General features: G+C 25.8%; 53 protein-coding genes, 1 other RNA gene and 2 riboswitches (2 of these 56 cut by a window edge). Of the genes, 9 read left to right on the top strand and 45 right to left on the bottom strand.

The window, feature by feature from the left end:
• From HF862_RS03430 to HF862_RS03450, 5 genes are all read right to left on the bottom strand, one after another.
• A protein-coding gene (locus HF862_RS03430; protein ID WP_170186532.1) for a 2-hydroxyacid dehydrogenase crosses the window boundary here: on the bottom strand, positions 1–149 show its 5' portion. The gene continues 805 nt to the left of window position 1, outside the view; 149 of the gene's 954 nt are visible here — the first part of the coding sequence; the start codon lies at positions 147–149; the stop codon falls past the left edge of the window.
• A gap of 54 nt (positions 150–203) precedes the next feature.
• Positions 204–749, bottom strand: coding sequence for a ribosome hibernation-promoting factor, HPF/YfiA family (gene hpf, locus HF862_RS03435; RefSeq protein ID WP_170186533.1), 546 nt, complete (start codon positions 747–749; stop codon positions 204–206).
• Between the two features lie 115 nt (positions 750–864).
• Positions 865–1548: an ABC transporter ATP-binding protein gene (locus HF862_RS03440; protein WP_170186534.1), complete on the bottom strand. Its 684-nt coding sequence runs from the start codon at positions 1546–1548 to the stop codon at positions 865–867.
• The gene (locus HF862_RS03445) at positions 1541–2704 is read right to left on the bottom strand and encodes an ABC transporter permease (RefSeq protein ID WP_170186535.1); all 1164 of its coding nucleotides are present in this window, start codon (positions 2702–2704) and stop codon (positions 1541–1543) included. The genes HF862_RS03440 and HF862_RS03445 overlap by 8 nt, the downstream gene beginning before the upstream one ends.
• 18 nt (positions 2705–2722) lie before the next feature.
• Positions 2723–3166, bottom strand: coding sequence for a YkvA family protein (locus HF862_RS03450; RefSeq protein WP_170186536.1), 444 nt, complete (start codon positions 3164–3166; stop codon positions 2723–2725).
• Between the two features lie 205 nt (positions 3167–3371).
• Here HF862_RS03450 and HF862_RS03455 point away from each other — a divergent pair, with 205 nt between their 5' ends.
• Positions 3372–5150, top strand: a complete 1779-nt coding sequence (locus HF862_RS03455; protein WP_170186537.1) for an aminopeptidase P family N-terminal domain-containing protein — start codon at positions 3372–3374, stop codon at positions 5148–5150.
• 123 nt (positions 5151–5273) lie between these two features.
• Complete coding sequence (locus HF862_RS03460; RefSeq protein ID WP_051532599.1) at positions 5274–5624, top strand: ankyrin repeat domain-containing protein; 351 nt, start codon at positions 5274–5276, stop codon at positions 5622–5624.
• A gap of 17 nt (positions 5625–5641) precedes the next feature.
• On the opposite strand, the gene HF862_RS03465 is transcribed toward HF862_RS03460, so the two are convergent.
• On the bottom strand, positions 5642–7090 hold the full coding sequence (locus tag HF862_RS03465) for a putative glycoside hydrolase (RefSeq protein WP_170186538.1): 1449 nt from the start codon (positions 7088–7090) through the stop codon (positions 5642–5644).
• Positions 7091–7207: 117 nt separating this feature from the next.
• Here HF862_RS03465 and HF862_RS03470 point away from each other — a divergent pair, with 117 nt between their 5' ends.
• Positions 7208–8920 (top strand): ABC transporter ATP-binding protein, encoded by a 1713-nt coding sequence (locus HF862_RS03470; RefSeq protein WP_170186539.1) that lies wholly within the window; start codon positions 7208–7210, stop codon positions 8918–8920.
• Positions 8921–9030: 110 nt separating this feature from the next.
• On the opposite strand, the gene HF862_RS03475 is transcribed toward HF862_RS03470, so the two are convergent.
• From HF862_RS03475 to bioB, 5 genes are all read right to left on the bottom strand, one after another.
• Positions 9031–9813: an XdhC family protein gene (locus tag HF862_RS03475; RefSeq protein ID WP_170186540.1), complete on the bottom strand. Its 783-nt coding sequence runs from the start codon at positions 9811–9813 to the stop codon at positions 9031–9033.
• Positions 9814–9828: 15 nt separating this feature from the next.
• The gene (gene yqeB / locus HF862_RS03480; RefSeq protein ID WP_170186541.1) at positions 9829–10635 is read right to left on the bottom strand and encodes a selenium-dependent molybdenum cofactor biosynthesis protein YqeB; all 807 of its coding nucleotides are present in this window, start codon (positions 10633–10635) and stop codon (positions 9829–9831) included.
• 132 nt (positions 10636–10767) lie between these two features.
• Positions 10768–12594: a glutamine--fructose-6-phosphate transaminase (isomerizing) gene (gene glmS, locus HF862_RS03485; RefSeq protein ID WP_170186542.1), complete on the bottom strand. Its 1827-nt coding sequence runs from the start codon at positions 12592–12594 to the stop codon at positions 10768–10770.
• Between the two features lie 621 nt (positions 12595–13215).
• Entirely contained in the window at positions 13216–14310 is a 1095-nt protein-coding gene (locus HF862_RS03490) for an alanine--glyoxylate aminotransferase family protein (RefSeq protein WP_170186543.1), read from the bottom strand.
• A gap of 44 nt (positions 14311–14354) precedes the next feature.
• Entirely contained in the window at positions 14355–15323 is a 969-nt protein-coding gene (gene bioB / locus HF862_RS03495; RefSeq protein WP_170186544.1) for a biotin synthase BioB, read from the bottom strand.
• A gap of 162 nt (positions 15324–15485) precedes the next feature.
• Between bioB and HF862_RS03500 the strand changes: the two genes are divergently transcribed.
• Positions 15486–15869 carry a thioesterase family protein gene (locus HF862_RS03500; RefSeq protein ID WP_170186545.1) on the top strand — a complete coding sequence of 128 codons (384 nt, stop codon included), beginning with the start codon at positions 15486–15488 and terminating at the stop codon, positions 15867–15869.
• Positions 15870–15937: 68 nt separating this feature from the next.
• Here the strand turns inward: HF862_RS03500 and HF862_RS03505 are convergent, their stop codons facing one another.
• The 6 genes from HF862_RS03505 to HF862_RS03530 are packed head-to-tail and all read right to left on the bottom strand — an operon-like array spanning position 15938 to position 22300.
• A complete protein-coding gene (locus HF862_RS03505) occupies positions 15938–16987 on the bottom strand; it encodes a GDP-mannose 4,6-dehydratase (RefSeq protein ID WP_170186546.1) in 1050 nt (349 codons plus the stop codon).
• A gap of 9 nt (positions 16988–16996) precedes the next feature.
• The gene (locus HF862_RS03510) at positions 16997–18220 is read right to left on the bottom strand and encodes a nucleotide sugar dehydrogenase (RefSeq protein WP_170186547.1); all 1224 of its coding nucleotides are present in this window, start codon (positions 18218–18220) and stop codon (positions 16997–16999) included.
• A gap of 22 nt (positions 18221–18242) precedes the next feature.
• Positions 18243–19712 (bottom strand): glycosyltransferase family 39 protein, encoded by a 1470-nt coding sequence (locus tag HF862_RS03515; protein ID WP_170186548.1) that lies wholly within the window; start codon positions 19710–19712, stop codon positions 18243–18245.
• Positions 19697–21313: a glycosyltransferase family 39 protein gene (locus HF862_RS03520; protein WP_240934771.1), complete on the bottom strand. Its 1617-nt coding sequence runs from the start codon at positions 21311–21313 to the stop codon at positions 19697–19699. The genes HF862_RS03515 and HF862_RS03520 overlap by 16 nt, the downstream gene beginning before the upstream one ends.
• A 2-nt stretch (positions 21314–21315) precedes the next feature.
• Positions 21316–21585: a lipid-A-disaccharide synthase N-terminal domain-containing protein gene (locus HF862_RS03525; protein WP_170186549.1), complete on the bottom strand. Its 270-nt coding sequence runs from the start codon at positions 21583–21585 to the stop codon at positions 21316–21318.
• Positions 21578–22300, bottom strand: a complete 723-nt coding sequence (locus tag HF862_RS03530; RefSeq protein WP_170186550.1) for a glycosyltransferase family 2 protein — start codon at positions 22298–22300, stop codon at positions 21578–21580. The genes HF862_RS03525 and HF862_RS03530 overlap by 8 nt, the downstream gene beginning before the upstream one ends.
• Positions 22301–22422: 122 nt before the next feature.
• Here HF862_RS03530 and HF862_RS03535 point away from each other — a divergent pair, with 122 nt between their 5' ends.
• Positions 22423–23097, top strand: a complete 675-nt coding sequence (locus tag HF862_RS03535) for a response regulator transcription factor (protein WP_170186551.1) — start codon at positions 22423–22425, stop codon at positions 23095–23097.
• Between the two features lie 14 nt (positions 23098–23111).
• On the top strand, positions 23112–24473 hold the full coding sequence (locus HF862_RS03540) for a cell wall metabolism sensor histidine kinase WalK (RefSeq protein ID WP_170186552.1): 1362 nt from the start codon (positions 23112–23114) through the stop codon (positions 24471–24473).
• A 93-nt stretch (positions 24474–24566) separates the two neighbouring features.
• Here the strand turns inward: HF862_RS03540 and thiE are convergent, their stop codons facing one another.
• The 8 genes from thiE to HF862_RS03580 all read right to left on the bottom strand — a co-directional run bounded on the left by thiE (position 24567) and on the right by HF862_RS03580 (position 30983).
• Entirely contained in the window at positions 24567–25199 is a 633-nt protein-coding gene (gene thiE / locus HF862_RS03545; RefSeq protein WP_170186553.1) for a thiamine phosphate synthase, read from the bottom strand.
• On the bottom strand, positions 25189–25731 hold the full coding sequence (gene thiF, locus HF862_RS03550; RefSeq protein ID WP_170186554.1) for a sulfur carrier protein ThiS adenylyltransferase ThiF: 543 nt from the start codon (positions 25729–25731) through the stop codon (positions 25189–25191). Before thiF ends, thiE begins: the two co-directional genes overlap by 11 nt.
• Entirely contained in the window at positions 25728–26834 is a 1107-nt protein-coding gene (thiH, locus tag HF862_RS03555; protein ID WP_170186555.1) for a 2-iminoacetate synthase ThiH, read from the bottom strand. The genes thiF and thiH overlap by 4 nt, the downstream gene beginning before the upstream one ends.
• Positions 26834–27610 (bottom strand): thiazole synthase, encoded by a 777-nt coding sequence (locus HF862_RS03560; RefSeq protein ID WP_170186556.1) that lies wholly within the window; start codon positions 27608–27610, stop codon positions 26834–26836. The genes thiH and HF862_RS03560 overlap by 1 nt, the downstream gene beginning before the upstream one ends.
• Positions 27611–27657: 47 nt before the next feature.
• Positions 27658–27870 (bottom strand): sulfur carrier protein ThiS, encoded by a 213-nt coding sequence (gene thiS, locus HF862_RS03565; RefSeq protein WP_170186557.1) that lies wholly within the window; start codon positions 27868–27870, stop codon positions 27658–27660.
• Positions 27871–27988: 118 nt separating this feature from the next.
• Positions 27989–28090, bottom strand: a riboswitch (TPP riboswitch).
• 57 nt (positions 28091–28147) lie between these two features.
• Entirely contained in the window at positions 28148–29473 is a 1326-nt protein-coding gene (locus HF862_RS03570; RefSeq protein WP_170186558.1) for an OmpP1/FadL family transporter, read from the bottom strand.
• Between the two features lie 30 nt (positions 29474–29503).
• On the bottom strand, positions 29504–30082 hold the full coding sequence (locus tag HF862_RS03575) for a TetR/AcrR family transcriptional regulator (RefSeq protein WP_170186559.1): 579 nt from the start codon (positions 30080–30082) through the stop codon (positions 29504–29506).
• 229 nt (positions 30083–30311) lie between these two features.
• Positions 30312–30983, bottom strand: a complete 672-nt coding sequence (locus tag HF862_RS03580) for a YoaK family protein (RefSeq protein WP_170186560.1) — start codon at positions 30981–30983, stop codon at positions 30312–30314.
• A 109-nt stretch (positions 30984–31092) separates the two neighbouring features.
• Positions 31093–31181, top strand: a riboswitch (SAM riboswitch).
• Positions 31182–31292: 111 nt separating this feature from the next.
• On the opposite strand from HF862_RS03580, the gene HF862_RS03585 reads away from it, so the two are divergent.
• A complete protein-coding gene (locus HF862_RS03585) occupies positions 31293–32084 on the top strand; it encodes a MetQ/NlpA family ABC transporter substrate-binding protein (RefSeq protein WP_170186561.1) in 792 nt (263 codons plus the stop codon).
• A gap of 112 nt (positions 32085–32196) precedes the next feature.
• On the opposite strand, the gene HF862_RS03590 is transcribed toward HF862_RS03585, so the two are convergent.
• The 6 genes from HF862_RS03590 to rpmE all read right to left on the bottom strand — a co-directional run bounded on the left by HF862_RS03590 (position 32197) and on the right by rpmE (position 39779).
• On the bottom strand, positions 32197–33834 hold the full coding sequence (locus HF862_RS03590) for an FAD-dependent oxidoreductase (protein WP_170186562.1): 1638 nt from the start codon (positions 33832–33834) through the stop codon (positions 32197–32199).
• Positions 33835–33890: 56 nt separating this feature from the next.
• On the bottom strand, positions 33891–34451 hold the full coding sequence (gene ahpC, locus HF862_RS03595) for an alkyl hydroperoxide reductase subunit C (RefSeq protein ID WP_170186563.1): 561 nt from the start codon (positions 34449–34451) through the stop codon (positions 33891–33893).
• Positions 34452–34734: 283 nt separating this feature from the next.
• A complete protein-coding gene (locus HF862_RS03600) occupies positions 34735–36357 on the bottom strand; it encodes an FAD-dependent oxidoreductase (protein WP_170186564.1) in 1623 nt (540 codons plus the stop codon).
• A gap of 583 nt (positions 36358–36940) precedes the next feature.
• Complete coding sequence (locus tag HF862_RS03605; RefSeq protein ID WP_170186565.1) at positions 36941–38752, bottom strand: oxaloacetate decarboxylase subunit alpha; 1812 nt, start codon at positions 38750–38752, stop codon at positions 36941–36943.
• A gap of 121 nt (positions 38753–38873) precedes the next feature.
• A complete protein-coding gene (gene upp / locus HF862_RS03610) occupies positions 38874–39500 on the bottom strand; it encodes a uracil phosphoribosyltransferase (protein ID WP_170186566.1) in 627 nt (208 codons plus the stop codon).
• A gap of 69 nt (positions 39501–39569) precedes the next feature.
• Positions 39570–39779, bottom strand: coding sequence for a 50S ribosomal protein L31 (gene rpmE, locus HF862_RS03615; protein WP_170186567.1), 210 nt, complete (start codon positions 39777–39779; stop codon positions 39570–39572).
• Positions 39780–39948: 169 nt separating this feature from the next.
• Between rpmE and HF862_RS03620 the strand changes: the two genes are divergently transcribed.
• Both HF862_RS03620 and HF862_RS03625 read left to right on the top strand, forming a co-directional pair.
• The gene (locus tag HF862_RS03620) at positions 39949–40746 is read left to right on the top strand and encodes a ribonuclease H family protein (protein ID WP_170186568.1); all 798 of its coding nucleotides are present in this window, start codon (positions 39949–39951) and stop codon (positions 40744–40746) included.
• 10 nt (positions 40747–40756) lie between these two features.
• A complete protein-coding gene (locus HF862_RS03625; RefSeq protein WP_170186569.1) occupies positions 40757–41419 on the top strand; it encodes a TIGR02206 family membrane protein in 663 nt (220 codons plus the stop codon).
• 54 nt (positions 41420–41473) lie between these two features.
• Here the strand turns inward: HF862_RS03625 and rnpB are convergent.
• From rnpB to HF862_RS03695, 14 genes are all read right to left on the bottom strand, one after another.
• Positions 41474–41805: RNase P RNA component class A (gene rnpB, locus HF862_RS03630), an RNA gene on the bottom strand.
• A 31-nt stretch (positions 41806–41836) separates the two neighbouring features.
• Positions 41837–42271: a hypothetical protein gene (locus HF862_RS03635; protein WP_170186570.1), complete on the bottom strand. Its 435-nt coding sequence runs from the start codon at positions 42269–42271 to the stop codon at positions 41837–41839.
• 10 nt (positions 42272–42281) lie between these two features.
• Complete coding sequence (locus HF862_RS03640; protein ID WP_170186571.1) at positions 42282–43064, bottom strand: Nif3-like dinuclear metal center hexameric protein; 783 nt, start codon at positions 43062–43064, stop codon at positions 42282–42284.
• Positions 43061–43837: a sigma factor gene (locus HF862_RS03645; protein ID WP_170186572.1), complete on the bottom strand. Its 777-nt coding sequence runs from the start codon at positions 43835–43837 to the stop codon at positions 43061–43063. The genes HF862_RS03640 and HF862_RS03645 overlap by 4 nt, the downstream gene beginning before the upstream one ends.
• A gap of 42 nt (positions 43838–43879) precedes the next feature.
• Positions 43880–45145, bottom strand: coding sequence for an RNA polymerase sigma factor RpoD (gene rpoD / locus HF862_RS03650; RefSeq protein WP_170186573.1), 1266 nt, complete (start codon positions 45143–45145; stop codon positions 43880–43882).
• Positions 45146–45160: 15 nt separating this feature from the next.
• Positions 45161–46966, bottom strand: a complete 1806-nt coding sequence (gene dnaG / locus HF862_RS03655; protein ID WP_170186574.1) for a DNA primase — start codon at positions 46964–46966, stop codon at positions 45161–45163.
• A gap of 124 nt (positions 46967–47090) precedes the next feature.
• A complete protein-coding gene (locus tag HF862_RS03660) occupies positions 47091–48794 on the bottom strand; it encodes a peptidylprolyl isomerase (protein ID WP_170186575.1) in 1704 nt (567 codons plus the stop codon).
• Positions 48795–48821: 27 nt separating this feature from the next.
• Complete coding sequence (locus HF862_RS03665; protein WP_170186576.1) at positions 48822–50207, bottom strand: sigma-54 dependent transcriptional regulator; 1386 nt, start codon at positions 50205–50207, stop codon at positions 48822–48824.
• 170 nt (positions 50208–50377) lie between these two features.
• Positions 50378–51397, bottom strand: a complete 1020-nt coding sequence (locus HF862_RS03670) for an RIP metalloprotease (protein ID WP_170186577.1) — start codon at positions 51395–51397, stop codon at positions 50378–50380.
• The gene (locus HF862_RS03675; protein ID WP_170186578.1) at positions 51397–52077 is read right to left on the bottom strand and encodes a thymidylate kinase; all 681 of its coding nucleotides are present in this window, start codon (positions 52075–52077) and stop codon (positions 51397–51399) included. The genes HF862_RS03670 and HF862_RS03675 overlap by 1 nt, the downstream gene beginning before the upstream one ends.
• A gap of 9 nt (positions 52078–52086) precedes the next feature.
• A complete protein-coding gene (gene dxr, locus HF862_RS03680) occupies positions 52087–53244 on the bottom strand; it encodes a 1-deoxy-D-xylulose-5-phosphate reductoisomerase (RefSeq protein WP_170186579.1) in 1158 nt (385 codons plus the stop codon).
• Between the two features lie 16 nt (positions 53245–53260).
• Positions 53261–54058 carry a phosphatidate cytidylyltransferase gene (locus HF862_RS03685; RefSeq protein ID WP_170186580.1) on the bottom strand — a complete coding sequence of 266 codons (798 nt, stop codon included), beginning with the start codon at positions 54056–54058 and terminating at the stop codon, positions 53261–53263.
• Entirely contained in the window at positions 54048–54746 is a 699-nt protein-coding gene (locus HF862_RS03690; protein ID WP_170186581.1) for an isoprenyl transferase, read from the bottom strand. The genes HF862_RS03685 and HF862_RS03690 overlap by 11 nt, the downstream gene beginning before the upstream one ends.
• A 206-nt stretch (positions 54747–54952) precedes the next feature.
• A protein-coding gene (locus tag HF862_RS03695; RefSeq protein ID WP_170186582.1) for an autotransporter outer membrane beta-barrel domain-containing protein crosses the window boundary here: on the bottom strand, positions 54953–57671 show its 3' portion. It continues 1376 nt past the right edge of the window; the window shows 2719 of its 4095 coding nt (coding positions 1377–4095); its start codon lies off the right edge, out of view — the gene reads right to left on this strand; it ends in the stop codon at positions 54953–54955.

The raw sequence follows: 57671 nt of genomic DNA on the forward strand, positions 1-57671 counted from the left end.
GCATCAGAAACTCTTTTTTTCATCTCTTCTATATCTGTTGTTTTAGTATCATAATAAATAAATTCATGTCCCATATTTATTATTTCTTTGCTTAAATTATCTATTACATTTTTTGACACAACTAATGGTTCTATTAATTTTACTTTCATATCTCCTCCCTATTTCATTAAAAAGCAGGTCTTAAAAGACCTGCAAAATATTTTTTATTCATCTGTTGGCTCTACATGAGCATAGTTTCCATCTCTTTTTTTGTAAACAACATTCATTTGTTGAGTTTCCTCATTATTAAAGATGTAAAAATCTTTTCCTAAAGTTTCCATTTGAAGAATTGCTTCATCTAATGTCATAGGTTTTGATTCCATAGAAACTTTTACTATTTGTTTTGTTGCTTCTGTGGAAACTGTATTTGTTGCTAAATCAAATTTAAATACTCTTTGAGAAACAACATCATTATTATCTCTTAATTTTTCTTTATATTTTCTTATTTGTCCTTCTAATATACTTGTTGCTTTATCTATAGCTACATAAAGGTCTCCCTCTGTTGAAACTGCTTTTAATACTGTTCCGTTAATATGAGCTCTCATTTCAGCAGTATGAGAAGGCCCTTTTTTTAATTTTACAGCTGATAATGTAACTACAACTTCACTAATACGGTCGAAAAATTTATCTAATTTCTCTACTCTTTTTACTGCATAATCATTAATAGGGTCTGTAACAACTAAATGTCTTCCGTTTATAGATATTTTCATAAACACCACTCCTTCTAGTACCTCTAGTATAATCTTGATGTACCATTTTTATAACTCTCTCCCTCTTCTAGAGAAGTTATTTATAACCCTTAGACGAATTTTTTGTTTTTTTTGTTTAATTTTCTAAAAATAATTTTCCATTTTTTACAGAATAACTTTTATCTGTTATATTTGCCAATTCTCTAGAGTGAGTTACAACAATTATTGTTTGTTTATTTTCCTTATTTATCTTTTTTAAAAGATTGTGAATTTCATTACTTGTTTCCTCATCTAAATTTCCTGTAGGCTCATCAGCTAAAATTATTTTTGGATTATTTATTAAAGCTCTGGCTATGGCAACTCTTTGTTTTTCTCCACCAGATAATTGATTTGGTTTATGATAATATCTCTCTCCTAAACCAACCTTATTTAAAATGTCTTTTGCCTTTTCCTCTATATTTTTTTTATCATTATAATTTGTAAGTAAAGCTGGTAACATTACATTTTCTAAAGCTGTAAATTCTGGTAAAAGATAGTGAAATTGAAAAACAAAACCAATATCTTTATTTTTTAATATATCTATTTTCTTATGATTTCCCCTATCTATTTTTTCTCCACATATATAAATCTCTCCACTATCTATTGTATCTAAAAGTCCAATAACATTTAATAGAGTAGATTTTCCAGAACCTGATTTTCCTACAATAGATATAAATTCTCCCTCTTCAATAGTTAAATTTAAATCTTTTAATATATGTAAAGTTTCACTAACTCCCTTATATTCTTTATAAATATTTTTCAATTCTAGTATATTACTCATATCTCAATGCCTCCATTGTTTCCATTTTTCCTGCTCTATAAGCTGGAAATATACTTGATAAAAATATTACTATAAAGTTTATAAATACTATTATTAAAATCTCTTTTGCTGATATTTCTATAGGCACTTTGCTTAAATAATAAATACTTGTTATTCCTGCTATTGAATAATTTTTTATATACCATAAAATTCCTAAAGAAAGCATTACTCCTATAAAAATTCCTATAACTCCTAAAAGCATTCCCTCTATTAAAAATATTTTCATTATATTTTTTTTAGTAAATCCCATAGCTCTCATTATTCCAATATCTTTTATCTTTTCTCTAACCAACATATTCATTATAACCCAAACAACAAATCCAGCTATAACAACTATTAAAGAAAATACAATTATCATTACAGTTTTTTCTAAAGCCAAAGCAGATAATAAATTTTTATTTTGAGAACCCCAAGTTCTATTAAATACTCCAAATTTTTCAAACAACTCATTAGAAATTTTTTCAGCTTCATAAGGATTATAAAGAGTTATTTCTAAATTTGTAATTCTATCCTCCATATACATCATATATTGAGCTGTTTCTAAAGGAATAATTACCATATTTATATCATATTCATAATAACCACTTTCAAAAACTCCAGCTATTTCAAAAGGTAACTCTTGATTTTCTGCTGATACCACAGTGATTTTATTCCCTATTTTTGCTCCAAGTTGTTTGTATAATTCATTTCCTATGTAAATCCCATTTTTCTTTTGAGGATTTATCTTTCCAGCAACTATTTTTTTATCTAACTCAATAGCTTCTTGAGCTTTTTTTATATCAAACCCCTCTATTTTTACCCCAGAAATATAATCTCCATAAACTCCTTTATATTTAATAAGTCCTTGAGTAGAAATTTTAGGTAAAACTCCCTTTACTTCTGGAATTTTTCTTATTTCTTTTTCTAATTTTTCATATTCTATTTTATTATTTACATCATATACACTAACATGACTACTTAATGATAAAATACTATCAATCATATTTTTATCAAGTCCATTAGAAATACCAATAGAGACAATTAATACAGTAATTCCTATCATTATCCCTATAATACCTATGATACTTTGTTTCTTTTTTTCTAGTATGTGTTTTTTAGCTATAAAGAACTCAAACATCTATTCTCCTTTAAAAATTTATATATATTTTTCTAAATCTTCATCTAACTCAGGAAACCAATCTTGTAATTTTAATTTTGCTTTTCCTTTTACATCTTCATCAATATAATCACTTAATTTTTTAATAACTATTGTTAGAGCTGCAATATCATCAATAAATCCAACTCCTAAAAGTAAATCTGGAACTAAATCTATTGGAGCAATTAAATAACCTAAAGCTCCAACTATCAAGGCTTTTTCTTGAATAGAAATATCATCTCTTTGTAAAATATAATATAGAATAAGAGCATAATAAATTCCCTTAACTCCTATTTTAGTTGCAAATTTTTTAATTTTATCCCAAAAATTATCCTCTTCAAAAAACTTTCTATATTCATCTGTATTAAAATTTTCTTCTGTTAATTTATCTTCTTCAAATTTCCCCTCTAATATTTCATATTCTTTTTCTTTATTTATTTCCATAACTTTCCTCCCTTTTTTATTTTATTATACAAATTTTTTTTAATTTTTAAAAGGTATAATTTTTGTATATTTTTTATGATATAATATTAAAAAAAATTAGGAGGATAGGAGTATTATATTTATAAATTGCTAATAATAAATAAAATTTTATAATTAAAAAATATTTCTATTTTAGCAAAGAAAATATAATGCTTTTAAAAAAATTATGGATAATTTAACTAATAAAAAGATTAATAAAATAAGAAATTTAATGAAAAAAAATCAAATAAACTTTTTTATTTTACCACTTTCAGATTACCACAACAGTGAATATCCTTGTGGTTATTTTAAAGCTTTAAGATTTGTATCAGGTTTTACTGGTTCTAATGGAACTCTTTTAATCTCTGAAACTGAGTCTTTCCTTTGGACTGATGGAAGATATTTTAGTCAGTGTGAAAAAGAATTAAAAGATAGTGAAATAAAATTAATGAAGATGGCTGTTACAGGTTATCCATCTCTTTTAGAATTTATTGAAAAAAATATTTCAAAAAATCAAATTTTAGGTTTTGATGGTAGATTATTTTCATATGATACTTACTATAAAATATTTCAAATTTCTAAAAAAAATAATTTTGAAATAAAAAATAATATAGATTTTATTGATGAAATATGGAAAGATAGACCAGTTCTACCAAAAGAAAAAGCCTATATTTTAGATGAAACTTATACAGGATTGTCTTTTAATAAAAAATTAGAATTAATAAGAGACAATATGAAAAAAAATAATTGTACTACTTACATTTTATCTTCATTAGAAGATATAGCTTGGTTATTCAATTTAAGAGGAAATGATATTCAATATAATCCTTTTATTTTATCTTATTCTGTAATAACTTTAGATAAAGTTTTATTATTTGTAGATATTTCAAAAATTGATAAAAATGTAGAAAATTACTTAAATAAAAACTCTATAGAAATATTTGATTATTTTGAAATATATAATTATATAAAAAATATTTCTGTTAATGAAACTATTTTAATAGATTATCAAAATACAAATAGTTTTATTATTGAGAGTATAAATAAAGATATAAAAGTTATAAATAAAGAAAATCCTACAATACTACTAAAAGCAATAAAAAATGAAACTGAAATAAATAATACAATAAAAGCTCATATAAAAGATGGTATTGCTTTAACTAAATTTATGTATTGGTTAAAAAATATAAAAGATAAAAAAATTTCAGAGCTTGATATAGTAGAAAAGATAGAAGAATTTAGAAAAAAAGATAGTAGTTATCTTGGAAATAATTTTAGTACCATAGCTGCTTTTGGTAAAAATTCTCCTATGATGCACTACCTACCTACTGAAAATTCTTATTCAAATATAGAAAAAGGAAATTTTTTACTTGTGGATACAGGAGGACATTATTTATTTGGAAGTAGTGATACAACTAGAACTTTTGCAATAGGTGAAGTTACTCAAGAAATGAAAAAACACTATACCTATGTTTTAAAAAGTTTAATCTCTCTTTCTAAAGCAAAATTTCCTGAAGGGACTCTTTGTGGAAATTTAGATACTATTGCTAGAAATGTAATTTGGAATTTAACTCTTGATTATAGATGTGCTACAGGTCATGGAGTTGGATATGTAGGTAGTGTACATGAAGGACCAAATATTTTAAGAGGAACTAGCCAAGTACCTATGAAAAAATCTATGATAACAACTGTTGAACCAGGAATATATTTAGAAAATCTATATGGAATTCGTCTTGAAAATGAAATTTTAACAAGAGAATTTTGTAAAAATGAGTATGGAACTTTTTTAAATTTTGAAACTATAACTTTTGTTCCTTTTGATTTTGATGCTGTAGATTTAGAATATTTATCTAAAGATGAAATAGAATGGTTAAATAATTTTAATAATCGTGTTTTCAACACATTAAGACCTTTTTTAGAAGAAAAAGAAGTTTTTTGGTTAGAAAATTTTACTAAAAAATTTTAATTTTTTATAATAAAACACTTGAAATTTAAAAAAAATATAGTATAATATGTACTGAATGTTATTTTTTTAAAATCAAAATAAAAAGGAGAAAAAATTTAAAACAAAATGGAATTGTTAGCGTTTTTGGAGAACAACGATATTGAAAACTTTGAGGAAAATTTAAGTATTATTACTGTGGAAGAAAAAAATTCAAAAGGATTTACTATTCTTCATCTAGCTGTTGAAGAGGGAAAATATGAATTTGTAGATGCTCTTATGTATCATGGAGCTGACCCTAATGTTGAGAATAAAAACCATGAAACACCTCTACATATTGCAGCTAAAAAAGATTTTCATAAAATTTTCAAATTACTTTGGGAATATGGTGCTGACCTTGGTCAAGAAGATTATAAAGGAAGAACTCCTAAAGATATAGCTTTAGAAAACTCTAGTAAAAAAGTTTTAAAAGAAATTGAAGAAATAGAAGAAGATTAAAAAAATTAGGTGTTGGATTAGTCCAACACCTTTTTATTTTCTTGAAAATCTGATATTAAATTTTCTAATACTCCATCATAAGTTGGTAAAGTTTTTATATCAATATCTCCATTATAAATATTTTCTCTTATATTTTCACATGTTTTTTCCTGTAATAAATTATATAACTCTCTTTCTTTTTTATAACTTATTAAATTATATTCATTAGAAGCATTCCAAATCAAATATTCTTCTATTCCTAAATCTTCTAATGCTTTTATCTGTTCATTAATTTCAAATTCAGTATAAATATTATAATTTTTTATCCATTTAGCTGTAAATCCTTGTATCCATGGGCGTATAACTGCTGGATTATCCACTTTAGAATTTCTTTCTATAGAATCTTTTGTAGTTTCATAAACTATTTTATAAGGGTTAAAATCTGGAGTATCTACTCCATAGGAATTTTTAGCATAATGGCTAGGGTACATCATAGGAGAAATATAATCAGAATATCCACTTATAGCTTCCCAATATTGCCCAAGGCCCATATCATCTTGAAAAGTTCCAACCTGTCCAAAAACATCTATGTTTAAAAATATATTTTTTTCCTTTGTAGTTTCATATATTTTTTTAATAAATTGTTGAATTGTTTTAGGCTTTGATAATTTATCTTTATTTTTTATTTCATTTGAAGATTCAGGAAATCTTACATAATCAAGTTGAATCTCATCAACACCTAATTTTATTCCCTCTTCACACAAAAATTTTATATAATTTAAAAATCTTTCACTATAAGGTAATACCCACATTTCTTTATTTTTATTTAATTTTATTTTTTCTTCTGGAAAAGATTTTAAATAAACTTCATCTTTAAAAACTACTATTCTCCCTATTAAATATATATTATTTTCTTTTAATTTTTTTATAATTTCCTCTGGACTTTTTAAATAATATTCTTTTCTAGCAAAAGGATTCAAAGTATCTAATTCTTCCCCCATATCACAAATAATTTTTCCACTCTCATCTTTTATATCAATAACAAAAGTATTAATTTCAGTATCTTTGGTTAATTCTATAAGTTTATCCAATTTTTTTCTATTTCTCAAAGAGTAAGAATTTACATATATTCCTCTCACATCATTTTTTAAATGTTTCTCTAGAACATTTTTTTGTGGAAATTTATCAATTTGTAAATCCTCCCATTTTTCTAAATAATTTTCCTGTTTATCAAAAGAAATATATTTTTTATCAATCCAACCAATTTTTATATTAAAATTTTTATAATATATAATTTGAACTTTATTATTTTTCTCTTTTATCACTTTCACCAATAAATTTTTATTAATTTCATCTATTTCTTTCATATTATCAAATTTTTCCAAAACAGGAACTTTGTAATTTGTTATATAATACAAATAATCTACTTTTAACATATTTAAAGGAATTAAAATAGTTATTATGTATATAATTATCAAGTTTATCATTTTATTCCTCCTTTAAAATATTTATTTTATTTGACACTAAAATATAAAAAAAGTTTATCTTTAGTTTTATAAAATATGTTATAATTAGTAGATATTATATTAAAAAAGAGGGATTATATGATTAAAAGATTTTTAAGTTATTATAAACCGTTTAAAAAAATTTTTATTTTGGATATGTTAGCTTCTTTTTTCATTGCTTGTTTAGGTATGCTTTATCCTATAACTACAAGAGTTATGTTAAATGATTTAATTCCAAATAAAAATTATAAAATGATTTATATATTTGGATTTATTTTACTTATAACTTATATTATAAGAATGTTACTTAGATATTTTGTTCAATATTATGGTCATATTATGGGTGTAAAAATGCAAGCTCAAATGAGAAGTGAGATGTTTAAAAAAATTCAAAAATTACCTTACTCTTATTATGATAACCATGAAACAGGAAAAATTATGTCAAGAATGACAAATGATTTAATGGATATTAGCGAATTAGCTCATCATGCTCCTGAAAACTTTTTTATTTTTGGAATTATGATTGTAGGTTCTTTTATCTATTTATTAACTATTGAAAAAACTCTTACTCTTATTATTTTCACTTGTGTTCCTGTAATGATAATAGTTTCTGCTACTTTTAAAAATAGAATGAGAGATGCTTTTATGGAAAGTAGAAAAAGTATTGCTGTTATTAATTCCTCACTAGAAAGTAGTATTTCTGGAATCAGAGTTACAAAGGCTTTTAATAATTCAGAGATTGAACAAGAAAAATTTGAAATTGGAAATAATGAGTTTGTAGAAGCTAGAAGAAAAGCTTATAAGGCTATGGGACAATTTTTTTCATCTACAACTTTTATAACAGATTTTTTCAATGTTATTGTACTTATAGCTGGTGGAGTTTTTCTTTTTCAAAATAAAATAAGTTCTGGAGATTATGCAACTTTTATTATATCTGTAAATCTTTTTATAACTCCACTTACAAAACTTATTGATTTTATAGAACAATATCAAAATGGAGTTACAGGTTTTAAAAGATTTTTAGAGATAATGGATGAAACTCCTGAGAAAAATCCTGAAAATTCTATTGAATTAAAAAATATAGTTGGAAATATAGAGTTTAAAGATGTAGCTTTTTCATATAATGATTCTAAGCAAATCTTAAAAAATCTTTCTTTCTCTATTCCTGCTGGTAAAAAAATTGCTTTTGTTGGACCTAGTGGAGAGGGAAAAACTACTATTTGTCATTTAATACCTAAATTTTATAAAATAAATTCTGGAAAAATTACTATAGATGGAATTGATATTAATAAAATTAATTTAGAAGCTTTAAGAAGTCATATAGGAATTGTTCAACAAGATGTATATCTTTTTGGTGGAACTATAAAAGAAAATATCCTTTATGGAAATCCAAAAGCTACTGATGAAGAAATCTATGAAGCTGCTAAAAAATCTAATATTCATGATTATATTATGTCTTTAGAAAAAGGATATGATACTGAAATTGGAGAAAGAGGTGTAAAACTTTCTGGTGGACAAAAACAAAGGTTATCCATTGCTAGAGTTTTCTTAAAAAATCCAGCTATATTAATATTAGATGAAGCTACAAGTGCTTTAGATAATACTACAGAAATATTTATTCAAAAAGAATTAGAAGAACTTTCAAAGGGTAGAACTACTTTAGTTGTTGCTCATAGATTATCCACTATAAAAAATGCTGATGAAATCTTTGTTATTTTAAATGGTAATATTCAAGAAAGAGGAAATCATCAGGAATTATTAGATAAAAAAGGAATTTATTTTGATTTATATTCTTCTATGTTTAATAAATAATTTATATTTTTTATAAAATAAAGGGACTATAAATTATGTTATAAAAATAAAATTTATCTCCATAAAAATTTTATTTATTATTAACATTTTTATATGTAGTCCCTTATTTTTTATCTATCTTTCATATGAATTATTTTTTCTTTTCCATTTTTTACTGATAAAATCTCAGATAAAATATCCACAGCAATTTCGTAAGGAGTTCCATCTGATAAGTTTAAACCTATTGGAGAAAAAAATCTATCTTCAGGTATTTCATAACCATCTTTTATAAGATTATCTCTCATCTCTTGAACTTTTTTTCTACTTCCAATTACTCCTAAATATCTAAACTCTTTTTTTAATATTTTTTTTACTGCAACTAAATCAGACTTATGACCTTTTGTTACAACTACATAATAAGTTTCACTATTTTCTGGAAGATTATTCAATAGATTTTCAAAGTCTCCAACTATCACATTTTCTCCATTTTCAAAATCCTCTCTATCATCTAAAATAATTGTTTCAAAGGTAGATTCTTTTAAAAGTCCATATAATTTTTTCCCAACATGTCCAGCTCCAACTATAACTATTCTTTCACTTGGTTTTAAAAACTTTATAAATCCTTTTATTCTTCCACCACAAGTCATACCAATAGTATTTTTTCCATCTTGAGTTAAATCAAAATCAAAAATTTTATTTTCACCTTTTTCTATACACTCTCTTGATAACTCTATAGCTTTATACTCTGCCATTCCTCCACCAATAGTTCCTATTGTTTTATCTTTTGTAACTCCCATTATAGCCCCAGATTTTCTTGGAGTAGCTCCAAAAGATTCCACCAAAGTTACAAGAGCACATTTTTCTCCTTTTTTTACATTATCATAAAGATTTTTTAATATATCAATTTCAGTCATTTTTATATCTCCTATCTAAAATATATTTTCATCTCTCTCTTTTAATCTCATTATAATTCCATGTAAAACAGCCCCACCTAAAGTTCTAGCTTTATCAGAAATAGTGAAACAATTTTCTCTCTCCTCTTCTCTAGGGTCAATATCACCTATTTTCATTTTCTCTTTTACATAATAACCATCTCTTATTAATCCTCTTAAAACTCCAGAAATAGTTCCATAAACAGGTTCTCTATCAACATAGCCTAAAATTTCTCTAGCTTCTACTTTGTCTCCAATTTTTTTTACTCCTCTAAAAATTCCCTCTTGAGGAGAATAAATAACTCTCTCTTTAGCAATTCCTTTTATCTCTCCTGGAATCCCTGTATTTTTTAAAGCTTCTCCCTCTCTGATAATTCTTCCTAATTTATGCCCTCTCATAGTTTCAATAACTATATCTACATCTTCCCCAGCTACAAATCCTGGTCCTAATCCTATTGTTATTGGAGCCATCTCTTTATTCGTTCCAAGATTTTTTTTAGCAATTATACAATCAACCAATATATGTGGTTTTATTTTTTCTATTATTCTACATTCCTCATCAATCATTATAGGAACAATATTTTTTTCCCAAGCTTTGTATATTTCATCTTCATTTTCAACTTTTTTACAAATTATATTTTCAACCTCTGTTTCCCCATCATAAATTGCTTCTGAAAAAGCAACAGTTCTTCTTATGGCACTTGGTTTTTCTATTTCTAAAATTAAAACTTCAAATCCTGAAGTGTGAAGAACTTCTACAACTCCTGTGGCTAAATCTCCACCACCTCTAACTACAACTTTCATTTTATACCCACCTTTTTTATTTTATTTTTTATTATACCATAAAAAAGTTTTCTATTGTATTTTATAAAAAATTTAAAAATAAAAAAAGGGTATTACTATTTTTGTAACACCCTTTAAATATCAAATTTATTTTTATTCAACAGTAACAGATTTTGCTAAATTTCTTGGTTTATCAACATCTAATCCCTTATGAACTGCTGTATAATAAGCTAATAATTGTAGTGGAACTACTGATAATACAGGAGTTAATAACATTCCATTATCATTTACTATTACAACTTCATCAGAAACATCTCTAACTTCTTTATGAGTATCTTTTGTAACAGAAATTACATAAGCTCCTCTTGCTCTAACCTCCTTGATATTAGAAGCAACTTTTTCAACCATAGAATCTTGTGTAGAAACTACAACAACCATAGTTCCCTCTTCAATAAGAGCTATTGGCCCATGTTTTAATTCTCCAGCAGGAAAAGCCTCTGTATGAATGTAACTTATCTCTTTCATTTTTAGAGAGCCCTCTTTTGCTATTTTATCATCAATTCCTCTTCCTAAATAAAATCCTCTATCTTTTTTATAAATCTTTTTAGCTATATTAGAAATTCTTTCCTTTTGAAGAAGAATATTTCCAACATTTTCAGGTAATTTATAAACATCATCTAAATATTTTTGTAGTTCCTCTTCTGTTATTTTTTTATTTCTATAAGCAAGATATAGAGAAATTAAATACATTGTAACAACTTGTGTTGTATAAGCTTTTGTAGAAGCTACTGAAATTTCTACTCCAGCTAACGTATAAATTACAACATCTGCCTCTCTTGAAATAGTAGAACCAAGTACATTGGTTATAGCTATTGTTGTAGCTCCTTTACTTTTGGCAAGTTTTAAAGCCATTAATGTATCTAAAGTTTCTCCAGATTGACTTAAAAATATGACTAAACTTTTTTCATCAAGGAATGGGTCATTGTATCTAAATTCAGAAGCTATATCAACATTCGTTCTTAATCCATTTATTTTTTTAAAGAAAAATTCCCCTTGAAGTCCAGCATGATAAGCTGTCCCACAAGCTATAATATGTATTTCATTAAATTTATTAAAATCTATATTGTCAAAAGCTCTTCCAAAATTTATATGTCCCTCTACATCAATATAAGCTGATAAAGTTTTTTCTATCATTTGAGGTTGTTCTTCAATCTCTTTTAACATAAAATGTGGATAACCATTTTTTGTAGCTTGGTCCATATCCCACTCTATTTTTGTAATTTTTTTATCTATAATATTTTTATTTTCATCTAAAACTGTAACTTTATCTTCTTCTATAAGAGCTACTTCTCCATTATCTAAGAAAATCACATCTCTAGTATATTTTAAAATTGCTGGTACATCAGAAGCTATAAATTTTTTATTTTCTCCAATTCCTATAATTAATGGACTTTCTTTTCTAGCACAAATAATTTTATTAGGATAATCCTTATGAATAATTCCTAGTGCATAACTTCCTCTAATTCTTTCTTTTACTTTAAACATAGTTTCAATTAAATTACCTGTATAAAGTTCAGAAAAAAGTTGTGATACAACTTCAGTATCTGTATCAGAATTAAAAATATATCCTTTTTTTATAAGTTCATCTTTTAATATAGAATAATTTTCTATAATTCCATTGTGAACAACAGCAACTTTTCCATCATTACTACAATGAGGATGAGCATTTCTATCTGTTGGATTTCCATGAGTAGCCCATCTTGTATGTCCAATTCCTACATTAGAAAAAATATCTTTTTCTTTTAATGAATTTACAAGATTTTCTAATTTTCCACTTTTCTTTTCTAAAAATATCTCTCCATTTTCTACAACAGCAATTCCAGCTGAATCATAACCTCTATACTCCAATTTACTAAGTCCATCTAAGATTATTTCAACAGCCTTCTCATCATTTCCTACATATCCTACAATTCCACACATAAAAAAATCCTCCTTAATATAAATTTTTGTACACAAAAAAATACTTTAGGAGAATATTGTGGTTATCCTTTTGTCCTACAAATCACTTTGTAGTTTTGTAGATAACGGTTACAACTACCTCTGAGACATCCGCCGAATTTTCGATAATCTCAGTCCTCGTCAACTATAAAAATAGTTCTGGCGCTTCTATTTACATTTTCTCCTCAAGATTTTTAACAATGTTTTTTTTATTATATCAATTTTTTATTGGTATTTCAATAAAAAAGAAATTTTAGTCTAAAAAACAACTAAAATTAATAAATAATTTTTATTCACATACTAAAAATTTTTACCACTTTTTTATAAAAATATAATTAAGAATTGATTTTTATAAAAAAAGTTGTTGTAATTTTTTTATTCTTGATAAAAAATAAAATTTTCGTAATTGAAAAATACTTTCGTAATTTATGAAATGAGCTGAACGCTAAAAAATGACACTGTTTGAACGAAGTGAGTTTGTCATTTTTAGTGAAGCGAATAAAATAAATAGAAAATATTTTTATGGAGATAAATTTTATTTTATAACAAAAAATTTCACAACAACCTATTTTATTTTTTTATTTTTATAGAAATATTCTATTTTTATTTTAAAATATCTTTGATAGCTTCAACTACTCTATCAATATATTCTAACTTAGCTCCCTCTCCCATATGTCCTATTCTTAAAATATATTTTTCATATTCTCCATATGAGCTGGCTATCATTATTTTATATTCATCTTTTAATTTTTTTATAAATTCTTTTGTAGTATATCCTTCTGGTACATAAAAAGCTGTCACTGTTGAAGCATAATCATTTTCTAAATAAAGTTTTAAACCTAATTTTTCTATATTTTCTCTACAATATTTAGAAACTTCTTTATGTCTTTTTACAACTTTTTCTATTCCCTCATCTAAAAGATTATCTATAGCTTTATCTAATCCCATTATATCACTAGCTGGCATTGTATATGGAAAAAGTCTTTCTTCAACACAATTTTCCCAATAAGATAAATTACAATAAAAAGAGTTTATTGGAGTTTTTCTATTTTTTATAATTTTCCAAGCTTCATCACTTACTGATAAAATTGTTAATCCTGGTGGTGCTGAAAAAACTTTTTGAGAACCACCTAAAGCAATATCAACTCCCCAATCTTTAACATTAAAAAATTCTCCACCAATAGCAGCTACTGTGTCTACTACTGTTAATATTCCTTTAGATTTTAACAATTTACAAATATTTTCTACATCATTTAAAACTCCTGTAGGAGTATCACAATGTACAACAGTAGCAAATTTAAAATTACTATCTTTCTCTAAAAATTCTTTTAATTTTTCAATATCAATCCCACATTTTGTATCTCCAAGAAATTTTACAACCTCTCCACCATATGGTGTAATAAGTCCTTCAAATCCCTCTCCAAAAAGTCCATTGGCTATAACAAGAACTCTATCTCCTTTTTCTGTAAGTGAAGCACAAGCAGCATCTAATCCTACCATTCCTTCTCCACTCATTATAACTATATTTTTCTTTTCACTTCCAAATACTTTTGAAAATTTTTCTCTCAATTCATCATAAAAAATAAAAAACTCTTCATCAATATCTGGATTTCCGAAAAATTTACTTCTAGCTTCTAAGACATTTTCTCTAACAATAGTTGGTCCTGGTGTCATCATTAAATAATTTGGTTTATACATCTTTCCTCCTAAAGTTCAAAATTTTTCTTATTATAGCATATTTTTTATGATTCCCAAATCTTTTTTAAATTTTTTATAAATTTAAAATCATCTTCTACACTTCTTCCTTTTATTGTTAAATATCCACCAATCATAAGTCCATTGGCTCCAGCTAAAAAAGCACTTCCCATAAAATCTTTTAAGATACTCTCCCTTCCAGCTACAACTTTTATATTTTTATCTTTAAGAATAAGTCTGTATATAGCAATAGTTTTTAAAATTTCATCAACACTTAAAATTTCTCTATCTCCATGTGGAGTTCCTTTAATTGGATTTAAAATATTAAGAGGAATAGCATCAACCCCTAATTCTTTACAAGTAAATGCCATATCTATTCTATCTTCCCAAGTTTCTCCCATTCCAATTATTCCACCACAACAAACTTTCATTCCAACTTTTTGAGCTGCTTTAATTGTTTCTACTCTATCTAAAACATTATGAGTTGTGGCAACTATATCTTTATATGCTTTTATAGAAGTTTGTAAATTTGAGTGAAATCTTACAACTCCTGCTTCTTTTAAAGTTTTTAATTCATCTTCATTTAAAAGTCCTATTGAACAACAAATTTCAATATTTTCTTTAGACATATCTTCAGCAAATTTTTTTATTGTTTCATAATCTTTTGTCCCTTTTTGTATTCCTTTACCACTTGTCACAATAGCAAATCTATCACTATTATGAGCAATAGCCTCTTTACATTCATTTTCTAAAACTTCTAAATCTTTTAATGGATAAGTTTCTATACAAGTATTATATTTTTCTGACTGAGCACAAAATTTACAATCTTCTGAGCATTTTCCAGATTTTGCATTTGTTATTGTACAAGTTTCTATTTTATTTCCACAATATTTTTCTCTTACTTCATTGGCTACATTAAATAATTCTAAAAGTTTACTTCCTTTTAATTGACATAACTCCAAAGCTTCTTCTTTTGTAATCTCTTCATCTATATATTTTCTAATATTTAATTCCATAGAACACCTCTTAATTATTTTTTTATATGATATATTATTTGAAAAAAATAGTAAACCAATTTTATTTTAAAAGTTAACATTTAGAAAAATAAATTTTTTTATTTATTTTTTTAGAAAATATATGTATAATATTTTATATTGATTTTATTTTGGAGGTTTTTTATGAAAGACGGTTTAAAAGAAGGAATGAAACTTACTCATACTAAAATAGTTGGTTCTGAGGAAACAGCAGCAAAAATAGCTTCTGGTACTTTAGAAGTTTATGGCACTCCATATTTAGTAGCTTTTATGGAAAAAACTTCTCTTGATATTGTTGCTCCTTTCTTAGATGAAAATGAATCAACTGTTGGGATTGCAATGAACATGAAACATTTAAGAGCTAACAAAGTTGGAGATGAAATCTCTTGCGAATCTACTCTTGTAAAAATAGAGGGAAGAAAGTTAACTTTTGAAGTTAAAGCAATGTATAAAGATATTGTTATCGGTGAAGGTGTACACGAAAGATTTGTTATTGATGTAAATAAGTTTCTTTCTAAATTAAATTAATAAAAATAAATAAGCTATTGCAAATTTTGTTATTAACAATTTCATAAAATGCAATAGCTTTTATTTTCCTATATTTTTTTATACCAATTTATAAAATTTTTAATTCCATCTTTAAAAGTTGTTTGAGGATTATATTTTATCATCTCTTTAGCTTTTGAAATGTCAGCAAAAGTCCTATCTACATCCCCACTCTGTTTTGGCATCTCCCTTACTTTTGCTTTTTTATTTAATGTTTCCTCTATTGTAGAAATCATCTCTTTTAATGAAACAGTATTTGAATTTCCAAGATTTAATATTTCATAAACTCCTTTATTTTTATCAAGGTAATCAATAGATTTCTTTATTCCTTGTACTATATCTTTTACATAGGTATAATCTCTTGAGCTACTTCCATCACCAAACATCTCTATCTCTTCATCATTTATTATTTTCTTTGTAAATTTATGGATTGCTAAATCTGGTCTTTGTCTTTCTCCATAAACAGTAAAAAATCTTAATTGAATCATATTAACACCATAAAGATGAGAATAAACATGTCCCAAAATTTCTCCAGATTTTTTAGTAGCAGCATAAGGAGAGATTGGAAAATCTACTATATCTTTTTCAGAAAAAGGTACTTTTTTATTATTTCCATAAACAGATGAGGAAGAAGCTTGAATAAATTTTTTTATTTGAAATTTTTTACAATTTTCTAAAAGGTTTAAAAATCCTTTTATGTTTACATCTTCATATTCCATTGGTTGTAATAGTGACGGTCTTACACCAGCAAGTCCAGCTAAGTTTATAATAATTTCTGGCTTTTCAACAGAAAAAATATTCTCTACTATTTTTTCATCTCTAATATCTCCATAATATAATTTATAATCTTCGTTATTTATCTCTTGAGAAACTTTTTTAATAATCTCATCTTTTGATAAATTATAATTTTCTATATTAATTTTTTTAAAATCGTCCAATCTATTTAAACTTTCAAAAATATTTCTTATTTTAATTTTATAAGAATAAAATTCATGAAAATTATCAAGATTTATTATTTTATAATTTTCTTTTAACAACTCTTCACAAAGATGAGAACCAATAAATCCAGCTCCCCCTGTTATTAATATAGTTTTTTTCATTTTTTCTCCTTAATCTCTTTTAAAAATATCTCTTGTATATACTTTATCTCTTACATCATCAAGTACTGAATCATATCTATTAGCCAAAATACTTCCACTTAATTTTTTAAATTCTTCTAAATCATTTACAATTTTATTGCCAAAAAATGTATCTTCATCTTTTAAAGTTGGCTCATAAATAATAACAGAAACTCCTTTATCTTTAATCCTTTTTATTATTCCTTGAATACTACTCTGTCTAAAATTATCACTATTACTTTTCATTGTTAAACGATAGATTCCAACTGTTGAATTTTCTATATTTTCAAACTCTAAATTTTCTAATACACGATTTGCTATAAAATCTTTACGAGTATGATTAGATTTTACAATAGCTCCTATGATATCTTGGGGAATTTCATCATAATTAGCTAAAAGTTGTTTTGTATCTTTTGGTAAACAATAGCCACCATATCCAAAAGATGGATTATTATAATATGTCCCTATTCTTGGGTCTAAACAAACTCCATCTATAATATCTTTTGTATTCAAATTTTTCATCTCTGCATATGTATCAAGCTCATTAAAATATCCAATTCTTAAAGCTAAATATGTATTTGAAAAAAGTTTTACAGCTTCAGCTTCTGTAAATCCCATAAATAAAGTTTCAATATCTTTTTTTATAGCTCCCTCTTCCAATAATTTTGCAAAAAGATGGGCTTTTTCAGTTAAAAATTCATCACCTTTATCAGTTGAAACTATTATTCTTGAGGGATACAAATTATCATACAAAGCTTTTGATTCTCTTAAAAATTCTGGACTAAAAATTATATTTTTACTATTATATTTTTTTCTGATTGATTCAGTATATCCAACAGGAATTGTAGATTTTATAACTATAATTCCTTTATTATTAACTTTCAATATTTCTTCTATAACTTTTTCTACTGTAGAAGTATCAAAATAATTTGTTTTTACATCATAATTTGTTGGAACAGCCACAATTATAAAATCAGCATTCCTATAAGAATTTTCACTATCTAAAACTCCTTGTAAATTTAATTTGTGATTTGCTAAGTATTCTTCTATATAATCATCTTGAATAGGAGATATTTTATTATTTATCATTTTAATTTTTTCTTCATCTACATCTAAAGCTGTAACTTTATTATGTTGAGCTAATAATATCGCTATTGATAATCCAACATATCCTGTTCCAACCACTGTTATATTCAAAGAATTTTTATTTTCCATACCCTAAACTTCCTTTCTAATCCTAAAATTCAAAGATAAAATATTTTTTATTTTTATAAATAATATTTAGATTTTTATCTTTTAAATCATCTATATATTTTGTTTTAGATATAAATATTTTTTTATCTATTGAAATATTTTCGCCAAAATTATCTGTTATTATAATCTCTTTATTTATTACATCTTTTAAATTTACAATATCTTCAAATCTATAAGATATAATTTGATTCCTTGCATCTTTATTTATTATTTTTATAGGATATTTCAATGTATAATTTTTATTGTAAAACTCTATATTAAAGTTGATAAATACAAAAATTATAAACAGAGAAATTGGAGTTATTAATAATCTTTTATAAAAATTTTTCTCCTTATTAAAAATCAAATTAAAAGGAATAGAAAAAATTGATAAAACTTCCATTACTATTAATAAAATCTTTCCAATTTTTTTATCTCTCAATTTCATAATAAAACTTAATAACAATAAAATTGCTCCTGGAGATATTGGTAAAAGATATATTTCTAATTTTCCACTTGCAATGGAAAGTAAAACTATAACCACTATTGTCCAAACAAAACCTATTTTTTCTAAAATATCCCATTTATTATAAGATTTTATATTTTTTAAATAATAAACTATTGAAAATAATATTGTAATTCCATAGGGATATAATATAGCTGGTAATTTTTTTATATAATAATAAAAAGGTCTTACATGAGCTTTTGATTTTACAATTCTTCCTACTGTTTCCTGTCCAAATAAAAGATTTACATACTCTTTTCCCTCTGGATAAGTAAAAAGTTTTCCTATCCATATTCCTAAAAAACACAATATTAAAAGAATTCCTCTAAAAAATTTTATCTTTTTTAAAAATCCTATATTTTTTTCAAACATAAGAAAAACCAGTATAATTCCTACAGGAATTCCAAATCCTGCTGGTCCTTTTGTAAAGATAGCCAAAAATATAAATATATATATTGCAAAAATATTTATATTATTAAATTCAATTTTTCCATAATATAAATTAAAGAAAAAATAAAGAGATAAAAATATAAAACAACTCATAAGCATATCCATTCTTATAAAAGCTGATGTCCCTATAAAAAATGGAATAGAAATTAAAAATATAGTAAATATAAAAGCTTCTCTTTCACTTTTAAATCTTTTTATAAATTTATAAAAATAAGTTGTTATAAAAAATGATGGAATAAGACTTCCTAATATTATTGTTCCCTGTATAAAAAAATCTTTCATATATTTTCTAGCTAAAAATAATATGAAAAAATATAAAGGTGGTTTATCTGGATACAGCTCTCCTAAATATTTTAAAATAAATAAATTTTTACTTTGAATCATATTATCAACTATAACAAAATATTTAATTTCATTTTTTATATCTGGAAAACGAAATATAGCTAAAGGAAAAAATACAAAAATATATACTCCTAAAAAAATTAGATAATTTTTATCTATTTTTAACTTTCTTTCCATAAAAGCTCCTTATTTTTTTCTAAAAAGTAAATTTCTATAACTTCGTTAACTTCATTAAAATATAATTCTTTCTTTAAAACAGTATAATTTTCTTTTACATCTTTTGGTAAATCAGAGAAAAATATTAATTTTTCTGGTAAGGATTCTATATTTTTATAATCTTCTATCTCTTTTCCAACTCTCCAAACATCCATAATTCCATAAGAGTCTGAATATATTTCCTCTTTATTAGAAGCTTTTACAAATTCTTTAATATTCTTTGCATTTATAAATTTTTGTTGTTTATCTACAAAGTTTTTAGAAATAAAACCACTTGTAACTGAATAAACTACCAAAAAGAAAATCCCACTTCCTACTGTAATATACTTTAAAAAATATTCCTTTTTATTTTTTAAATTTTTAAAAGAGAAATATATAAATGGTGCTAAAAAAATAATTAATAAAAAAGTATATTCTATTTGGAAATTTTTAGCTAAATATTGATTTACAAAAACAAATCCTAAAAGTCCACAAGATAATAATAAAATAAAACCATTTTGAATATTTAGAAGAAATTTATCTGATTTTTTTAATTTATCTAATGTTAAATTGTAATAATAATAGCAGATATTTCCAACTCCTATACTTGAAACCATAAATATTGGAATTCCATATCTTTTCTTTTTCATTTTTATTATTGAAATAAAAATTATCACTAAAATATTCCAGAAAAAAATTAACTTTGAAAAACTTTTATTTTCATTTCTCTCTTCACTCCATTTTTTTAAAAATAAACTTATAGAAAAGAATAACCATATTCCCATGTATAAAAAGTAATCTAAATAGTAAAAAAGACTTTTTTCATGAGAGTTCATCCAAGTATTTTCCTCTTTTTTAAGAACTGATAAAAAGAAATCTGGATATTTAAAATAAACTATGCTTGGCCAAATCAAAGCTAAAACAATTCCAACTAAAATAAAAATTATTATATTTTTTAAATTTTTCTTATACTCATTTAAACCAAAAATAAATATATGTGCCAATAAAAATGGGATAAAAAGTCCATAAATTCCAACAGGTCCTTTACTCATAATAGATAGGGCTAAAAATATTCCAGCAAATATAAACTCTTTTGTTTTTGATGATTTTAACCCTCTTACAAAAAAAGTTATACTTCCAAAAATAAGTACATAGGTAAACATATCCCATGTATTTTCATTTCCAACTTTTATTATCATAAAAGTTGTACTTGCTACAAAGCTTCCCAAAAAACTTAAAAATATATTTTCAGTAAAATTTTTTATAAAATAATAAACTAGAAATATAAAAATTATTCCCAATATTCCAACAGGTATCCTAAGAATCCATTGATTTGTAAAATTTTCTGTAAGTTTCATCATAATAGCTGTTAACCATGTTGGAAAAGGTGGTTTCTCAAATCTCAACATTCCATTTAATGTAGGAATTAAAAAATTATTATTTAAAACCATCTCTCTAGCTGTTATAAAATTTCTAGCTTCCATAAGTCCCACAGGTCTTATTCCTAAATTTATAAAAAAACTTATAAAAGATACAATTCCAAGCAAAGATAAATATATTTTTTCATTTTGTTTACTCAACATATTTACTCCTCAGTTTTAAATTTTTTAATTAAATAAATATTTCTACTATAAATCAATACATTTGGAGCTTGTCCTAATATAAATACAGGGTCTTTTTTATAAATAGCATAAATCAATAAAAGTGTGCTTCCTCCTAAACTAAAAACCCAAAATGAAAATGGAATTACACTTTTCTTTGCCTTTTCACTTGCAATCCATTGAATTATAAACCTCATTGAAAAAAGTCCTTGTCCGATTAGTCCTAATAAAAACCACACATTCCATTTAAACATTTTTATCTTCTCCCATTTCAACTTGATATCTCAATCTTCTTTTTTTCATCCATCTAACAGCAAAAGCATCTTTTAAACCTTTAAAGAGTCTGTTAAAGACCCCATATTTAGAATATCCAAATTCTCTATCATAATGTTTTACAGGAATTTCAACTACTTTAAATCCATTTATTTTTGCCAAAGTTGGAAGGAATCTGTGCATTCCTTCATAGAGATAAAAACTTTTAACAACCTCTTTTTTAAAAAGTTTTAAAGGACAGCCTGTGTCTTTAATATCATCTCCTGTAATATAATTTCTAACTGAATTTCCTACAATAGAAGATATTTTTCTTTTTAATCCATCTTCTCTTGTTTCTCTTTTTCCATTAACCATATCATATTCTTTTATATATGGTAAAAGTGTATATACATCTTTTGGGTCTGTCTGTAAATCTGAATCCATCATTAAAACTAAATCTCCACTAGCTTTTTTAAAAGCAAAATCTAAAGCTGCTGTTTGTCCATTATTTTTTGTAAAATGATATACTTTTACATGTCCATTTTTTTTAGCTTCTTCATTTAAAATCTCTTTACTTCCATCTGTACTTCCATCATTTACTAAAATAATTTCATAAGAATCAAAACCTTTTTTCAAAGAGTTTTCCACTTTCTCTATAAATCTTGAAATATTATCTTTTTCATTATAAACAGGTGCTACAACTGAAATTCTTTCCATACCTCTATCTCCTTTTTTATTTTTTTGAATTATATAATAGTATTATTAAGATTTGGTAAAGAAAATTTAATTAACCAAAAAAAATTTTTTTAAGTCTAAATCGAAAAAAGGAAGGATTTAATATGAAGAAAATTTTGATAATAGAAGATGATAAAAAAATAAGAAGACTTTTAGAGTTAGAATTAGAACATGAAGGTTATTTGGTAGAAAGTTATGAGGAAGGGGATAAAGCTATTGAAAAATTTAAAAATAGTTTTTTTGATGTTATTCTTCTTGATTTGATGCTTCCAAATTTATCTGGAGAAGAAATCTGTAAAATTATTAGGAAAATATCTGAAATTCCTATAATTATAATAACAGCAAAAGATAGTATAGTTAGTAAAGTTGATTTATTAGATATGGGAGCTGATGATTATATAACAAAGCCTTTTAATATAGAGGAACTTTGTGCTAGAATAAGAGTTGTCTTAAGAAATAAAAAAAATTATAATACAAAGGATATTTTGAGATATGGAAATCTAAGTCTTAATACTTCTTTAAAAGTTTTAAAAAGAGATGAAGAGGAAATTCCTTTAACAAAAACAGAATATAAATTATTAGAAATTTTCTTTTTAAACAAAGAAATTGGATTGAGTAGAGAAAAAATAATAGAAGAAGTATGGGGATTTGATTTTGATGGGGATAACAAAATAGTTGATGTTTTTATTAATTCCTTAAGGAAAAAAATAGATTCAGAAAAAGAAAAATATATCTCTTCATTAAGAGGATTTGGATATATTTTTAAATTAAAAAATTAGTTGGAGAAATCAATATGAAAAAATTAGCCCATGAACTTCATAAAAATTACAAACTTTTAATAGTTATTTTCATACTTCCATATATAACATTTTTACTTTTTTTTGCTTCCTACATAAAAAAAGTTTCATTTAATGATATTTATTCTGTTGACAGTTTTCTAAGTTATGAGCTAACAGAATTTAAAGAGGAGATAACTTCTAAAGAAAAAACTGTAGACCAATTTTTTTATGAAGCTTTAGAGGAATGTCCAGATGTTTCAGGAGTAAATGTATTTTTTAGATTTAATGGAAAAATCTATTCTGATGATAAATCTCCTTCACATTTCTATAATTTTGAAAATAAAGAATTTTCTGAAGAAATTCAAAAAATAGATTTTTATAAATATCATTTTTTAAAAAAGATTGTTAGTGCTGAGGATTTTGGAAATATTGAAGTTTTAATAGTAAAAGATTTGACAGATGATAGACTTTTACTTTTTAATGTTATTATGGTTTCTACAATTCTAATAACTATTGCTTTTTTAATAAGTATATTTGTATCTAAAAAGTTTTATGATGAAGTGGTTACCTCTATAAATAACTTACAAAAAATTACCAATAATATAAATCTTAACAATATAAATCCACAAATAAAATCTAAAAATTATTTTATTGAAATAGAAAAAGTTATATTATCTTATGAAAATATGTTAGAGAGATTATACAATCAAACAAACTCCCAAATGGAATTTGTCAATAATGCTTCTCATGAATTAAAAACTCCTCTTTTTATAATCAAAGGTTACTTAAATTTAATTGAAAGGTGGGGAATTGAAAAAAAAGACATTTCATTGGAAGCTCTAGCTTCTATAAAAGAGGAAGTTGAAAATATGGATATTCTTATAAAAAAATTATTATTTCTTGCAAAAGATGATAATGAAAATTTAGAATATATTGAATTAGATATTTCAGAAGTCATTTCAAATATTATTTCAGAATTAAAAATAGCTTATCCTAAACAAAAAATATCTTTTAATAGTAGTGAAAATTATATAAATTCTGATTATTTTTTAATAAAGCAACTTTTTTTCAATCTTATTGAAAATGCAATAAAATATGGAAATAATAATGAAATAAATGTGTCTATTATCAATAATAAAAATCTTTCAATTATAATTGAAGATAACGGTATTGGAATATCAAAAGAAAATCTAAATCATATTTATGATAGATTTTTTAGAGTTGATAAAAGCAGAAATAGAGAAATAAAAAGCCATGGTTTAGGTTTATCAATAGTTAAAAAAATTACTAGAATATTAAAAATCGACTTGAATATTGAGAGTGAAATAAATAAAGGTACAAAAGTTACAGTAACAATTCCTACTACAAAAATATAAATTTTTTAATATCTTTTATAATAAAAAGAGGCTATTGTATTTTATATTTACAATAACCTCTTTTTTTATTTTAAGAGTCTTTTAGGAATAAATTTATTTTTTTAATTTGCTTATTAAAGATTTTACTTTTTCTGAAATATTTTCAGCTCCTACAATGTCACTTACTAAGCAAATTCTTTTTGCTCCTCTCTCAACTATTTTATCAATGTTATAATCTTTTATTCCTCCAATGGCAACAAAAGGAATATCCAAATTATTTACAACATATTCTAAGTATTCTAATCCTACAGGAGCAGTATCTTTTGTTGTTGTAGGAAATATTGGACCAACTCCAATATAATCTACATCACTATTTTCAAAGGCTTTTTTTCCTTGCTCTGGAGAGTGAGTTGATAGACCAATAATTTTATCTTCACCTATAAGTTTTCTTACTTCACTAGGTGGAATATCATCTTGCCCAACATGAACTCCATCTGCATCAACTAAAATTGCTATATCAATGTTATCATTTACTATAAACACAACTCCATTTTTTTTACAAACTTCTCTTATCTCTCTAGCTTCTTTTAATTTTTCTCCCAAGCTTTTATTTTTTTCTCTATATTGAATTATTTTTATTCCACCACGAATCATTTCCTCTACACATTGTAGATTAGTTTTTCCATTGGCAAAATTTTCACCTGTAATTCCATATATTCCTTCAGGGATAATTATTCTATTTCTCAAAATATCCTCCTATCTCTAAAACTTTCTCACTCATCAAAGCTGCCACTATTCCAACTTTATGAGAATATGTTTTATAATCATCAGTATCTTTTTTGAAATCTCCTACTACAATTAAATTTTTTCCAATATTTTTTATTTCAATTGATTTTGTATCATAATCTCCAATTCCAGAAGCTGAAATAATTTTTTTTCCAAGTGGTAAAAGCTCTTCTACTAAAATACTTTTATACTCTTTTTTATCAAATGCTTCCACTACAATATCACAATCTTTAAAAAATTCCACAATATTCTCTCTATCAAATTTAATTATTTCAAAATCAATTTTTATTTCAGGATTTATAAGGGATAAATTTTCTTTTAAAGTTTCGCTTTTGTATTTTCCAATTTGATTTTTGAAATAAAATTGTCTATTTAAATTTGATTCTTCAATCTTATCAAAATCTCCAAACTTTAAATATTTTACCCCTGTTCTCACTAAATGATAGGCTACATTACTTCCGATTCCACCACAACCAGCTATCCCTATTATCATTTGATTTGCTCCCAATCTTTAAATATTGGTTGATATCCATTATCTCTAATTGCTTGTATTGTTTCTTCAGCACTTCTATTGTCACTTATTTCAAATTGACAAGTAGATGGGTCATTCTCTGTGTATCCTCCAACATCTGTTTTAGAACCAACAGACATTTTTGTAATTCCCATATGCATTAAATGGTCTCTAAATGAAGCTACCTCCCTTGTAGAAATATTTATATCAGCTTTTATTTGGAAAATTCTAAAAGCTGTCATAAATTGTACAAAAGTTATATCATCTAGTGGATGGTCTGGTTGGAATCCTCCTTCAGCTGGATTTATTCTTGGTAAAGAGATTGAGAAAGATGAATTCAAATAATTATCAGTTAAATATTTTAAATGCATTCCAGCCATAAAAGCTTCTTTTCTTATTTCACTTAAACCAAATAAAGGTCCAATTCCAATAGTTCTTATTCCAGCTTTTGCCCCTCTCTCTGGAGTATTTAAACGGAAATGATAATCTTTTTTCTTACCAGATAAATGAACTTCATCATATCTCTCTTCATTATATGTTTCTTGATATACTGTTAATCCATCTAATCCAATATCTACTAATTCTTTATATTCCCATTCTTCTAATGGCATAACCTCTATTGAAACAGAATTAAAATATTTTTTTAATATTTTTACAGCTTCTTTTAAATAATCTAAAGTTACAAGTCCGTGAGCTTCTCCTGTAAGCATTAAAATATGTTCTACTCCTGTTTTTGCTATTTCTTTAGCTTCTTCCTCTATTTGCTCTAGATTTTGATGTTTCCTTACAATGTGATTTTTCTTTGAGAAACCACAATAAGTACAGTTGTTTGTACAGAAATTTGAAATATATATTGGCATATAAAGAGATATCACATTTCCAAAATGTTGTGTTTTTATCTCATTGGCTCTTCTAGCCATTTCTTCTAAATGATTTTTTGCTATTGGAGAAATTAAATTTAGAAAGTCATATTCTGTTAGATGTTCTTTATAAATACTATCTACTACATCTTCATCAGTAACTTTTGAAAAATATCCTTCAAAATCAAAATCTTTCCATTCTTTTACAACAGAATAAAATCCCATTATTTGTCACCTCTAAATAAGAAATCTGTAAGAGGAGATGAAGCATTAGCATATTTTGAAGTTTTAGCTAATTTTGAAAGATAAGCCATTCTTCCAGCTTTTACTCCTAAAGCGAAAGCCTCTCCCATTTTTACAGGGTCCTCAGCTGTTGAAATAGCTGTGTTAACTAATACAGCGTCAACTCCCATTTCCATAGCCTCAGCTGCTTGAGATGGAGTTCCTATTCCAGCATCTACAATTACAGGAACTTTTTTATTTTCATTTATCATTTCTATTAGAGCTTTTGTTTGTAATCCTTTATTTGAACCAATTGGTGAACCTAAAGGCATTACAGCAGCTGCTCCAGCCTCTTCTAATTTTTTAGCTGTAATTAAATCAGGAACTATATAAGGTAAAACTATAAATCCTTCATCAGCTAATACTTTTGTAGCTTTTATTGTTTCTTCATTGTCAGGCATTAAATATTTCATATCATTGATTATTTCAATTTTTATAAAATCTCCACAACCAGCTTCTCTAGCTATTCTAGCTATTTTTATAGCCTCTTCAGCATTTCTAGCCCCTGATGTATTAGGTAATAATGTTACATCTTTAGGAATATAATTTAAAACATTTTCCTTTGGATTTGAAAAGTTTACTCTTCTTAATGCCATTGTTATAATGTTTGAACCACTTGCTTTTAACATTGGAGCTATCAAATTTTTATCAGAAAATTTTCCTGTTCCTGTTAATAATCTACTTTCAAATTCATGTCCTTTTAATACTAACTTATCCATTTTTCCTCCAACTTATTTTTTATTTTTATTCATATACATATTTTTTCTTATCCACCAGAAACAAAAACTAGAACTTCTACAACATCATTTTCTTTTATAGTCACATCTTGCCAATTATCTTTTTTAATAAGATTATCATTTATTAAAACCACTGCTCCAGAAAGAGTTATATTTTTCTCTATTGAAGTTTTTTCAATAAATTCTTTTAAAATAATTTCTTTTTCTATTTCCTCTTCAACACCATTTAAAATTATTTTCATAAATTTTCCTCCTTTCTCAAAAATTTTTCTATAAAAAAATCCCTAGTAGAAATCTACTAGGGATAAATCTTCTTATAAAATTTTCCTCTTAAATAACTTAATAGTCAAAGCCTCTTTCTGAGGAATAATTTTACTTCCTTTCGCCAGCATTATCTGGTTCAAGTAATAAGAGTCGAGGTCGAACCTCCTCTCAGCCTTTTTGGCTCCCCTAGTAAGTTATCTATTTAATTTTTTCAAAAGTATTGTATAACTTTATGTTTTATTTGTCAAGTTTTTATTATAATTTAAATTCAGCAGCTAATCCAATAGCATGAACTTGTTTTTCAAATGTTGTTCCATGCTCTTTTGAAGTTCCATCAATATAATCTACATATGAATAAGCTATTGTATATGTTCTAGTTTCATTTGGAGTATATTTAAGTCCTATACTATACATATGAGCATCTAAAGCATAGTCAGTATCTTTGTATGTATCTTCATTAGCTCCTGTATTTGTGTATTGATATCCAGCCATTAAAGTATATTGTTCATTTAGTTTATAATCAAATCCAACTGATGCTTCATATCCGTTTGTGTAATGAGCATAAGCATTACTATCGTTAGCATCTTCTATAAAATAATAGTTTCCACTTGTAAGTAATGTAAGTTTATCATTAACATCATAAGAAATTCCTAATGACATCATTGCTGGTAAGTTTCTATATCCATCTACTAACCATTCTCTTACTATAGGATTTCCTGCTAAATTTTCATATATATCCTCTTCTTTTATTGGAGAATTTACTTTTAATCCATTCATTCCATTTTTAGCTTCAAAATCTAATTGAATTTCACTTTCATATTTAAAACCAATATTTAATCTTTCTATTGGTTGATAGTTAAATCCTACTAACCAACCAATTCCATAGGCTTCTCTTTCTGAATCTAAACTAACATCTACTTTTCCAGCTGGAATAGGACCATTTCCGTCTAAATCTAAATTATAATGTCCTGTTCCTTCTAAAGCTCTTGTTGCATAAATAAATCTAACTCCTCCAGCAACAGAGAATTTTTCATTAACCTTTTGAGCCATTCCTAAGTTTAAATTATAATAAAAAGATGAACCTTTTACTTTACTTCCTCCTAAATAATCTACTGTTGTGTTTGGTAATTTTTCTCTAAAAGTTTTTTCTATTCCTTCTCCAATAACTTCAAAAGCTGATATTCCATTATCATATTTTAAACTTCCTCCACCAGCAGCTATACCACCATGTAAGAAATAACTTCTATCTCCATCTTTTTTTACTATTTGAATACTTGGAACCATTACTGATGGATAATCACTATTGTGGGAATCTCTTATTGGATTTCCTGTTGATACATCTATAGTATTTGTATTCATAGTATAATCTTTAAATACTGTTTGAGTGTTTACTTTTACATAAAGTCCATCTTCCATAAAAGCTGTTCCAGCCGGATTATAGAAAGCTCCTGATGTTCCAATTTTTCCTGTCATTGAAGCGTGGGCAAAATATTCAGCGTCTTGTTGAGCTAAGTAGTCAATACTTCCAGCATAAACATTTACTGAAGCTATTAAAGCCATTAACATAAGTGTTTTTTTCATTTTTTTCTCCTTGATTTATATAATTTTTTATTATTTTTCTGAATTTATTTTCATAGCTTGTTTTAAAATAAGATAACCAACTTCACGAAGCTCACTTTCAATCATTTCATAAGTTGGATTATAAAATCCTGAACAAATTAAACAAGCAAATCCGTGAGTGTACCACCAACCTTTTCTTATCATCCAATTGATAGTACTATCTTTTAAAACATTATATTTGTCACTTTCTTTAAATCCTTTATAAACTAAATTTATCAAATCTCTAGTAATTTCATTTAAAAATTCTTCTGATAAATTCTCTCTCATAAATATAGCTCTGAATAAAGCTTTTTCCTCTTTAGCAAAAAGACAAATTCCTATTCCTATATTTAAAAGTCCAAGTTCTGTATAATTAATTTTTACTTTATCCAGTAGTTTGTTTTTAGCAAGTAATGAAAGTTCATTTTTTAAATCTGACATTGATTTGAAATTAGAGTAGACACCTATAGTAGATATTCCCAACTCGTTGGCTATTGTTCTAGCTGAGATTTTTTTCATTCCCTCTCTTACTAAAATTTCGTATGCTTTATTTAATATTTCCTCTCTTGTGAACTTTAATTTTCTTCCCATAAAAAACTCCTTTTTATTCTTTTCATAACATTATTATAAAATAAAAAAACATATTTTCTACGAACAAAAAAAATTATACTATATATTTCCTTAAAAAGTCAATATATAAATAATTTTTATTTTTTATTTCATAACATTATTATTTTTTTTCATTATAATTTATCAATATTAAAATTACAATAGTAATATATAAACTTATAAAAAAAAAGAAATCATAATTGATTTCTTTTTATATTTTTTCTTTATCGTAATTTATAAACATCATTATAAAAACTATCATTAATCCAATTACAGAAAAAAGGACAGATTTTTCTAAATATTTCTTTGTAATAATAGCTCCTATCATTCCACCTATTATAAAAAAAGTTATAATTCCAAAGTAATTCATACTACTTTTTAAATCTTCTTTATTTTTTATTACCAAAGATTTATAAAGAGCTTCACTTGCACTTCTCAAATTTCCTGTACACATAGTTGAAGCATAGGCTTTACCTCTAAACTTCCTAAAAGACTCTACCTGAAGTGAACACACAAAAGATATTAATACATTTGCTAAAATATCTAAATCTCCAATAGGAATAAAAGCTACTATTATTAAAATTATCATCTCCAATAATAATATACTTTGTCGCCAATGTAAAAATTCTTTATTATATTTTTTTCTAAAAAACTCTGACAAAAGAACTCCAATCACAAAAGCCATTATAGGAGTAAAATATTCTAAAGCACTTTCCCATCTTTTCTCTATGAGATTTATTCCAAATAAAACTATGTTTCCTGTTTGAGCATTAGCAAAAACTTTTCCTCTACATATATAAGTATAGGCATCTAAATAACCTCCAACAACAGCTAAAATTAGACCTACCCTATATCGTTCAGACATCTGAAATATCTTGTTCATTTTTATCACCTCATTGTATGTAATTCCAACTTTATTATAGCATAAAGAAAAAATAAAAAAAATAGTTGACAAATCTATTTTTTTATTATATCATACACAAAATAAAAAATATCCATCAAGAGAAACTGAGGGACTGGCCCTATGATGTTTCAGCAACCTACTTTGTAAAGTGTGGTGCTAATTCCATGTAGATGGTTTAGATTAATAATCTATTCCTTATATCTCTAAATTTTCTTGATGAAAAATTTAGAGATTTTTTATTAAGAGTGATATTTTTTATAATTTAAAAAATTTTAAGGAGATGATAATATGACAAACTTATCAAAAAAATTATTTACAACACTTGTGGCTTTTTCTCTACTAGGAAATTATTCATTTTCTAAGACTCTTAAAGTAGGAGCTTCACCTGTTCCTCATGCTGAAATTTTAGAGGCTGTAAAACCTCAATTAAAAGAAAAAGGAATAGATTTAGAAATTATTGAATTTAATGAATATGTTACTCCTAATTTAGCTTTAGCTGATGGAGATTTAGATGCAAACTTTTTCCAACATACACCTTATCTTGAAAAATTTAAAACAGAGAGAAATTTAAAAATTTCTCAAATTGGGGAAGGAATTTTTATCTCTCCAATAGCTGTATTTTCTGACAAATATAAATCATTAGATGAAATAAAAAAAGGTGGAGTTATAGCTATTCCTAGTGACCCTACAAATGGTGGAAGAGCTTTATTACTTCTTCATAATAAAGGAATTATTACTTTAAAAGACCCTACAGACCTTAGTGCTACTGAATTTGATATCATAAAAAATCCTAAAAAATTAAAATTCAAATCTATTGAAGCTCCTCAACTTCCTCGTGTAATAAAAGATGTTGATGTGGCTGTTATAAATTGTAACTATGCTCTTCAAGCTAATTTAGACCCTATAAAAGATTCTATTGCCATTGAAGGAGCTGAATCTCCTTATGCCAATGTTGTAGCTGTTAGAGATGAAAATTTAAATGATTCTGAGGTAAAAACTTTAGTTGATGAACTTAGAACTGAAAATATTAAAAAATTTATAAATGAAAAATATAAAGGTTCTGTAATAGCAACTTTCTAACTTGAGTTGATAATTTTGGGAAAATTTATCATATTAAAGTAAGATAAGATTAAAAATAAAGAAGGTGTTACAAATTAATTTGTAACACCCATCTTATTTTGAAATATTTAATTTATATTTTTTCTAATATATCCACAACTTCTTCTATTGATAATTTTCCAAAACGAAGGTCTTTATCATTTATAACCATTGCTGGTACACTTAATATATCATATTTTTTCTTGAAATCTTTGTGAGCAAATACATCTATTACTTCTACTTCAACATTTGGATTTTCAACAGCTATTCTTTGAGTTGATTGAACTGTCTCAGGACATCTAGTACAATTTAATGAAATTCCTATTTTTATATTTAATTTTTTATCTATTTTAGATATTCTTTCAATTAATGAATCACTTATTTTTTGTCCTGGTCCTGATACATTATACATAGCTAAAATAAATGAATTTAATTCATGTCCTGTAGGAACAGTTGTATATTTTATTCTTGAAAATTCCCCTTTATCATTTAATATAGCAATAGCAGGTAATTTTTCTAAATCAATACCTTTTTGTGCTAATTCTATATCTGTTTTTTCATAAATTTTAACTTGAATTTTATCATTTGTACTTCCAATCTCTTTTGCCATTTGAATTATATCAGAAGTTTCTTCTAAATCTTCACCTTTTATTACAGCTAATTCTATTTTATTTTGGAATACCTTAGTTACTTCTCTTAGTTGTTCTTTTAGATTTTCATCTAACATTTCTTTTCTTTCTTCACTTTCAACTTCTTTTTCTTCTATTTTCTCTTCTTTTTTCAATCCTAATTTTTCTCTAAGTTCAAAAACATATTTTTCTATATTACTAGAAGCTATAGCTCCATCTGAAACTGCTGTAACAACTTGTCTTAATTTTTTAGGTCTAATATCTCCTATAGCATATACTCCTGATGTACTAGTCATTAAATCTTCATTTGTTAAAATAAATCCTTGTTTATCTATTTCTATGTGGTCTTTAAAAATTTTGCTTTGAGGTTCATATCCAACAAAAATAAATATTCCAAATGTTTCTCCATCTTCAGGAATAAATTCTTCAGTTTCGTTAGTAATATTATTTTTTAAAAGTATTTTTCTTAAAAATTTATCTCCTGTAGCCTCTACAACTTCTGTATTAAACCTAACATCTATTTTTGGATGAGCTAAAACTTTATCAGCTATTGTTCTGGCACAAGTAAAATCTGGTTCTCTAACTATAACATGAACTTTTTTAGCATATTTAGTTAAAAATATAGCTTCTTCAGCTGCAGCAAATCCTCCACCTATTACAAATACATCTAATCCTGTGAAAAATTCTCCATCACATGTAGCACAATATGCTACTCCTCTACCTGAATATTCTATTTCTCCAGGAAAATTTAATTTTCTTGGAGAAGCTCCTGTTGCTATAACAACTGATAATCCTTTGTATTCTTTTCCTGATTTTGTTTTTATGACTTTTATATCATCTTCTAAATTCATATCAATAACTTCATCTTGAACAAAATCATTTTTAAAATTTTTAGCTTGTTCTTTTATTTTATCAACTAACTCACTTCCAGAAATCTCTTTTATTCCTGGAAAGTTAACAACTTCACTAGTTATTTTTATCTGTCCACCTTTTTCTTCTTTTTCTATAATAAGAACATCTAACTTGGCTCTCCCACCATATATTCCAGCTGTAAGTCCAGCTGGACCTCCTCCTATTACAATCATATCGTAAATTTTTTCCATATTCCCTCCTCTATAAAGAAAAGATGTTACTTAAAAAAGCAACATCTTTTTAAATCTTAAAGTTTTCCAACTAAGTCAATTGATGGTTTTAAACTTTCTTTTCCTGGTTTCCATTTAGCTGGACAAACCTCTCCATGTTCTCTTACAAATTTAGCTGCTTGTAATTTTCTTAATAATTCACTAGCTTCTCTTCCTATTCCATTAGCATGAACTTCATAAGCTTGGATAACTCCTTCTGGATCTATAATGAAACTTCCTCTTAATGCTAATCCTTCTTCTTCAATCATAACTTCAAAAGCTCTTGATAATTTTCCTGTTGGGTCAGCTATCATTGGATATTGAACTTTTTTAATTCTTTCAGAAGTATCATGCCAAGCTTTGTGAACAAACTCTGTATCTGTTGAAACTGAATATACTTCACATCCTTCTTTTTTAAATTCTTCATATAAATTAGCTAAATCTTCTAACTCTGTTGGACATACGAAAGTAAAGTCAGCTGGATAGAATACTACTGCAGCCCATTTCCCTTTCATTGATTCATTTGTTATCTCTATAAAATCTCCATTTTGGTACGCTTTCACTTTAAATTCTTCAACTTTTTTTCCTATTAAAGACATAATCTTCCTCCTATTTAAAATTTATTGTTATTTGTATTGATTACAAATTTATTATAGCAACTATTAAATAATTTGTCAATACTTTTTTTTGATTTTCAAAATATTTTTTTGAAAATTTATAAATAATTATTACATTAAAAAAATTATTTATGTTTATTCTAAATTTATAAAAAGTAAAAAAATTTTATAATTAAAAATTAGATTTATATTAAGTTAAATAAAAGAGTTATTGTTCTCAATTTAATTTATTATTAAGTACAATAACTCCTCTAATATTTTTATTCTATTGTTTTTCTAGAATCTCTATCATTTCTTCTAATGACATTTGACCAAAATAGATATTTTTTTCATTTACCACTATAGCAGGAACTCCTACTATATCATGTTTCTTTTTAAATTCTTTATGTGTTAATACATCTATTATTTCAACTGATACATTTTTATTTCTTGAAACAATAAATTGAGTAGCTTGAACTGTATCTGGACATCTAGTGCATTTCAATGAAACTCCTATTTGTACATTTATTTTCTTTTCTATCTTATCTATTCTTTCCAACAACTCTTCTTTTACTTCATCACCAGGACCAGCTATATTATATAAAGCTTGCATAAAAGAATTTAATTCATGTTCTAAAGGAATTGTAGAATATTTTATTCTAGAATATTCATTGTCTTTATTTAAAATAAATACTGCTGGCAATCTTTCTAAAAGAAATTTTTCATTTATTTCTGGAGAACTTCTTTCATATACAAAAACTTTTATTTTTTCAGTTAAACTGCTTAGTTCTCTAAGTAATTCTTCCAAAGCCCTACTTTTCTCTAAATCTTCACCTTTTACCATTACAAGATTTAGTGAAGTTTTAAATCTTTTTGTAAGTTCTACAATTTGTTTCTTCATATTATTATCTAAAATTCCATTTTCTTCTAAATCATCATCTTCTCTTTCTACTTTTGGAAGATTTAATTTATTTCTCAATTCAAAAATATATTTTTCTATTCTTGAGATTGCTGTTCCTCCATCTGATACTGCTGTAACTAACTGTCTTAACTCTTTTGGTCTAATATCCCCTACAGCATAAACTCTTTCCACATTAGTTTCCATATATTCATTTGTTTTTATATATCCCTCTTCAGTTAATTCTATTATTCCTTTATAAATATCTGTTTGTGGAACAAAGCCTATAAAAATAAATAAACCTATATTTTCATTATTTTCTGAAACAACTTCTGTTATCTCTCCAGTAACATTATTTTTCATTTTTATTTTTCTAAGAAGATTATCTCCTTCAGCACTAATAATTTCTGTATTAAATTTAACTTCTATTTTAGGATTTTTTAATACTTTATCAGCAATTGTTTTAGCACAAGTAAATTCTGGTTCTCTTGCTAATATATGTACTTTCTTTCCATATCTTGTTAAAAATATTGATTCCTCTGCTGCTACGAATCCGGCCCCTACAACAAAAATATCTTTATCTTTAAAAAATTCTCCATCACAAATAGCACAATAACTAACCCCTTTTCCTAAAAATTCATCTTCCCCAATAAAATTTAATTTTTTATGAGTTATTCCACTAGCTATTATTATACTTAGTCCTTTATATTCTCCTAATTTTGTAATAACTTTTTTTATATCTCCATCTAATTCTAATTTTATAACTTCATCATGTACAAAACTCACTCCAAATTTTTGAGTTTGTTTTTTCATCATTTCTACAATTTCTTTACCTTTTATAGAGTTTATTCCTGGATAATTAACAACTTCATCAGTTAATTTTATTTGTCCTCCAAAATCATCTTTATCAATAATTAATACATCTAATTTTGCTCTTCCTCCATATATTCCAGAAGTTAAACCTGAAGGTCCCCCTCCAATTACAATAACATCATATATTCTTTCGCCCATAATTATTCTCCTTTTTTATTTTATAAAATTTATATAATTAAATTTTATTTGTAGATTTATAAAGAAAAATAAGAATTAAAATTATTAAAATAAATACTATTTTTTCTTTTAAATTTGAATTAATAAAGTTTTCAAGACTAACTTAAACAGTTTCTGTCATTGCCCAAAAAAAGCTAGTTATAAAAAAGAAACCTAAGAAAATTATAAAAAGTCCAAAATTTAAATGAGGAACTTTTTCCATTTTTATATAATTATATATCCAAAAAAATAATAATTAAAATAGGTGGTAAAATATATTTAAAAAAAATTTAATTTGAGTTTTTCTATTCATTAGTATTATCCTCTCTTTTTTATCCTCATATTAATTATATAAATATAAATTTTTTTCTCATCAACTTTATCTAGAAATTTCTCTTTTATAGTATCTATTTTAAATAATCTTTATCTATAAATATTAAAAACATTTTTTATTTTTATTAATTTCTCAAAATATTATATTTTTATTTTATAAATATATAAATTAGATTTTCAAATAAAAAAATTCTTTCAGTAATAAATACTGAAAGAATTTTGATTTTTTAAATTAGAAAGTAATTATTGCGTCTCCAGTATTTACTTGAGCTCCTTTTCCTGCATTAATAGCTTTTACTACTCCTGTTTTTGTAGAGTATAAATCTGTTTCCATTTTCATTGCTTCTATTACAGCAACTAAATCTCCCTCTTTTACTGAATCTCCAACTTTTACTTTTATATCAACTATTGTTCCTGGCATTGGAGCCTCAACAATTTCTCCGCTAGCTGATACTGTAGGAGCTGGTGCAGGTGTTGGTGTAGGTTCTGATTTTGGTGTAGGTGCTGGTGCTACTGGAGCTGGTGCTGCTTTAGGTTGTACAGGTGCTGTTGTAGCCTGAGCTCCTATTTCTTCTACCTCCACTTCATAAGATTTTCCGTTTACATTTACTCTGTAAGCTCTTAACATTGGTTCCTCCTGAATTTCTTTTGTATCTTTTTCTTGGATTGTTTCTTCCATTGGTTTCACTGGTTCTTCTACTTGTGGTTTTCCTCTATTTTCCAAGAATTTTTTAGCATATTCAGGGAATAGAGCATAACTTAATACATCTTCTGTTGATTTTGCTAAGCTTCCTATTTCTTCTTTTAATTTTTCTAATTCTGGAGCTATTTTATCAGCTGGTCTACATGTACTTGGTACTTCATCTCCAATAATTATTTTTTGTATCTCTTTATCTATTGGAGCTGGACTTTTTCCATATAATCCTCTTACATAATCTTTTATCTCTTTTGGTACTACTTTATATCTTTGTTTTAATAATACATTAAATACAGCTTGTGTTCCTACCATTTGTGACATTGGTGTTACTAATGGTGGATATCCTAAATCTTTTCTTACTTTTGGTATCTCTCTTAATACCTCTTCATATTTATCCATAGCATTTTGTTGAGATAATTGAGACATTAAGTTAGATAACATTCCTCCTGGAACTTGATATACCAATGCTTTTGGTTCTGTTTCCATTACTCTTGGATTTAATATACCGTTTTTTCTATATTTTTCTATTATTCCTTTTAAGTAATCAGCTATCTCCCCTAATACTTCCATATTTAATTTAGGATCTCTTTCTGTATCTTTTAATATTTCAGCAAAGACCTCTGTAGCTGGTTGAGATGTTCCTCCTGAGAATGGAGACATTGCTGTGTCTATTATATCTACTCCAGCTTCTATAGCATTTGCATATAATATTTGAGCTATTCCACTTGTACAATGAGTATGTAATTCTAATGGTAAAGAACATTTTTCTTTTATAGCTGTTATTAAGTCATATCCTGTATCAGGTAATAATATTCCAGCCATATCTTTTATACAAATAGAATCTACTCCCATTTTTTCTAGCTCTTTTACTTTTTTTACATAATAATCTATTGTATGAACCTCACTAGTAGTATAAGCGATACATCCTTGACAATGTCCTTTATATTTTTTTATTGCTTTTATTGTAGTTTTTAAATTCCTAAAATCATTTAATGCATCAAAAGCTCTTATGATATCTATACCATTTTCTAAAGATTTTTTTACAAACTCTTCTACTACATCATCTGAATAATGTCTGTATCCTAATAAGTTTTGTCCTCTTATTAACATTTGTAATTTTGTGTTTTTTACTTTAGCTCTTATAGCTCTTAATCTTTCCCAAGGGTCTTCATTTAAGAATCTTATACAAGAATCAAATGTAGCTCCTCCCCATACTTCCATAGAATAGAATCCAGCTTGATCCATTTTTTCTATTATAGGCAAAATTTCTGCTGTTGTTAATCTTGTAGCTATTAATGATTGTGCCCCATCTCTTAGAGATGTCTCTGTTATTTTCAATTGTGTCATAAGCCCTCTCCTATCTTTCTATTTTTTATTTTTTTTAACTTATTTTGGTTATATTTTAACACTTTATATATTTTTTTTCAATCATTTTTTATAAAAAAAAACACAATTTCAAAGGTCATTTTTATTTAGTTCCAAATATTCTATCTCCACAATCTCCTAACCCTGGAACAATATAACATTTTTCATTTAATTTCTCATCTATTTTAGCTGTGTAAATATCTACATCTGGATGAGCTTCTTGTACTTTTGCTATTCCTTCAGGAGCTGATATTAAACACATAAAAGTTATATTTTTAACTCCCTCATTTTTTAAATAATCTATAGCATAGATTGCTGACCCTCCAGTAGCTAACATTGGGTCTACTAAAATTACTTTTCTATCTTTTATATCTAATGGAAGTTTACAGTAATAATATACTGGTTTCATAGTTTCTTCATCTCTATAAACTCCTATATGTCCAACTTTTGCTGTAGGAATTAATGATAAAATTCCATCCACCATTCCAAGTCCAGCTCTTAAAATTGGTACTACTGCTATTGCTTTATCTTTTAATACATATCCTTTTGTTTTTTGAATAGGTGTTTCTACTTCTATTTCTTCTAATTCTAAATCTTTAGTTGTCTCATATATCATCAATTTTGCTATCTCATTTAAGTTTTCTCTAAAAGTTTTAGTATCAGTATTTTTGTCTCTTAAGTAAGTTAATTTGTGCTCAATTAAAGGGTGTTTTATTTCTAATATTGCCATAGTTTTCCTCCTGAAAAAATTTGTTCTATATAGTAAAAAAGCAGGACCTTAGTCCTGCCTCTTCCTGCCTTATTTGTTAAGATTATATTTTTTGTTGAATTTGTCAACTCTTCCTGCAGTATCTAAGAATTTAGCCTTTCCTGTATAGAATGGATGGCATTTAGAACATACAGCTATTTTAAGGTCTCCTTTAGCATAAGTTGATCTTGTTTCAAATTTTTCTCCACAAGTACACTCAACTGTAACTACTCTGTATTCTGGATGTAGATTTTTCTTCATTCTTTCACCTTCTTTCGATAATAAACTTATAAATTCACAAGAAATTTTACCACATTTTAGATATTTTTGCAAGTGTTTTTTTATAAACATTCTAAAGTATTTATTTTTTATCTCTTTTATTTTTCTTTAATAAATGATAAAATATATATTATTTTTATGTGAGGTATATATGAATAAAAAATTTTATAGTTATTATATAGAATCTACAAAAGAAAATGGTATTTTAGATAATTGGAGTGATTGTCAAAAAAAAGTTTTAGGCACAAAATCTAGTTATAAATCTTTTAAAACTTATGAAGAAGCTAAAAGTTGGTTAGATAATCTACTTAATCCAAATGAAAAAAATATATCTTCTACTAAAACTAATTCTAAATTTTATGCTTGCTTTTATGTTGAGAATAAATCTTATAAAATTTTTGATAATTGGGCCCAATGTAAAAAAGAGATAGAAAATAATCAATGCCGTTACAAATCTTTTAAAACTTATGAGGAAGCTAAAAATTGGTTAGAAGATGGGGCAATTTATCAAACAAAAGCTCTTATTGAAAAAACTCTTATTGATGGAATATATTTTGATGCTGGTACAGGTAGAGGAATAGGAGTCGAAGCTAAGGTTTCCTTTAAAAATGGAGTTTCAATTTTAAAAGAATATTTTCCTAATGATAATATAAATGAATTTGGAAACTTATCTTTAGGTTTTGAAAAAACAAATAATTTTGGTGAATTAAAAGCTTTGGATATGGCTCTTGACATTGCTCTTAAGGAAAATATTTTAAATATTTTTGGAGATAGTACTTTAATTATAAATTATTGGTCTAAAGGAATTATAAAAAGTGATATTAATAGTGAAACCATTGAACTTTCTAAAATAGTTTCTCACAAAAGAAAAGAATTTGAAAAAATTGGTGGTACGATATCTCATATATCTGGAGATATTAATCCTGCTGACTTAGGTTTTCACAAATAAAGGAGGCATTTTGGAATTTATTAAACTTTTTTCTACTGAACATATTATGTACATTTTATTTTTTACTATTTTTTATAGTTTTTTGTTATATATAAGAAAATTTATAAATAGTAGATTTTTTGAAATTTCAGTAGCTTCTACTATGGGAATTATAAAAATTCTTGGTTACATAGGAAGATACTATATTAATCATGAGCCTTTATATGCTCTTTTTCCTATTCATATATGTAATGTTTCTTTTTTTATGGCAGTAATTTTTATGATAAAACCTAATATAAAAGCTTTTCAAATTATTTTTTATATGTCTTTAGGAGCTTTAGCTGCTATTTTATTTCCAGAATCTGTAGTAGTTTTTCCCAATCCTTTTGGAATATTATTTTTCTTAGAACATTTCTTTATACTATTTATGATTATATATCAAATGGTTTATTTAAATTTCCGTCCTACTAAAAAAGGAATTTTCCATACTTTCATAGGATTAAATATTTTAGCAGTAGTTGCTTATAATTTTAATAAAATTTTTAATACTAACTATATGTATATAAATCACAAACCTTTAACTCCTACTCCACTTGATTTATTTGGCCCTTGGCCAATTTATATATTAGTAGTTGAAGTGTTATTTATTTTTCTTGGATTTTTATTTTATTTGTTATTTAGAAAAAGAAAATAATTTTATATAAACTTAATATAAAAAGAGGACATTGCAAAACAATATCCTCTTTTTTATTTAGGCATTACATAAGCCGGGTTTTGTATCAGTTAATTATTTATCTAGACTTACAATCACTTATAAGTTCAAGCAACTTACCATGAAAGTGGACGAGCAGCCCTTAACCTTTCTTTCTTAGTCTTGCTCCAGAGGGGGTTTACAAAACATTTTTAGTTCCCTAAAAATTTGGTAGTCTCTTACACTGCCTTTTCACCCTTACCATTTCTGGCGGTTTGTTTTCTGTTGCACTTTCCTTAGAATTACTTCCAATAGCCGTTAGCTATCCTCTTGCTCTATGGAGCCCGGACTTTCCTCTTGAATAATCAAGCAATTAACTGTAATACCTACAGTTTTTTATTATATCATACTTTTCTTTTTTTAGCTAGTGGAATCTTCATTTTCCTCTTCAGGTATAACTTTTTCTAAAGCTTCCAATACACCTATTATATATTTTTCATAATCTCTATTATAAAGGTCTTTTTTGTAATTATCTAATATAATACCTAAATCAACAGATTTATCCTCCATATTTAAATCTTCTGAAAATTTTAATTCTATTCCTAATTCATCAGTTTCTATATTTTGAATATTGAATATTAAAACTTTTTGAGGATTTTCTGTATAAAAATCATTTTCTCCTTCAAAAATATTTAAATAGACTTTTATATTTTTAGAATTCTCTAATTTTTCTATAGCTCTTTCAACTCTTCTTATCTCTTTAAAATTTAAAATATCTTTTTCTATATTTACTTTTGCAAAAGTAAGGGAAAATATAAACACATTAATTATAAAAAATTTTATTATTTTTTTCATTTTTTCTCCATTATATCTTAGTAAAAACAGGTAAATCATTAAATTCAATTATATTAACATCTTTTATCTCTTCTAACTCTTTTAAAATTATCTTTCCAAAGAAATGTTCTGTTTCATAGTGCCCTATATCTATCAATATAAAATTTTCTTCTAAAGCATCTAAAGCCTCGTGATATTTTACATCACCTGTTATTAATAAATCAGCACCTATTTTTTTTGCTTTTCTCCAATAACTGCTTCCAGCACCATTTACAATAGCAATTTTCTTTATCTCTTTAGACGCTAAATCTCTACCAACAACTCTTATATTTTCTTCTAAAAAAGTTTCTTTTATTTTTTGTAAAAAATCATTAAAATCTTCTTTTTCTTTTAATGAATACACTCTCCCAATTCCACATTCATTTTCTTTTATTTCATCTATTATTTTACCATTGATTAAACCTAATCTTTCACCTACAAAATCGTTTAATCCACCAATAGTACTATCTAAATTTGTATGAAGAGTATAAATTGAAATATTATTTTCTATTGATTTTATTATTTTGTTTCCTAAAACTGTATCACTATTAATTCTTTTAATCCCTGAAAATATCATTGGGTGATGTGAAATAATTAAATCTATATTATTTTTTATTGCGTTTTCTAAAACCATGTCAGTTATATCTAAAGAAATTTGTATATTTTTTATTTCTTTATTTCTTTTTCCTATTAATAATCCTACATTATCCCACTCTTCACTATTAGTTACAGGAAATTTTTTTTCTAAAATTTTTATTATTTCATTTAATATCATAACGAAAACATCCTTCCATCTCTTGATGAAATTTTAGATAAAGCCTTACTAAATAGCTCTTCCCCTTTATTCTTCTCTAATCCCATCTCTTTTTCAATTTCTAACACAGAATATCTTTTATCATATCCCAACCCAAAATAATATTCTATTGCTTTTATTTCATCATATGAAAGAGTAAATAAAACATCATCTATTGATAAATTCTCAATAGTTTTAATTTTTTTCTCTTTTTCCTCATTTGTTATTTCAATTTCATCCATATGAGTTTTTGTAAAATAAAATAAAAACTCTTGTCTTATTTGTTCAAATCTCTCTTCTGTATATATTCCCATTTGTCTAGCTGCCCAAATTTTAATATATTTTTTTAAATCTCCATTGTCATAAGTATATCTATTGATAGCTTCAACAGCCCCCATTATTCCCTCTTGGATAAGCTCTAAATATTCTACTCCCTCTCTTACAAAATAAAGGGCAATTCTTGCTATCTCATTAAAATTATCTATTAAGATTTTTTCTCTTGCCTCACTCTCTTCTATTTCATCACTATAATTTTGATATTCCTCTTCTGTTAGAGGTTCATATAAGTTTATCTCTTCTAAATAGTCTAATACATCATCATTTTCTAACTCTTGTACTTCTCTTTTAGAAACTAAATAATCATTTTCTCTCTCTAATTCCACATTAAAATCTAAATTTTCTTTTAAAAATTCATCAAATTCATCATTATTTCTATATTTTTCAAATACAAATTTTTCAAAATTTTCTATTAACATTTTTTCTCCTTATTTAAAAATAGGAGCTTTTGCTCCTATTTCTTATTTTTGTTTGAAATCTTCTAGTTTCTTTCTTCTACTAGGATGTCTTAATTTTCTTAAAGCTTTAACTTCTATTTGTCTAATTCTTTCTCTTGTAACTTTAAATATTTTTCCAACTTCTTCTAAAGTTTTTGGAGCTCCATCCTCAAGTCCATATCTATATCTTAGAACTTGTTTTTCTCTATTATTTAAAGTGTTAAGAACCTCATTAAGTTGCTCTTTTAATAAAACTCTATTAGTCTCTTCATAAGGATTTAACATTTTATTATCCTCTACGAAATCCCCTAATTCACTATCCTCTTCACTTCCAACAGGTGTTTCTAAAGAGATTGGGTCTTGATTCATTTCTTGAATAGCTTTTACTTTTTCTACTTCAAGATTTAATCTCTTAGCTATAATATCAGGAGTTGCATCTCTACCTGTTTCTTGTAAATAAACCCTAGCTTCTTTTTTGATTTTATTGATAGTTTCTATCATATGAACAGGGATTCTTATTGTTCTACCTTGGTCAGCTATAGCTCTTGTAATAGCTTGTCTTATCCACCAAGTAGCATATGTTGAAAACTTATATCCTTTTGTATATTCAAATTTATCAACAGCTTTCATAAGTCCAATATTTCCCTCTTGAATTAAGTCAAGAAGTTTTAAACCTCTATTTGTATGTTTTTTAGCAATACTAACAACTAATCTTAAGTTAGCTTCTACTAATTGTTGTTTTGCATATTCATCACCTTCAAAGGCTCTTTTTGCATAATCTAATTCTTCTGCATGACTAAGTAATGGGATTTGTCCTATTTCTCTTAAATACATTTTAATAGGCTCATCTACTCCCATTTCATTTGGTATTATTCCACCATAATAATCATCATCTGAAAAATCATCTCTTCCATAATCATCAAAATCGTCTAAATCCATATCATCAAAATCATGGAAGTCTAAATCATCTAAATCTCCAAACTCATCTTCATCTAATATATTTTGTCCCGAAAATTCATCATAATCCACATAATCTAATGGGTCTTTTTCTATTTTTTTCTCTTGTAGTGAGTTTATTTTTTTATTATTTTTAGCAACTAAATCTTTTTCAAGTACTACCTCTATTCCTTGGTCAATCATTCCCTCTATTAGTTGCTTAATCTTTTCAACAGAAAGTTCATCTTTTAATTCTCTATTGATTTCTTCATAAGTTACTACCTTATCTTGAATAGCTTTACGAAGTAATGCAAGAACTTTTTCATTTGTTATTAATTCTTTTAATCCTTCCATAGTTGAAAAGCCTCCTTATAAAATATTATATTCACTTAGTATCCCCCTAAAAATTTTATATTTTTCCAATAAATCCTCAAAACTTATATCAGAATATAAACAAATCTCTATCCTTTTTATTTCTAATGAGAATTTCAAATTTTTCATTTGTGAGTTTATATCCTTTATCTCTTTTATGAACCAAGACTTAAATATTTCCTTCAATAATTCTTGTTGTTTTTTATCATCTGTATAATCTAAAGCTCTGTATTGCATCATAAATAATTTATTTTTTTCTTCTTCTGTAAAATTCTCTTTTTCTATAAATTCTTTAAACTCTTTTAAAAAATTTATATTTTTATTTTCGCTAATTTCTTCAAAAAAATAAAATATTTTTTTCACAAAAGATGACTCTATATTTTTATCAGAAAAATATTTATAAAAATCTATCTGTGAAAAAATCAATTCAACAGTCATTTCTTCTAATATACTAACACCACTTGTTTTTTCCTTTTCTTTTTCTGAAAAAAACTCTTTTCTCTCTTCTTTTTTTTGATAAATATTGTTATCTACTAAAGTTTCTTGTAATAATTTTTTTTCTATACCTGTATATTTTGATAATTTATCTAAATAAAGACTTCTTTCTAAAGTAGATTCTACATTTTTAAAAAACTCTTTAAATCTCTCTATAAATTTTTCTTTAGACATTATATTTGTCAAGTCATATTCCTTTGAATACATCTCATATAGAAAATCAAATATCTCTAAAGAATTTTTTACTGCCTTTAAAAAGGCTTCTTTACCAAAATTTTTCAAAAATTCATCAGGGTCTTTGGCATTTTTCAATTTTAAAACTCTAATATTAAATCCTAAATTTTTTAATATCAATGCTGTTCTTTCTGTTGCCATCTGTCCAGCATTATCCATATCCAAAGACATTATAATATTATTGGTATATTTTTTTAGTAACTCCCCTTGTTCATATGTAAAAGCAGTTCCTAAAGAAGCAAGTGCCACATCAAACCCATAACAATGAGCTGATAAAACATCCATATACCCTTCCATTAATAATGAATAATTTTTTTTCTTTAAAATATTTCCCTTATCTTTTATTCCATAAAGATTTTTTCCCTTTTTAAATATTGGTGTATCTGGTGAGTTTATATATTTTGGAATCTCTTTATTATTATCTAAAGTTCTTCCTCCAAAAGCTATAACTTTCCCACCTATAGAATATATAGGAAAAATTATTCTATTTCTAAAGGCATCATATACCCCTTTTTCTCCATCTTTAGCTAACCCTAACTCTATTATATCCTCTTTTTTATGTCCCTTCACTACAAGATAATCATACAGACTACTCCATTCATTTAAAGCATAACCTAACTGATTTTCTCTTATTATTTTAGGATTAACACCTCTTTTATTCAGATATTCTAAAGCTATTCTTCCATTATTTTCAAAAATATTATCTTGATAATATCTATGTGCATCTTCCATTATCTTATAATATTTTTCATTCTCATTTTCTTTTGTAAAATTTTTTTTGTATTCTTTTATAGAAATATTATATTTCTTAGCTAATTCTCCAATGGCCTCTTCATAAGAAATTTTATAATACATAGAATAAAATTTAATTGCATTTCCACCAGCTCCACAAACAAAACATTTACAAATATTTTTAGTTGGACTAACTGAAAATGAAGGAGTTGTATCTGGATGGAAAGGACAAAGCCCCTTATAGTTGGCTCCACTTTTCTTTAATTCAATTACATCTCCTACTACTTCTTCTATTCTTAATTGACTTAATAAATTTTCTATATCTTCTGACCTATATCTCATTAGCTTCTCCTAAAGAAATCTTCAAAAGTATATTATAATATATTTTATTATAAATATCAATTATTTTAATAAAACTATTTTAATTTCCTGATTAGAAAGGCAACCTATTTAGGTTGCCTTTTTATTATTTTAAAATCTCTTGTATCTTCTCTGTTGCTTTTTGAGCTTTATAATCTCTTTCAACATTCTCTTTTACTTCTGATAAATCTACTTTTCTAGCTTTTATTTCATTTATTTTTTGGAAAATGAAAATTTCTCCATCTAAGTTTTTATATACAACTTTATTTAAAGGTGCTTTGTATATTTCATCTGTTAATATTTCTTTATATCCTAACCCTGGAATATAACCTTGGTCTGTGATTCCAGTAAATAAGTTAGTATTTAGATATTTGTCAGTTGGTAAATCTTTAAAAGCTATTTCTCCATTAGAAATCTTTTCAGCTTGCTCTTGAACTTCTTTTAACTTAGCATCAATAGTTTCTTGAGAAATTTCATTTTTTACTAAAATATGGCTAGCTTTTACCTTATCTCCATCTTTTTCCTCTACATAAATAATATGAGAACCAAAAACTGTATTAACTACTTCTGGATATATCTTTCCAACTTCTCCTTTGAAAGCAGCTTCAGAAAATTCAGGTACCATTTGGTCTTTTGTAAACCATCCTAGTTCTCCACCATTTACTGAACTTGGACAACTAGATTTTTCTTTCGCAATACTTGCAAAATTTTCTGGAGTTACAGTAGTTAATATATCTTTGGCTATTTTTTCTGAGTTTGCTTTATCCAAATCAGAAGGCTCTATTTTTATAAAAGAGATATAAGCATCAACTGATGGATGTATATCATATCTCATTCTATTTTTTTCAAAATAACTATTTAAATCTTCTGATGTAGGATTTATTTTATTTTCTATAGCACTATAAATACCATCATAAGCTTCTTTTACTTGTAAAGAAATAGGTAATCCCTCTTCTAATTTAACTTGATATTCTTCTGCTTTTTTCAAGATTTTTACTTGTGTATCTATAAATCTATCTGTTTCTTCTAAAGCCTTATCTTTAGGAAGTCCATTACTAATAAATGTAATATATATTTTACTATAATCTACATTGGTAAAAGTAATTCCATCTTTTTCTACTTTTACTTTCTCTAAATAATTTGTAAATTGAGGGTCAACTTCTGTAACAACCATTTTTTCTTTTAATTTTGCAATCTCTTTTTGATAAGCTTCTCCTGCTTTTTCTTCTATTAAATATCCTTTTATCTGGTCTTTACTTTCTTCTAATGAAAGTCCTTGTAACATTGTAAATTTATTTTCCTCATAAAACTCATTTATTTCTTCATCTGTTACACTAACACTAGCACCTATTGTCTCCCTAAGTTTTATACTTTTCATACTTCTTTCTAATTCTTTCTTTAAAGAAGCCTTTGTATAACCTTGGGCTGTTAACATTCTTCTAAATTGTTCTTTATCTTTAAAATTAGATTCTAAGTTGTTATATTCATTATTAATATCTTTAGATGAGATTTTTATCTTTAAATTATCAGCCATCTCTTGAACAAGTTCATTTTCAATTACTTGGTCTAGAGCTAATGTTCCAACTATATCTTCATCAATCTCATTTCTAAAGTTGTTTGATATCATATTTTTACTTCTTAATACATCTTCTATTTTTATTTTATTTCCATTTATTTTTAAAGCATAATTTTTAGTTGAAGAATATGTCATATGATTTATAATGTATAATGCCAATGAAGAAACAACAAAAGCTACTGTGATAATTATAGTTATAACTTTCATTTGTTTTCTAAATTTTCTAATAGCCATGATATTTTAGTCCTTTCTTTCTGTTTTTTATTTATCATCTAATTTATATTTTCTGATTTTTTCATATAAAGTTGTTCTTCCTATTCCTAAAATTTTAGCTGTTTCTTGTTTATTCCATCTAGTTCTTTGTAATGCCATAGCAATAACAACTCTTTCAACATCGTCAAGACTAAATATTTCTTTTTCTAATATCTCTTTTAATGGCCCAATTCCTGAAACAGTTTTATTTTCTACTGTATCAGATTTCATTTTTATTTCAAGAGGAAGATTTTCAATATCAATTATTCTTTCATCAGATAAGATTATCATTCTTTCTAACATATTTCTTAACTCTCTAATATTTCCAGGGAAAGCATATTCTAATAAATATTTCATTACTTCTCCTGAAAGTACAGGAATTGGTTTATTTAAATCTTTAGAAATTCCTGTTAAGAAATAGTTTGCTAATAGTGGTATATCTTCTCTTCTATCTCTCAAAGGTGGAACTTCTATTTTAAATCCATTTAATCTGTGATATAAATCTTTTCTAAATTTTCCTTTTTCTATTTCATCTCTTAAGTCTTTATCTGTAGAAACTATAAATCTTACATCAGCTCTTTTAGCTCTAGTTCCTCCAACTTTTCTATATTCTCCATATTCAATAACCTTTAAAATTCTTGATTGAATTTTTATATCTATTCCAGCTATTTCATCTATAAATAAAGTTCCCCCATCAATTTCTTCTAAGATACCTTTTTTGCTAGATATAGCTCCTGGAAAAGCTCCTCTTTCATATCCAAATAATTCTCTTTCTAATACTTCACTTGTCATTGTTCCACAGTTTAAAGTATAGAAATCTTTTCTTCTTCTATCACTTTTTCTATAAATTTCTCTAGCAACTAAAGTTTTTCCAACTCCAGCTTCTCCTGTAATTAATATAGGTAAATCTGTTGTTGCCATTTTTTCTACTTTTGCTTTTACCTCTTTAATTTTTATAGATTGTCCTATGATTTCTCTTTGTTCTTCTAATTCTGCAACTTTCTCTTTTAATTTTTTATATTTTTTTATATTTTCTATGTTAACTAAAGCAGGTTTTACAAGTTTAACTATTTCTTCTCCATTTACAGGTTTTAAAGCATAACTATAAATTCCAGCTTTTTCTAATTCATCTAAAATTTCATCTGTTTCTTCATCTATAAGCCCAATTGTTACAAATTCTTTTCCTAATCCATTTAATTTTTTCTTCGCATCAATAAAATTAAACCATGTTAAATATTGGTCTAATATTACTACATCAAAATCACTTTCTCTTAACATATCTAGTCCATCAAGTAAGTTATTGAAAGTTATAACTTCATAATATTTAACTAATTCTTTTCTAATTTCTTTTAAAACTTCTTTTCTTTCAGATATTGCTAATACTGATTTTTTCATTACTACCTCCTAGTTTTTTATATAATATCCTTAAAAAATATTTACGAACTATTTTAAAACTTTATATATGTATTATAATAGTTTTTTTGTATTTTTTCAAGACTTTTTTATTTTTTTATCCTTTTATTAATTTTTTTGTTTATTTTATAAACTTGTATTTTTTATCTCTCTTATTTTATTAAATTCACAAAATCATTAGCTGTTATAAATATAATCAGCATAAATATAATGATAATCCCTCCATAATGTATTTTCTCTTCTAATTTTTTATTTACTTTTATTTTTAACATTTCCAACATAACAAATATTAATCTTCCACCATCAAGAGCTGGAAATGGTAATAAATTAAAAATTCCAATGTTTATAGATAAAACAGCTACTAACCATAATAAAGTCCCTATTCCTAAGCTGCTAGCTTCACCAACTATATTTATTATTCCAATAGGTCCACTTATTTCCTGTCTTTTAACCTCTCCACTAACTATCATTTTTAAACTATCCAATATATTTACAAATATATCTCCAAAACCTTTTAATGCTAGTTTTAAACTTTCTCCTATTCCATATTTTTCTATATAATATTTAGGAGAAATTCCTAAATAATATTTATTATTTTCCTTATTTTTAGTTAATTTTGTAACTAACTGTTTTTTCTCTCCATCTCTTTCAATTAAAATATTTTTTTCCAAATCTTTTGAGTTATCCAAAGAGTTTATAGTTTCTTTTATATCCCACCAAGAATTTATCTTTTTACCCTCTATCTCTAATATTAAATCTCCCTTTTTTAAAGGAGTATTTTTTTCTGATATAACTTTTCCTACAACAGGTCTTTCGTCTATTTTAACCTCTCCACTTGTGTATATCATTCCAAATAATATTGTATAAGCTAGTAAAAAATTCATAAAAACTCCAGCAATCAAAACTATAAACCTTTGATAAGCTGGTCTTGAATTAAATCCATCTTCAGTTTTATCTTCTAAGTCCATACCCTTAATATTTACATACCCACCTATTGGAATTACTCTAAAAGAGTATTTAATTTTCATTCCATCATAAGTATATACTTCTGTTCCCATTCCTACAGAAAATTCTTCCACAGGGATTTTAAATAATCTAGCACTTAAAAAATGTCCTAACTCATGTATTAAGATAATAACACCTAAAACGAGCAAGGAAATTAAAATTTTCATTATTTTTCCTCCAATTTAATTTTTACAATATTATATATCTCTTCTGATATTTCATCTATTGTTTTTAATCTTCCATTTTCTACACAGTTTACTTCTGTCCAACCTTGAGTTTTTGCAACTTCACAGGCATTTTCATAGGATTTTCTCATATATTCCTCATCTCTTTCATGAATATCTTTTTTATCTTCTCCTGTGATTTTATTTTTTCTATTAGCCATCAAAATTTTAGCAAACTCAAGTGGCATATTTATGAAAATTACTAAATCAGCTCTAGGTATTCCAATTTTTTCAAATTCTAAATCCTCTAACCAATCAATATATTTTCTTTTCTCCTCTTGTGTTTCTAATTTTGAAGCCTGATGAATTATATTTGATTGAACATATCTATCTGTAACTATCACTCCATCATTATTGTAAAATTCTTCCCAATCCTTTTTAAATGAAGCATATCTATCAATAGCAAACATAGTAGAAATTGGATATGGATTAACTTTTAATGGAGTTTCTCCAAACTCTCCAGCTAAATACATTTTTACAGGAGCACAAGCTGGACTATCGTAGTTTGGAAAAGTTATTTTCTTTACATTTAATTTATCCAATAATAATTTTTCAAAAAGTCTATTTGTTTGTGTTTCTTTTCCACTAGAATCTGTACCTTCAATGACTATTATTTTTCCCATAGCTCTCCCCTAAATAATCTCTTTATAATTTTTATATATCCACTCTCTTGTTTCTCTATCTACTTTTAAAATAGAATCTAAATCATCTATCTCTACTAAGGAGTGATTATCCATTGCTTTTTCTATAATTTTATAAATATCTAAAAATTTTATTTTTTTCTTTAAAAATAAATCTACTGAAACTTCATTGGCAGCATTTAAAACTGTTGGCATTGACTTTCCAATTTTTCCAGCTTTATAAGCTAAATCTAAACCTTTGAAAACTTTTCTATCTGGTTCTTCAAAAGTTAAATTTCCTACTTTTAATAAATCTAAGGCCTCTAAACAACTATTTTCTATCCTATCTGGATAAGTAAAAGCTAGTTGTATTGGAAGTTTCATGTCAGTAACACCTAATTGAGCTATAACTGCATTATCTTGAAATTCAACAAGAGAATGAATTATACTTTGAGGATGAATTACAACTTTTATTTTATCATAGTCTACATTAAATAGATGATGAGCTTCTATGACTTCTAATCCTTTATTTACAAGGGATGAAGAGTCTACTGTAATTTTTTTTCCCATAGACCAATTTGGATGTTTTAAAGCTTCTTCAACAGTAACATCTCTTAATTCTACCTTTTTTTTCCCTCTAAAAGTTCCACCACTTGCTGTTAAAATAATATTTTTCACTTGAGATTTTTTTCCAGCAAGTAATGATTGAAATATTGCTGAATGTTCACTATCTACAGGAATTATTTCAGACTTAGGATTTTCTCTTAAAAGTTTGTTTATATAATCTCCACCAGCTACCATTGTTTCTTTATTAGCTAGTGCTATTCTCTTTCCTAACTTTATTGCTTCTGATGTAGCCTCAATCCCAATAGCTCCTATTACAGATACTAAAATTATATCTGTTTCCTCTAGTTGACCTAATTTTTTTAATCCTTCTCTACCAACATATACTTCTACTTCTGGAAATTCAGCCTTTATTTTTTCTTTTCCCTCTTCTGTTCCTATGGAAACATATTTAGGATTAAATTCTCTTATTTGCTCAATTATTAATTTATAATTTGAATGTCCACTTAAAGCTATTACATTAAATTCATCTCTTTTATGTTTAATAATTTCTAAAGCATTAGTTCCTATACTTCCTGTTGACCCCAATATTGTTATATTTTTCATAACTTACTCTACCTCATTATTCAAATATTTTTAATATATAATATGCCATTGGAATAACGAAAATCATACTATCAAATCTATCAAGTATCCCTCCATGTTCTCCTAAAATTCTACTTGAATCTTTTGTTTTAAACTCTCTTTTAAACATTGATTCAGCTAAATCTCCAATCTGTGCTGTTATACTTACTATTAACCCTAACCAAACTATTGCAACATTATTATCTGATAAATGAAATATTTTATTAATTATAAATAAACTAAGAATTGTAAAAACAATTCCTCCAATAGCTCCCTCTTTTGATTTTTTAGGGCTAATTATTGAAAATCCTTCTTTAAAGAATTTTCTTCCAATACTCATACCAACAAAATATGCTGCTGTATCACATACCCATACCATAATTTGAACTGCTATAAGCCATTTTCCACCATTCTCAAGACCTTGAAACATTATAATATGTCCAAACATCAATCCAACATAAATTATTCCTAATAAACTTGTACCAACATCTCTAGCTGTATTTTCTATTTGATTTTTAACAACTCTTACACCTAACATTAAAACTAATGATAAAATTATCAGTCCAAAAGTTTCTTCAAGTCCTACAAAATACATAACATTTGGTATTAATACTCCTGTTAATATACCTAACTTTTTATAAGGTTTTATTTCCACAACCTCTGACATTTTATAAAATTCATGTAAAGCTATTCCTATTATTATACTAGCAAGTAGTAATAAATAAATATCTCCTTTTAAGTATATAAACATTAATACAGGAATACCTACTAAGGCTATTAATATTCTATTCAGCATCTAATCTTCCTCCAAATCTTCTTTCTCTTTTGTTGTAACTATATATTGCCTTTTCCAATTCTTCTTCATCAAAATCTGGCCAATAAGTATCTGTTATGTAAAATTCTGAATAAGCTATTTGCCAAAGAAGAAAATTTGAAATTCTAAATTCTCCACTTGTTCTTATAATTAATTCTGGGTCTGGCAAATCATTGTATAAATATTTTGAAAAATTTTCCTCTGTAATTTCCTCTTGAGAATTTTTTATTTTTTTTATTGCGTCAATTATTTCAGCTCTTCCTCCATAATTAAAGGCAATATTTAATGTCATTTTATAATCTTTTGAAGTTTCCTCTTGAAGTTTTTCTATAGCATCTAAAAGAGATTCACTGACTCCCTCTTTTCTTCCTGAAACCATAAATCTTACGTTATTGTCTAATAACATTTTTCTTTCTGAATTTATATATGTTTTAAATAGAGTCATTAAAGCACTTACTTCCTCTTGTGACCTTTTCCAATTTTCTGTGGAAAAAGCATAAACTGTTAAATACTCCACTCCTATTCTTCTACAGTGTTCTACAATTTTTCTTAAGGCTGCTGCTCCAGCTTTATGCCCAAAAACTCTAGGTCTATTTTTACTTTTGGCCCATCTTCCATTACCATCCATTATAATTCCTATATGTTTTGGAATATTTATATTTTTATCCAATATACCACCTCTCTTATTATTCTAAAATTCTATCATATATTTTGTTTTTTTTCCATACATATTTACATTATATTCTATTTTTAATCTTGTTATTTTTTTATTTTGTTTAATAATTTATATTTCTTAATAATAAAAGCCCGAGATTTCTCTCGAGCTTTTATCTTTATGAATTATTACATTGAAACAGCTATTTTAATTGAGTAGCCTTATTTTTCATATTTTACTTCTACTCTTCTATTTAATGCTCTTCCCTCTTTTGTTCTGTTGTCTGCTACTGGTCTATCTTCTCCATATCCTTTTGTTTCATATTTTAATTTTTCATTTGTTACATTTTTCTTCAACTCTTCTTCTACTGCTTTTACTCTTCTTTCTGATAGACCTTGATTATATTCTCTTGTTCCTGTCCAGTCTGTATGTCCTTCTAGTTTTAATGTCCCTTTATATTTTTTCTTATTCAATTCTTTTGATATTTTAGCTATCTCTTCTTTTCCTTCAGGTTTAATTTCTGATTTATCAAAGTCAAATAGATTTGTTAATGAAAAATCTTTTAAACTACTAAATTTATATCTAAATCCTAAATTAAATTGCCATGAATTATCATCTCTATGACCAAATTGTCTTTCTATATCTGCATATACATATAGATTTTCTGTCATATTCTTAGCTGCTCCTATTCCTACATCAAACCAAGTCCCTTTATTTTTGTAATTTCTAAACTCTTCACCTAATGAACCTGTCATATCCACAGCATTTATATCTTGTTCTCCTAAAAATTCATGATTTACATCTGCTTTCAAGTAAATTGTATTGTCTTTTCCATTATCATTATAGAAATCATGTCCTAATCTAAATCCTACACGACCAATTAAACTATGAATATCACTATAATCTACTTTTGTACCTTGATTTGTTGTATAATCTGCATCATCTATATATGTATATTGTAATTGTACTTGTGGTTCAAAGTATGTTTTTTCTGTTAAATCATATCTCTTTCCAAATTCTGCACTTGCTCCTAAGAATAGATTTCTGAAATCTCCTTCTACTTTAGCTCCAGTTTCTCTTCCATTTATGCTAAAGTTACTTGACATTCTTCCTATTCTAAATACATAATCACTATAGAAACCATCATTATATACATTTGTGTCATATAACCATAAAGCTACACGGTCTACATCTGCTTCTCCTATTATATTTTTATATTCCATAGTTCCTTCTGTATATTCAAGAGCTATTCCTCTATATTCATTTCCTTCTCCATCGTCCATTGGATAAGTTTTATCATAACCTATTTGGTACATATTATTACGTAATCTATATTCTTCATCTTCTCCAACTCTATCATTTCTAATTCTTGTCCAAATTCCTTCATTACCATCTACAAAACTCATATCTCCTAGACGTTTATTAAGGTTATCCATATATACTGCACTTGCATAGTTAGCTCTTGACATTTCTATAACAGTTTTTCCACCATCATTAAGGTCTTCTCCTAATCTTGTTAAGTACCAGTTTTGAGAAGCATCAAATTTCTCTTCTTCAAGAGTATTAGTTTCTTCATCAGATAAAGCTACTTCTAAAGTTGTTAGGGTATTTTCAGTATTAACTTTTTTTCCCGAAACAAGTTTATCTCCTGGTTTTTTATTGCTAGCTTTTTCTCCATTATAAACTATATTTTCTTCTACAGCTTCATGATTATAATCTTCATAACGTGTTTCAAAAGAAACATCATTAATACCTTTTTCTTTTACTTCATTTACTTTAAATTCTACTTTTCCATGAGCTTCTTTACTTAAAGTAGCAAAACGTAATTTTTCTCCATAATCTAATTCTAAAATACTGTCTGTTAAATTTACTTTTTGAGTTAATACTTTAGATTGATTATCTTGATTTTCTCCTAAAGACATTACTTCAATTCCATTATCTACATCATAAATATATAACATATTTCCTAATGATTTATTATCTGCATTTAATGTTAAATTAAAAGTTCCTTCTCCTGATAGATTTTTTATTCTTAAAGCATTTCCATCATGTGTTAAATCGACAACTCCACCACCTTCAGCAAAATTAAGATTAGTTATAAAACTTTGTCCTAATACATTCCATGTAGCATTATTTCCTAAATTTATAGTAACCTCTCCATCTGATTCTATATCTTTTGTAAATTTATCATTACGAAAATCTATTTCTTCTTTTTTAAATTCTTCTATCTCAAAATAATCATCTACCCTTCCAACAAAATATCCTCCATTAGACATATCTAAATGTACTTTTCCACCATTTGCTGCAAGAACTTCTCCTACTATCTCTGTACTATTCTCACTATTACTTATTTCTATTACTGAATCTCCTTTTCCTGAAATAATATCTCCTATTAACTTAATATTACCATTTCCTATTACTTCTATTTTTCCACCAGATGTTGCCATTAATGCTATATCAGTATTTTTTATAATATTCTTTTCTACATCCTCTTCAGTTTCTGTATTTTTATTACTATAATAGTCATTTCCTGATATTACTGTTAAATTTCCTGTTACTGTAGATGTAGAATTTGTTCCTTCAGAATATATTCCTACATTATTAATTCTATCTCCGTCTATTCCATCATGTCCTGTATTACTTATTACTGTAGTATTTCCTGTTAATGAAATATTACCACCATTTACTGCTTGAATTATTGGTCTTACTAAAAGATTATCTCCTTCATAATCAGATATTAAATAATCATTTCCTTCAAAATAGCTATTTCCATTAAATGTAAAATCAGAATTATTTGCTGTAACTGCTATATCACTAGAAGTTACTTTCACATCTTTAATTCCATCTAAGTTAAGTTTTGTTTCATTTTCTAATCTTATTCCTTGTGTAACATTAAATAATTGACTTACTGTAAAATTCGTTCCTGCTTCTCCTTTAATA

The sequence above is a fragment of the Fusobacterium sp. FSA-380-WT-3A genome, from assembly GCF_012843705.1.
In the GTDB taxonomy this organism is placed as follows: domain Bacteria; phylum Fusobacteriota; class Fusobacteriia; order Fusobacteriales; family Fusobacteriaceae; genus Fusobacterium_B.

Excerpts from the sequence above, each read along its gene's own strand:
- hpf (WP_170186533.1), bottom strand. The coding sequence starts at position 749 with ATGAAAATATCTATAAACGGAAGACATTTAGTTGTTACAGACCCTATT.
- HF862_RS03440 (WP_170186534.1), bottom strand. The coding sequence starts at position 1,548 with ATGAGTAATATACTAGAATTGAAAAATATTTATAAAGAATATAAGGGA.
- HF862_RS03445 (WP_170186535.1), bottom strand. The coding sequence starts at position 2,704 with ATGTTTGAGTTCTTTATAGCTAAAAAACACATACTAGAAAAAAAGAAA.
- HF862_RS03450 (WP_170186536.1), bottom strand. The coding sequence starts at position 3,166 with ATGGAAATAAATAAAGAAAAAGAATATGAAATATTAGAGGGGAAATTT.
- HF862_RS03455 (WP_170186537.1), top strand. The coding sequence starts at position 3,372 with ATGGATAATTTAACTAATAAAAAGATTAATAAAATAAGAAATTTAATG.
- HF862_RS03465 (WP_170186538.1), bottom strand. The coding sequence starts at position 7,090 with ATGATAAACTTGATAATTATATACATAATAACTATTTTAATTCCTTTA.
- HF862_RS03470 (WP_170186539.1), top strand. The coding sequence starts at position 7,208 with ATGATTAAAAGATTTTTAAGTTATTATAAACCGTTTAAAAAAATTTTT.
- HF862_RS03475 (WP_170186540.1), bottom strand. The coding sequence starts at position 9,813 with ATGACTGAAATTGATATATTAAAAAATCTTTATGATAATGTAAAAAAA.
- yqeB (WP_170186541.1), bottom strand. The coding sequence starts at position 10,635 with ATGAAAGTTGTAGTTAGAGGTGGTGGAGATTTAGCCACAGGAGTTGTA.
- glmS (WP_170186542.1), bottom strand. The coding sequence starts at position 12,594 with ATGTGTGGAATTGTAGGATATGTAGGAAATGATGAGAAGGCTGTTGAA.
- HF862_RS03490 (WP_170186543.1), bottom strand. The coding sequence starts at position 14,310 with ATGTATAAACCAAATTATTTAATGATGACACCAGGACCAACTATTGTT.
- bioB (WP_170186544.1), bottom strand. The coding sequence starts at position 15,323 with ATGGAATTAAATATTAGAAAATATATAGATGAAGAGATTACAAAAGAA.
- HF862_RS03500 (WP_170186545.1), top strand. The coding sequence starts at position 15,486 with ATGAAAGACGGTTTAAAAGAAGGAATGAAACTTACTCATACTAAAATA.
- HF862_RS03505 (WP_170186546.1), bottom strand. The coding sequence starts at position 16,987 with ATGAAAAAAACTATATTAATAACAGGGGGAGCTGGATTTATTGGTTCT.
- HF862_RS03510 (WP_170186547.1), bottom strand. The coding sequence starts at position 18,220 with ATGGAAAATAAAAATTCTTTGAATATAACAGTGGTTGGAACAGGATAT.
- HF862_RS03515 (WP_170186548.1), bottom strand. The coding sequence starts at position 19,712 with ATGGAAAGAAAGTTAAAAATAGATAAAAATTATCTAATTTTTTTAGGA.
- HF862_RS03520 (WP_240934771.1), bottom strand. The coding sequence starts at position 21,313 with ATGTTGAGTAAACAAAATGAAAAAATATATTTATCTTTGCTTGGAATT.
- HF862_RS03525 (WP_170186549.1), bottom strand. The coding sequence starts at position 21,585 with ATGTTTAAATGGAATGTGTGGTTTTTATTAGGACTAATCGGACAAGGA.
- HF862_RS03530 (WP_170186550.1), bottom strand. The coding sequence starts at position 22,300 with ATGGAAAGAATTTCAGTTGTAGCACCTGTTTATAATGAAAAAGATAAT.
- HF862_RS03535 (WP_170186551.1), top strand. The coding sequence starts at position 22,423 with ATGAAGAAAATTTTGATAATAGAAGATGATAAAAAAATAAGAAGACTT.
- HF862_RS03540 (WP_170186552.1), top strand. The coding sequence starts at position 23,112 with ATGAAAAAATTAGCCCATGAACTTCATAAAAATTACAAACTTTTAATA.
- thiF (WP_170186554.1), bottom strand. The coding sequence starts at position 25,731 with ATGATAATAGGGATAGCTGGTTGTGGTGGAATCGGAAGTAATGTAGCC.
- thiH (WP_170186555.1), bottom strand. The coding sequence starts at position 26,834 with ATGGGATTTTATTCTGTTGTAAAAGAATGGAAAGATTTTGATTTTGAA.
- HF862_RS03560 (WP_170186556.1), bottom strand. The coding sequence starts at position 27,610 with ATGGATAAGTTAGTATTAAAAGGACATGAATTTGAAAGTAGATTATTA.
- thiS (WP_170186557.1), bottom strand. The coding sequence starts at position 27,870 with ATGAAAATAATTTTAAATGGTGTTGAAGAGGAAATAGAAAAAGAAATT.
- HF862_RS03570 (WP_170186558.1), bottom strand. The coding sequence starts at position 29,473 with ATGAAAAAAACACTTATGTTAATGGCTTTAATAGCTTCAGTAAATGTT.
- HF862_RS03575 (WP_170186559.1), bottom strand. The coding sequence starts at position 30,082 with ATGGGAAGAAAATTAAAGTTCACAAGAGAGGAAATATTAAATAAAGCA.
- HF862_RS03580 (WP_170186560.1), bottom strand. The coding sequence starts at position 30,983 with ATGAACAAGATATTTCAGATGTCTGAACGATATAGGGTAGGTCTAATT.
- HF862_RS03585 (WP_170186561.1), top strand. The coding sequence starts at position 31,293 with ATGACAAACTTATCAAAAAAATTATTTACAACACTTGTGGCTTTTTCT.
- HF862_RS03590 (WP_170186562.1), bottom strand. The coding sequence starts at position 33,834 with ATGGAAAAAATTTACGATATGATTGTAATAGGAGGAGGTCCAGCTGGA.
- ahpC (WP_170186563.1), bottom strand. The coding sequence starts at position 34,451 with ATGTCTTTAATAGGAAAAAAAGTTGAAGAATTTAAAGTGAAAGCGTAC.
- HF862_RS03600 (WP_170186564.1), bottom strand. The coding sequence starts at position 36,357 with ATGGGCGAAAGAATATATGATGTTATTGTAATTGGAGGGGGACCTTCA.
- HF862_RS03605 (WP_170186565.1), bottom strand. The coding sequence starts at position 38,752 with ATGACACAATTGAAAATAACAGAGACATCTCTAAGAGATGGGGCACAA.
- upp (WP_170186566.1), bottom strand. The coding sequence starts at position 39,500 with ATGGCAATATTAGAAATAAAACACCCTTTAATTGAGCACAAATTAACT.
- rpmE (WP_170186567.1), bottom strand. The coding sequence starts at position 39,779 with ATGAAGAAAAATCTACATCCAGAATACAGAGTAGTTACAGTTGAGTGT.
- HF862_RS03620 (WP_170186568.1), top strand. The coding sequence starts at position 39,949 with ATGAATAAAAAATTTTATAGTTATTATATAGAATCTACAAAAGAAAAT.
- HF862_RS03635 (WP_170186570.1), bottom strand. The coding sequence starts at position 42,271 with ATGAAAAAAATAATAAAATTTTTTATAATTAATGTGTTTATATTTTCC.
- HF862_RS03640 (WP_170186571.1), bottom strand. The coding sequence starts at position 43,064 with ATGATATTAAATGAAATAATAAAAATTTTAGAAAAAAAATTTCCTGTA.
- HF862_RS03645 (WP_170186572.1), bottom strand. The coding sequence starts at position 43,837 with ATGTTAATAGAAAATTTTGAAAAATTTGTATTTGAAAAATATAGAAAT.
- rpoD (WP_170186573.1), bottom strand. The coding sequence starts at position 45,145 with ATGGAAGGATTAAAAGAATTAATAACAAATGAAAAAGTTCTTGCATTA.
- dnaG (WP_170186574.1), bottom strand. The coding sequence starts at position 46,966 with ATGAGATATAGGTCAGAAGATATAGAAAATTTATTAAGTCAATTAAGA.
- HF862_RS03660 (WP_170186575.1), bottom strand. The coding sequence starts at position 48,794 with ATGGCTATTAGAAAATTTAGAAAACAAATGAAAGTTATAACTATAATT.
- HF862_RS03665 (WP_170186576.1), bottom strand. The coding sequence starts at position 50,207 with ATGAAAAAATCAGTATTAGCAATATCTGAAAGAAAAGAAGTTTTAAAA.
- HF862_RS03670 (WP_170186577.1), bottom strand. The coding sequence starts at position 51,397 with ATGAAAATTTTAATTTCCTTGCTCGTTTTAGGTGTTATTATCTTAATA.
- HF862_RS03675 (WP_170186578.1), bottom strand. The coding sequence starts at position 52,077 with ATGGGAAAAATAATAGTCATTGAAGGTACAGATTCTAGTGGAAAAGAA.
- dxr (WP_170186579.1), bottom strand. The coding sequence starts at position 53,244 with ATGAAAAATATAACAATATTGGGGTCAACAGGAAGTATAGGAACTAAT.
- HF862_RS03685 (WP_170186580.1), bottom strand. The coding sequence starts at position 54,058 with ATGCTGAATAGAATATTAATAGCCTTAGTAGGTATTCCTGTATTAATG.